A 57,671-nucleotide genomic window follows, 5' to 3' on the forward strand; every position below is an offset into this window, starting at 1 on the left:
ATAAAGGAGAGGATCACATGCAGCAGCAATCTCAATCCGAATTAAAAGGCTGGTTTCTGAGCGGAAGCCACCCGCATGATTATGAAATCGGCGTCGATCGTTCCATCGTCCACCAAGGAAGGACTTCCGGTTACCTAAAAGCCCTTACCCCCATGGAGGCTGGCGCATTTGCGACCATGATGCAGCAGTTCAAAGCCGATAAGTATGCGGGCAAACGGATGCGGTTCTCCGGATTTGTCAAAACCGAGAACGTCAAAGAATACTGCGGGCTGTGGATGCGCGTTGATAACCGTGCGGAGGACGTGCTTCAGTTCGATAATATGAACGATCGGCGCATTGTGGGCAGTACGCACTGGAATCACTACGCCATCGTGCTCGACGTACCCGAGGAGAGCGCCACGATCTCGATCGGTGTTCTGCTGATGGGGGCAGGCGAGGTGTGGCTGGACAGCCTCCGTTTTGAAGAGGTGGAACTTAGCGTACCGACGACGAACCTCGATCTTCACTATGATCTGCTGGAGGAGCCTACCAATTTATCGTTTGAAGAGTGAGGTGGAGGGGGTTCACGCTGCTATGGAAATGAATGAATCCTGGATCGTCGATGGATAGGGGATTCCCCGTACAACCATTAGGCAGAAGTCCTTCCTTATCGGAGGGCTTCTTCTTTTTTTCTCCATGGATGAATGGTTGCGTTGCATCATATTTACTCCTATGATGGTCTTGAGCAATTATCCCTATCATTATGATAATCATAGATAGCTTCAGCGCATTAGAAACAACTCTTATTATCCGCATCTTTTCTTGTATACGATATTTCTGAAGAAAACGAGCATCTATTTGCCAAAAGGAAGGTGTACCATGCACGTAATAACGCTATGCGGATCGACCAAGTTTAAAGCACAGTTTCGGGAAGTCGAAGCTGCGCTTACGTTAAGCGGACATATCGTTCTTAGTGTCGGTTTTTTGAGCAGAGCGACGGGATGGCGATCACGGGGGAGCAGGAGCGCCAGCTTAAAGAGCTGCACTTCCGCAAAATCGATAGGTCGGACGAAATCTTTGTAATCGATGTGAATGGCTATATTGGAGACAGCACTCGGGCCGAAATTGAATACGCCAGCAGTCATGGTAAGAAGGTACGGTATTATTCAAAGGAGCAACTGTAGTAGTCTGCTCCTCGAAGCCCCCGCATTTATGATATTCGTTGACGGACAGATCGGACGTTTGTTTACTAAAAAACGGTCTTCCGAACGAGCTCGATATCTTTCTCTGTATACCCGTTTTTACGAACTAGGATTCAGGATGGGCACTAGCATTCACGCCCATGGCAATGATATTGAATCCATATGCTTTTTTTGTTATAATTCCCAAATGGCGGTGGTGGATTCAATGGATATTTATATGGTTATTCAGCAGTTATATCCGACTTTCTCGAAGAAAGAACAGTTGGTAGCGAATTATATTCTTCAAGAAGGTCAATCAATTAATAACATGAATATATCTGTGCTGGCGAACCATGTCGGTGTCTCGAATGGGACAATCACGCATTTTTGCAAGAAGATTGGTTGCAATAATTTTGCCGAATTGAAGGTTCAGTTGGGCAGGCTTCGTACTGCGACGGCTCCTTCGGCGGAGGACAATATTCTCATTCAAGTATCTAAATTCTATCAGACGGTCATTGAGCGTTCGAATCAATTACTGGACATTACATATTTGCATCGACTTGCTGAAGCGATTAAGAGCGCAGCGCGAATTTACATATACGGAATCGGGAGCTCGGGACTTTCAGCGAAAGAAATGATGCTTCGCTTGCTGCGTATGGGCTTCAATGTGCAGAGTATTACGGATTCTCATTTAATGCTGATCAATAGTTCGATATTGAATGAGAATGATTTCGTTATTGCGATTTCCAGTTCAGGGGAAACGTCTGTTATTGTCGACGCAACTAGAATTGCAAAGAATAATGGGTGCAAAGTCATCTGTCTGACCAGCTTCTCCGAAAGTACGCTGGCGCAACAAGTGGACTCTTTTATTTTGGTCTCCAATACATTGTTTGTTGATAAAGAAAGGTTTGTAAACAGTCAATTTTCCGTCATGTATGCGATAGATATTTTATGCATGATCTTACTTGCGGATCCGGATTTAAATAGTCGGATGCAAATTACAGTTAATACGATTCTTGAACATAATCGAATGGATTAAAAATAAAGCTTTCATCGTACCTGTGAACCTCAGAAGTTGACGTATTTTGCGTCTACTGGAGGGACACAGGTTTTTTTATTGCCATTGTTCATACTAAGTGTCATAGAGTAATTACCAATTAATAAAATTATTTTAGTGAAATTATATTTACTAAAATAATTTCATGATGTAGAATTGACATATCGCGATGGAATACAATGATTGATCCATTAGGAGGAAAATCCATGTTTAAACAGTTGCAAAAGCTTGGTAAGTCATTTATGTTACCGATTGCAATCCTACCTGCTGCGGGTTTGCTGCTTGGGATTGGGGGAGCCTTATCGAATGCGAATACGATTGCTGCATATCCGATTCTGAATACGCGGTTTTTACAAGCTGTTTTTCAAATTATGTCGGCAGCCGGCAATGTTGTGTTTGCCAACTTAGCGCTAATCATGTGTATTGGTCTTGCCGTGGGGTTAGCGAAAAAAGATAAAGGTACTGCTGCGCTGGCGGCGGCCGTCTCGTTCCTGGTTATGAATGCATCGATTGGTGCAATGATCACGGTATTTAATCCAAGCGTTGAATCCATTGACACCGGAGTTGTAGGGGCTATTGTCATTGGTATCCTGGTTACTTATTTGAACAATCGATACCGGGGGATTCAATTACCTTCCTTTCTAGGATTTTTTGGAGGCTCGAGGTTTATTCCGATCGTCTCATCGTTTAGTGCTATTTTCGTAGGCGGGATCTTCTTCTTAATCTGGCCTACATTTCAAGGCTGGCTGGTAGCGGCAGGGACTGCTATAGCCGGAATGGGCTATTTCGGTACCTATTTATACGGATTCCTGCTTCGTCTTACAGGTGCTGTCGGTCTACACCATATGATTTATCCGATGTTCTGGTTCACAGAGCTGGGCGGTGTCGCCACGGTTGCAGGTCAGCAAGTGGTGGGTGCGCAGAAAATCTTTTTTGCCGAACTGGCTGATCCGAATCATGCTGGAATGTTCTCCGAAGGAACCCGTTTTTTTGCAGGACGTTTTGCTACGATGATGTTTGGTCTTCCTGCGGCCTGTCTTGCGATGTATCATTGCGTTCCGAAGCACCGTCGCAAGCTTGTGTTTGGTTTGTTCTTTAGTGCAGCGCTGACATCGTTTCTAACAGGGATTACGGAGCCGATTGAGTTTATGTTCTTATTCGTCGCTCCTTGGTTATACGTGATTCATGCGGCTCTAGATGGTCTATCCTTTATGATCGCGGATATGTTATCCGTTCGTATCGGAAATACCTTCTCTGGCGGGGCCATCGACTTCATGCTCTTTGGGGTTCTGCAGGGGAATGCCAAAACGAATTGGATCTATGTCATTATTGTGGGGCTTCTCTGGGCTATCATCTATTACCTTGTGTTCCGCTTCTTAATTGCGAAATTCAATGTGGCGACACCTGGACGTGAAAGTGATGGGGAGAGCGTATCGGTTGAAACCAAGGACAGCATTGGAGAGACCGCGATGAAAGTGCTGAATGCGCTTGGTGGCAAGGAGAACCTGGAAGATGTCGATGCATGTATTACGAGACTTCGCGTTGCAGTCAAAGATGTATCGAAAGTAGATAAGGATACAATTAAAGAACTGGGCGCTACTGCAGTATTGGAAGTAAAAGGCGGGATTCAGGCTGTATTTGGCGCAAAAGCCGACTTAATTAAACAAAAGATAAATGAGGCTATTGGAGAAGAATAAAAGAGGATATGGCATGGAGGGAACATATTGTGAAACGAGGATTAATTGTATCATGTCAGGCTTTGCCAGGCGAACCGTTGCATAGTTCGTTTATTATGGGACGTATGGCCATTGCGGCAGCCGAATCCGGTGCGGTGGGGATCCGTGCGAATAGCGTTGAAGACATCGAGGAAATAAAGAAGCAAGTTGAGCTGCCCATTATTGGCATTATCAAAAAAGACTATCCGGGCATGCAATCGTTCATTACAGCGACCATGACCGAAGTGGATGCGCTTGTTGGTACGGGGGTTGAGATTATTGCTGTGCAAGCAACGATGGATCAGGATGAGGCATTCCTGCAATCGATCTTTACAAAATATCCTTCGCAGAAGTTCATGGCGGATATCTCCACAACGGAAGAGGGGGTGCGAGCAGATCGATTGGGGTTCCACTACATTGGAACGACCCTTATTGGTTATACACCGCAGTCCCAGCATGTGGAGAAGTTCACTGTGCTGGAAGAACTGATTAAGCAGTGTAAGAAGCCAGTCATTGCAGAAGGCAACTTCAACACACCGGAGCAGGCGGCAAAAGCGATCGAAATGGGAGCTTATTGTGTGGTTGTAGGCAGTGCCATAACAAGGCCGCAAATCATCACGAAATGGTTCTCGAATGCGGTAAACGAAATTCTATAACAAAAGAGGCATACAGTTGTACGATAGCTATCCGCGCACCCTTAATAAAAGGCGGGGCTGTCCCCAAAGTCATTGAGGATGACTTAGGGACAGCCCCGCCTTTTTTCAATCTTGTGCATTCAATATACATGAACGAACGGTTTTACAGATAAAGCACCAACGCAATAATAGCAGCGAGCACGATCCGATAGATCGCAAACGGCACCAGCTTGATCCGGTTAATCAGCTTCAGGAAGAAGCGGATGGAGATCAAGGCGAAGACGAAGGCTGCCACGAAACCGGCGATGAAGAACGGAAGAGCCTCCAGCGTGAAGTATTCCCAGTTCTTCAGCAGCGACAGTAAGCTGGCTCCGAACATGATCGGCACAGCCATAATGAAGGTGAAGTCAGCCGCTGCGCGGTGACTCATTCCGAGCATGACGCCTCCGGAGATGGTGGAGCCGGAGCGGGAGAAGCCCGGCCAGAGCGACAGACACTGAATCAGACCGACGCTGAATGCCTGTTTGTACGTAATTTGGTCGACAGTGACCACGTTCGGTTCTTTTTTCGAGCTGACTTTATCGGCAACGATCATGAAGATGGCTCCGATCACAAGTCCGATAAGCACCGTTTCGGTGGAAAATAAATGCTCGTCAATCAGGTCTTCGAACAAGACGCCCAGAACACCGGCCGGAATCAAACCGACGATAACCTGGCTGAGCTTCAATCTGCCTGTACCCGCCGGTACGCCGGCTTCAGGCTTTTTGCGTTTGAGTCCCAAGAGATCCAGGAAGCGGTCCTTAAACACAACGAGGACGGCGAGAATGGAGCCAAGCTGAATGACAACCTTGAAGGTGTTGGCTACGTATTTCGTCAGAAACTCTTCGGATTTCAGCCACATATCATCAACGATGATCATATGTCCGGTTGAGGATACAGGAGCGAACTCGGTCAGTCCCTCGACGATTCCCAGAATAATTGCTTTCAGGATGGTTAAAAAATCCATGACCTATAGTCTCTCCCTTACAAAAAATATTAAATGTAATGATATGAATGATGAATGGCATGAAGTGCGTGATTCAATCTTCAACTTTTCAGCGGGCACCCGATTTTAAGCTGACTTTCTCCGCTTGCGGAAGAAAAGGAACAGAAACGCAATCCCGGCCACAGCTATTACAGCATAAGCGATATTGGAATAGACGTCCATGAAAGCCACGATTTTTTCCCATGAACCGCCGACGGCGGCTCCCACGCATACCAGAATAACGTTCCAGATCAGTGTACCGATCGTCGTGAAGAGGAGGAACATGCCGAACTTCATGTTGGACATCCCCGCCGGGATGGAGATCAGGCTTCGGATCAGTGGAATCATGCGGCAGAACAGGACGGTCCAGTAGCCGTATTTATCAAACCACGCATCCGCCTTGCGGATGTCTTCTTTTTTGACGCGGAGGATATGTCCCCAACGATCCACGATTTTTTCAAGCCGCTCGACATCGAGCAGGCGACCAATCCCGTACAGAATAACAGCACCGGCTATAGATCCGATCGTAGCGGCAATGATAACGCCTGGCACCGTCAATTTTGTGTAGGTGGTCATGAATCCGCCGAAGGTAAGAATGACCTCGGAGGGGATTGGAGGAAACACGTTTTCCAGGGCAATCATCAGCAGGATGCCGATATAGCCGAACTGCTCCATAATATCCGTAATCCAGTTTTCCAAAAGTTACACCTCTTTCAAATGATAAGGATGCCACTGCCATCCTTTATATAAGGGTCTGCTTCAGCTTGCGCAGATATTGACTGCGGATGAAGAAGAAATACAGAACTTGCATCATCAGGAAGCTGATCAGCACGATGCCCATTTCTGCCGCAATGGATAAATAGAAGTAGCTCTGCAGCGCCACAAAAGCAAAGATGCTGTGCACAATCGCAAGGCCGATCGGTACAAAAAACAGCAGCGCCAGCTGTCCGGTGACGATCCGCCGGAACTCCTTATCGGTCATTCCAAGCCGGGATATCGTGGCATAATGCCTGCGGTCATAATCCAGATCGGCATAGAGGCGGAAGTACAGGAAGCTTCCCGCCGCGATAAAAAACACCGTACCCACAAGCAGTGCCGCGAAGAGCAGCATATTGTACAGGCTGTCCCGGAGGGCAAACAGCGTGCCGCTGACCGCCAGCGCATAAGGCTGGCCCATCTCATAACGCACCGCCCCGCGTGGGGCCAGATGAGGGACGATGCCCTCAGTCTTCGTGAAATCATCCACATAGAAGCCGGTGTACCGCTCTAGCCGGACCGGATTCGTGATGGCGGCGAAAGCTTTGTCACTGACCACAAGCCCGCCGAAGCGGGAATCGTCATCCATTTCCGGCAGCAAATATTCCGGTACGCCGACATGATCGGAATAACCGGTTTCATGCAGGAGGATTTCGGAATCATGGATCCGGTATGAAGCGTGCTCCCGATGGCGAATATAAGCTCTGTCATTTTGCGAGGCAATGAGAACAAGAGCATCCTCACCGCTCAGCGGCTGTTCATCAAATGGCAGCCCCGCCATCAGCACCGCCGCCTTATAGTCGGAGAAGGAGATCAGTGCCAACGGATTTTGCAACTGCCCGACCTGCGCGGAAGCCGGCTGGGCTTCCGTATATTTCACGCGAAACGATAGCGTTTCAAACGGTATTTTTTTCGATTCAAGCTCCTGTCGAATTTCATGTAAATGCTGCTTCTCGGAGGTGTCTCCCGTTTTGGCAAGATAGCCGATGGCAGCAGGGAAATCCTCATTGAATTGCTTCGTGAGCACCGGGATGGAGGCAAATACGCCTACCGAGCAAAAGGAAACAGCCAGCACGATGGTTACCATCGAGAACATCTGTGCATGATCCTTAAGCCGGTAATGCAGGCTGGATAGCGAGATCAGCCTGGTCCGTCTCCAGGCTAACCGGCGGCTCTGTTTCAGCCTTCGCACAAGAGCAACGCCTAGCTGCGTATACAACAGATAGGTGCCGATCATCGTCATGAAGGTAACCGGAAACATGCGCAGCGCGAGAGTCGACGCGCTTGTCGTGGCCGCCAAGCTGTAGCTGACCACCAGCAGCACGGCTGCCAATATGGATAACCTGGGCGATGTCCTGGGCGCCGTTTTCGGCCGCTGTCCGGACTGAAACAGATCGATCAACGCTTTAGGACGCAGCAGCCAGGATGTGCACAGCGAGATGATGATAAACAGCAGCACGTAACTTGCGACCGTCAGTCCAAGCGCACGCAGGGGCAGTCGAAACGGCAGGGGCGGGATTCCAAGAAAGGCCGAACCAGCCATCAGAAACAGCTTGCCTGTAATGACGCCGAATAGGATGCCCGTTGCAATGGCGCTAACGCCGATGATCATATTTTCGAGAAATACCATCTTGTTAAACTGGCGATCCGTCATGCCATGCATGAACAGAATGCCGAACTCGCGCTTGCGCGTCTTTAGAAAGGCCCCGACGGAATACAGCACGAAGAAAAACGAGAATACATACATGATCAGCTCGGCGCCGAGCATCGCTTGGATAACAACCGGATAGAACATCTCGTCGGCTATCGAAGGATGGAACAGGAACAGGGCGCACACAAAGAAAATCATGACGGAGAATGCGCTGCTTAAGAAATAGGCCGCATAGGTCCGCTTATTCCTCAGGACATTCCTAAAAGCGAATTGTCGAAAGGTCATGACTGCCTCCCCCCAGTAAAGCCAGCATGTCGATGATTTTCTGGAAAAAGGCTTGGCGGTTGTCACCGCAATACATTTCATTATATAGTTGTCCGTCCTTGATGAACAAGACGCGGTCACAGTAGCTGGCTGCCACCGGATCATGAGTGACCATGAGAATCGTTGCGGAAGCCTCTTTACTCGATGCGGAAAGTGTCTGCATCACCTCTTTGGAGGCTTTGGAGTCCAGGTTGCCGGTGGGCTCGTCAGCGAGAATCAGGGAGGGCTCCTGAATGAGCGCCCTGGCAATGGCAGTACGCTGCATCTGTCCGCCGGAAATCTCATAGGTATGCTTATGCAGAATGGACCCGATGCCGAGTCGATCCGCGATCCGGCTCAGCCGGCTGCCCATTTCGTCCAGCGGCACGCCTTCCAGCGTTAACGGGAGAACGATATTTTCCTCAACGGTGAGCGTATCCAGCAGATTGAAGTGCTGGAAGACGAAGCCCAGCTCCCGGCGCCGAAACAGAGCGGTGTCGCTTCTGCTGAGCAGATGAGGATTGCGCCCATTGATGATCACTTCCCCGGCCGTGGGCTGATCAATAGTTGCAATCAGATTGAGGAGCGTGGTTTTTCCGCTGCCGGACGGACCCATAATGCCGACGAATTCCCCTTTGGCCACGTTGAAGTGAATATTGTTCAGCGCTTGGAACGCCAATTTGCCCTCGTAGATTTTGGATAGATGCTTGACGCTCAGGATGGGCATATCTTCACTCCTCTATAACGATGATCTCATTGTAAAAGATTCGGTTGCCTCCATGCCATATTCGTAACTTACAGTTACCTTACAACCTTGTAAGGTTTCTTGAACGGCCGTAAGTTAGATCAGGGACTGCCGCTGCCATAGTATCCGAATGGGCACTAAGCAGAGGCTCCGCTTGCCATGGAGCTATTGTGCAATGTGGCCTGAAGAATCCGTGAAAATGATACGGACCGTCGTTCCTTCATCCACTTTGGATTCGATCTCGAAGGCATGTCCAAGCTTATCGCATATTTGTTTGACAAGAAACAGCCCCATGCCTGTCGATTCTTGGAACCTGCGACCGTTCTCTCCGGTGAAATAGGGGGCGAATACCCGAGGCAGGTCGCTTTGGGGAATGCCGATCCCTTCGTCCCGGATCTCAAGCACAACTTGATTCTCCCGGGTGTAGCCGTTAAAAAAGAGGGTGCCTTGTTCCTTCAGCGTATACCGAACCGCATTGGTCAGCAGCTGCGTCAGCACAAAAGAGAGCCATTTCTCGTCGGTGGCCACCGTTAGTCCGGAATCGATCCGGATGGACGGGTAAATTCTCCGCCGGATAAACAAACGCTTTTGCTCGGAAGTGACATGACGGACGATTCGTTGAAGCGGCAGGTTCTCCACGTGAAAATCATGCTCGAACGTATCAAGCCTTGCGGTATACAGCACCAGATCAAGCCCTTTTTTGAGTCGGTCCAGCTCGTCGCCGATCGCGGCGAAACGGGGATCATCGTCATCCTGAAGAATCAGGTGAATGACCGAAATCGGCGTTTTCATCTGGTGGGCCCATTGGTTGATGAACTGAAGATGTCCTTCAATTTTATGTTTATAGTTATGCAGATCCGTGGTGTAATGCCGGAACTGGGTTTTTAGCAGCTGATTGAGCGCTTCAGCGAGCGGAGTGTGAGAGGATTCTGCCGAGGATTCGCCGGTGAGGGATTCTCCCGGGAGTGGCTGCTCTAATCGTTTATAGAACGAACGGTTGGCAATAAAGCGAAAGGCCAGATAGCCGAGAAGCAGCAGTAAGCTGATGATGCCCGCGTATAGACTGACCGTCAAATTGCGATAACCATCCAGTCTGTAAATGAGCGTTATCAACATAAGCTGGGCAATGTATACCATTATTAAGGGACGCTGTTCTTGCAGGAATAGCTTCATGCTTCGTCCCTCCAGTTCGGTACCAGTCGATAGCCGCGACCGCGCACGGTTTGAAGGCCATCCTCGATCCCGAGGGCAGCGAGTTTCTTGCGGACGCGGGTGATGTATACGTTCAGCGTATTATCGTCCACAAAGGCCTGATCATCCCATATTTTCTCGAGAAGCCGGTCTCTGCTGACGATCTGCTCGGGCTTCTTCATTAACTCGTCCAATATTTTGGCTTCGGTATGGCTGATCTCCGTCTGGGTATGCTCAAGGGACAGAGAGAGACGTTCAACGTCGAGCGTAAGTCCGGCGATGCTCAGAACCCGCTCATTCTGAGCGACAGCATAGGAGCCGTAGGCACGCCGGAGCTGACTCTTGATTTTGGCCATGGCAATCTCGTAGTCAAAAGGTTTGGTTATATAATCGTCAGCGCCGTTTTCCAGGGCCATCACCTGATCCATTTTCCCGTCACGGGCGGAGATGAAAATAATCGGGCAGGTGGAGAGGCTGCGGAACTGGCGGCACCAGTAATAGCCGTCGTATTTTGGCAGATTGATATCCAGAAGCACAAGGTGGGGGTCATACGATTCAAATTGATCGCGTACCGTCTCGAAGTCATGAACGGACTGCGTCATGTAACCGAATTTATGAAGATACTCTTTCAGCAGGTTAACCAGTCCGGTATCGTCTTCGACAATAAATATTTTGAACATATCGATCATAGTCCCTTCATTCGACATTCTAGTACCGACTGTATTGTACCAAATTGTAAAGATTTAAGGAAAAAATATGTTAGCAAAGACAGCGGAAACCACTGCTGAAACGAAAGGTATCTACAGACAGCCGCTCCGTGAACGAACGGTGCATGAAGGGGATTACAGGCTAAGGAATGATGCCCGGCCACTCGGCACGAAAAACCGTTCCTTGGTTGACCGTGCTGTCTACGCTCATCTGCCCACCATGCGCGGAAATGATGGATTGGGTAATGGATAATCCAAGACCCGCACCTCCATACTGTCTGGTCCGGGATTCGTCGATACGGTAGAAGCGCTCGAACAGATGGGGGAGATGCTCCTTCGGAATCCCGGCTCCGTTATCGGCAACCCGCAATACGACCTGGTCCTTGGTTTTATTAACCGATACGGTAATCTGCCCTGTGGTAGAGTCAGTATGCTGTACCGCATTATGAAAGAGGTTGTAGATGACCTGTTTGATCTTATCGGGGTCACACCGGCACAGCACCGGTATCGTTTGAATCGCTACACTCCTGCCTTGGGCAAGCATCTGTAGATGAGGCTCCATTTCAAGCAGCAGCTGATCCAGGCGGGTCTCCTGCAGATGGAGCTCCGGCTTGCGATCAAGCTTGGCTAACAGAAGTAAATCCTCAACCAATTTCTTCATGCGCTTGGATTCCCCGTGCATGCTGGATAGTGCAGCATGTAGCTGCTCCGGGTTGTCTGCGGCGCCGCGGCCCAGCACCTCCAGAAAGCCGTGAATCGAAGTAAGCGGCGTTCGCAGCTCATGGGAAGCATCGGCAATAAACCTCCGCATCTGCTCTTTGGCTTCGCGTTCGGCTTCAAACGCATCCTCGAGCCGTTCCAGCATGCCGTTAAACGATTCGGCCAAGCGGTCAATCTCCCGTTGACCCTGCACGGCAGGAAATCGCTCCGCCAAATTTCCGGCATCCGTGCGTTCTACGGTTTCGACCATTCGGTTCAGCGGGTGGAGCGTCCGGCGCAGCAATGGCAGGTACAATGCAATCCCCGCAGCCATAGCAAGTAAAGCCAGTACGGCAAAAATCAGCAGCTGCCGCAACAGAACGGCATGCAGCGGCTGCGTATCCAATCCAAGCTGCAGCACACCTGAGGGGCTGTTTGGGTTGCCGTAAGGACGAAAGACCATGATCTGCTCGATGCCTTCGGCATTGTCGATCACTTCATACGAAATAGGCTGATGTCCCTGGAATTTCTCCAGAATCGCTGAATAAGCCTCTGCTGTCAGCTGTGGCGCGGACAGACCATTGCCAGCGGCGAGGTCGGTGTAGCCTCCATCAGCTTCTATCTTGGCAAGCGACATATTCGGTAGAAAAAACATAGGTCTGTCTCCCTGACGCGGATTTTCCGGAAGGGCTTCGTTATTTCGCCCTGCAGACCGGTTACGCGGCTCCCGATCAGGCTCCCACACCTCCACGGGGATAGAGCGGGCCTGAAGGAAAAGCGCCTCGGCTTGATTGCGGAACAGGGCATTTTTCATTAACACATATTGCAATGCGCCGATCAGCACGAGCAGAAGCGCCAAGACGATGAGGGATCGTGACAAGAGCTGCGTACGTAGAGACGTAGGTCCGGATGAACCTGTCCGATTTCGTAAACTCATGGCAAATCAACCCGGTAGCCGGCTCCGCGAAGCGTGCGAATGACCCGGTGTTCCTTATCGCTGAGCTTCTCGCGCAGGGATCGGATATAAACCTCCACGATGTTGTCCTCTCCGCCAAAGTCATAATCCCACACAATATTCAAAATGTTGGGTTTACTCAAAACACTGCCGTGTTTGGTCACAAGCAGTTTAAGCAGCTTATACTCCGTGGGTGACAGCTCAAGAGCCTCCCCATGGTATGCAATTTCTTTCTTGCGGTCGTCGATGGTGAATGGGCCAAGCTGGAGTTCACCCAGCAGGCTCGGGAACTGATTGCGCAGCCTTGCTTGAATTCGGGCAAGCAGCTCTTCGAAACTGAAGGGCTTGGCCATGTAATCATCCGCGCCAATCATGAGGCCCTTCACACGGTCATCAATCTCGTCCTTTGCGGTAAGCATGATGATCGCGACATCCCGGCTCTCCTCCTTCAACCGTCTGCATACCGCAAGTCCGTCCATTCCCGGCATCATCACATCGAGAACGATGATATGCGGCTCGAATCGGCTTGCTTCCATTATTGCACGTTCCCCATCGGGGGCCGTTCGCACCTCAAACCCTTCATTATGGAGACCAAGCTCCAGAAACTGCAGGATATGCGGCTCGTCATCCACGAGCAAAATGCGAATACGATGCATTGATTCCATAGCACAAAACTCCCCTTATCTCATTCCTTCAACTTTATCATACGTGCTCATCCTGAATGAAGACTGAACGTAAACTGAAAATAAACTGAAAAGTGATTCGCAAATATGCATCCTCAATAAGGGAATTTAAGGATGTTGATATATATTCTGTTATCGTGGATACTATCTTAAAGCCGAGACAATCAATGCAGCACCTGTTCAAGGTCATCATGGATGGGTGAAAGGAGGAGACTGGACATGATAGGAAATGTATATCCACCTGAGGATCAGAGCAAGGGCGTTCTCGATGGAGGAAGGATAACGGAGCAGAAGCCGATCGGTTTCTCCGGAGAAGGGTCTGCCGTGACCCGGGTGGGACCGCTTTTCTATTGGTCCTGGTTCCGTTCGCCCGTCGAAGGTTATATCGCGCCTCATCCCCATCAGGGTTTTGAAATCGTAACTTATATGATTCAGGGGAAGGGCGTTCATAAGGATTCGCATGGTACGCACAATGAGTTGGGGCCTGGAGGCCTGCAATTGATGAGGGCGGGTTCCGGACTAACGCACGAGGAACGTCTCACTGGGCCGGATGCAGAAGGATTTCAGATTTGGTTCGAGCCGTATCTTCGCGATTCATTGAAACAGAATCCTGCCTGTCGTCAGTATCGACCGGATTCCTTTCCGGTAACCCGCATACAGGGAGGGCTGGTTAAAACGATGATTGGCGGTTCTGCACCAACTGATTTATCCGTTGATGTGAGGATGCTGGATATTCAGATTCTGGCCGGGAACGAAGCTCAGTATGAATTGAAGTCCGGCAGGAGAGCGGCTGTGCTTGCCGTGAGGGGAGCGGGCAGCTTTTGTGCCGAAGAGGAGAGCCTCCAATTTCGTCAGCGGGACTTTATGGTAATGGATACGAAGCATGGCGAGACGCTAAGCCTTGAGGCGCAAGAGAATGTCAGGGTCATCCTGATTGACGTACCGGAAAACACTGGGTATCCGCTCTATTCCAAGAGGCCATAAGGTTAAATGTTTACAAAATTGTAGTGGAATGAAATTTAGGATGTACGATAAACTAAAGTCTGTCAGATGGGGGATACACCCGTTTGGACAGGCTTTTTTAGCTGTCGGAAGGATTCAAAGATATTCTCTCATGCAACAATAACAAGAAAAGATACGTATATATGGTAAGTAGAAAGACCCAACAGAGAATTCCGGCGTTCGTTATACCGGAATGGTTGGGTTATTTTGGCATGTATTTTTTCTAAAATAATCTATTTATACTAAATTCAAGTATAAAAAGAGACTAAAGTCCCCCTCTTTACCAATAGTTGGCATGCGTTTTTGTGAGGATGGTAGCATGCGTCCCGAGACATAGCCTGTCTATAATGATTGCGGGATCACGAAAAATGACAATTTCGTCATTCCACAATCTAACGAGATGGGGGAGATCATTATTTTCTCGAAAAAAAGCTTTAAACAATTGATGGCCGGAGCGCTGTTATCAGCAGCGGTTCTTGGTTCTTACGGATATGGGTCTGTGAATGAAGTGTCTGCTGCAAGCGTGCAGTCTGTAACCAAAGGTGTAGCAAGCTCGAATGTGTACATGCGCAATCAGCCTTCGACTTCGGGTAAAGTCTTGGACCGTGTGTATAAAGGTGACAGCGTTCAAATTCTGGGCAGCAGCTCAGGGTGGTATAAGATTAAAACTTCGGAGGGTAAGCAAGGCTATGCTTCCTCTAAATATATTAACCAAAGCAGCGGCTCTTCTAACAATTCCGGCAATTCGGGAAGCACTGCGCCTTCTGCGAGCGCAAGCGTTGAAAAAGTAATCAGTGCAGGCATGAAGTATCTGGGCACGCCATATGAATTCGGTTCTAACCGCAATTCAACGAGAACCTTTGACTGCTCGGCCTTTGTCCGCCGCGCATTTATGGACGGCGCTAACATTACGCTGCCAAGCGATTCCCGCAAGCAAGGGCAGTACATCAAGGACAAAGGAACTGCTGTATATAACGTTAATCAATTAAAACGCGGGGATCTGGTATTCTTTATGAGTTACAGAGGTTCATCGGCATCCGCCTATGCCGGATTGGACAAGTCCAAACAGCGGATCACGCATGTAGCTATTTATCTGGGAGACAATAAGCTGCTGCATACGTATTCGAAACAATCCGGTGGTGTCCTGGTAGGTACCTTCGGTGATTCCTGGAAAAATCGCTTCGTGCATGGCGGAAGCGTCCTATAACGCATCAGTGTCATTTTTTCATGAAGTATATATTCATACTTAGCATGAGATAGAAGGACTGTCCGAACCGATCTGAATGATCTGTAACGGGCAGTCCTTTGTTATTTGGGATTTGCTTTTCACCATTGATTTCAGTAAGGTTGACAATAGAGAACGGACAGCATCAAGAAATGGACAGGAGGGACGACGATGAATGGTGGGCAGCGTTCCAATATCAAACCGGGACTTGAGGTTGATATCGTATTGAAGCAGGATCAGCGAACGGGCAAATTAACCCGTGGCGTGGTCAAGGATATTCTGACCAATTCCCCGAACCATCCACATGGCATTAAAGTACGCCTTCAAGATGGCCAGGTGGGACGGGTAAAGAACATTTACGAGTCATGAAAATTCAATGTATCCTGCGGCCATCATAACTCAGGCTGCCATTATATAGAACAGTTTGATTATAAGCCGATCCAAAACTTCGCAAATTTGAGGGGTTTTGGATCGGTTTTTTTGCATTTCTATGCAACATTGCCTTCAGTTCATCCGTCTGGAGGTTGAGGTGAAAGTAAAGATGAAAAGATACCTTTATATGGGGTTTATCTTGATGCTTATTATGCTAACAGGTTGTGTGAAGCAGGAGACACAGGGGGCGGCTCCGTCTGATCCTACATTGAATAATGCTGCCAGGGGTAGTCAGGCGGAAATGACCGACGGCGACTTCGTGTATCGAATCGTTAGCGAGAAAGAGAAGTATGAACAGGGAGATCAAGTTCAAGTATACGGGGAGCTGGAGTATATCGGCGAAAAGGATGAGATTACGATCGTTCATGCGGCCTCCGCCTTTTATTTCCCGATGAAAGAGCTCACAAGGGACTACAACATCAGTTACGCTATGAATGAGCCCTATATTACCACCAAGCTGAAGAAGGGCGAGCCACTGCGCGAATATTACAAAATCGGCGGCGGTTACGACAGCAGGGACGACAAAAGGTACAAGGATTTCATCCATTCGCTGAAGGATGGTTTTCCGGGCGGGCGCTACGTCGTCTACGGATCTGCGGATTTCGTGATTGATTTACAGTCGCACGGCGCGAACCAGGGCGGTTCGAGCGGGGAAGAGCCGAAGAGGTATAAGATACAAGCCGAGATCGAATTCAGCGTAAGTGAAGAGAAGAAGTAAATAATGATGGAAGGGGTATCTCGCAGGTCTTATCGACCTAGGAGATACCCCTTTTAACATTCTTATGCTTATTGGAAGCCTTGGCCCTGATGTGTATTAGGAAAACCCTGTTGGCCAAACGAAGGCTGAATGTGCTGTGTTTGGTTGTGAGCTTGCACGGAATTCTCGACTTGCCTAACGATTTGGGAGATTTGCTGATACTGCTGCATCGCTTGTTGATGGCCTTGAAGGGCAGATTGGATCATCTGTGCCGCTTGGCGTTCACGCTGAGCGAGCTCCTCCAGACGGGCTGTATTTTGCTGCTCCTGCTGCATCAGCTGCTGGTACATAGCCGAAGCCTGCTGCGTTTGTTGGGTCAGCTGCTGAAGAATTTGCTCGCACTGACGAATTTGCTGCGAAATTTGCGAGTTATTGTTATTCATTTGATACATAGCGTGTATTCCTCCTAAGAATTGTGGTTTCAAATCCTTGGTTAGTGTACGGAAGAATACGTGAAAACATCCTGATTATAAAGTGAGTTGGCCCTCCAATATATGGACAAACTCCTCCAGAAAAGCCTGGTCCTCCTGGTCGAAACGGTTCTTTAGCGGACTATCGATATCGAGAACGCCATACAATGCTCCATCCACCATTATCGGAACGACAATCTCGCTGTTCGAAGCTGCATCACAGGCAATGTGCCCGGGGAATTCATGTACATCGGGAACAAGCAGTGTCGTCTGTTCAGCCGCAGCCGTGCCGCAAACGCCACGATTCATCGGAATCCGAATGCAAGCGGGCAGTCCTTGGAACGGCCCGAGCACCAGTTCTTTGCCATCATAGAGATAGAAGCCGACCCAGTTCGTATCCGATAAAAACTGCTTGAGGAGCGCAGAGGCATTGGACAAATTGGCAATGGCATTGGGCTCATCGTGTATAAGTGCTTTTAACTGGTTCAGGACCTGGGTGTATTGCTCGCTCCGGGTGCCTTCATAGGGTGTGTTTTGAAACATGTGGATTTCCGTCCTTCCTTTATTCGCTTGGTTTTATGACCTTAGTATAAGTATATGATATTCGTCAAGGGACAAGCCACGGAGAAGAGAAGCATCAAAAGGATCCGGCTGATTCCTCTTCCAGGCGCAAGGGTAATGTATGACATGACCAGGTATTAATTTTAATCAGATGGAGGGAGAGACCTTAATGCGGGCAGACGTACAGAATTTGTTTATCGGTATTCACATGCTCTATCACGCCCATGAGCGGGACCTAACGATCAGCGAGATGCAGCCCGAGCTGGAGCGCCATGGATATAAGGTTGGCGACCGGGAGGTTAAGCATGAGCTCGAACGCTTGACCGAGGAGAACTTTCTGACGGCTCACGGGGAAGGATACAGTCTCACTGGAGCCGGGATCGAGGAATTCAAGGAAATCCAGAGCAGGCTTAAGGAGCTTTGTGATGAAGTGCTTAAACCGGTAAATCCGAAGAAGGCAGACTCCATGGCGTAGGCAGATAACAGCATAACATTAGAAGAAGCCCCCGACTCACGCTGGTTCTTACGCGTGCAGGCGGGGGCTTTTTTGAAGGGATATGAAGTATCAGCTCCGGTCTATATCGTTTCAAGTGAGCCGTCCAACTCCAGCTGGAAAGGCGCAGCTTCCGTATCCGGCTGTGATGCTCGTTCAGCGTCCACCTGCGGTGCTCTTACGGGTTGATCTATATGTTCACGAAGGAAAGAGTGCACGCTTTCCCGATATTGCTTGGGATCAACGTGATAAGCGTTTGCATGGATAGCGCCTTCGATAAGAAGAAGTTTTTTTGGTTCCGGTTTGGCCTCAAACATCTCGATACTCATTCGGGTAGGCACGTAATTATCCTTGGTTCCATGGATAAACATAACCGGGAGCGTACTGTTCCGAACAGCACGGATCGGACTGACTTGATCGAGGCTGAACCCGGCTTTGCGCCGTATTCTGGCATTGACCCAAGACAGGAACGGCACCGAAGGGATTTTGTTAATGCGTGTAAGCTGATGCCGCATTAAATCGGTCAAATCGGAATACGGACAATCGGCGATGACAAGCTTGACCTGCGGCTCGGCAATGGACAAATATTCAAGCACGGTCCCGCCTCCCAGCGATTGACCATGAAGCCCGATGGCCACATCCTGGCCATACTGCCGAGTAAGCCAGCGTACCCACGCTTGCACATCGTGTTTCTCATAATAGCCGTATGTGGTATAACGTCCTTCGCTTCGCCCATGGCGGCGTTGGTCGATGAGAAGGACATTGTAGCCCTCTTCTGTGAACAAATCGATGAATTGGGTGGATACCGCTCGGGATCCGGTATAGCCGTGTGCGAGAAGCATCCAATGCTTGGAGCCGGGATTGTTCTCAATGGCTGCGCCGCACAGCTTTAAACCGTCAAAACTTGTGATGACGACTTCGTTCTTCTGAAGGGACTCATATTGCTCTCTGCTGTACAGTCCGGCTTTTTCCAGAACGGTGAACAGCCTAAGATCGTTCTTTACTCTCATCCTTGTAATCTGCAGATATCCGATTTGTGTAATGGCAGCGGGAATGATAACGACGGTGAACAGCAAGATAATCGCGATATTCATACTCAGATGACTTTCCTCCTTCTTCGGTACTGTTCAACGGGGCTGTAACATGCATATTGACGGAAGCCTCCCGAATCCATCAATATAGATACATCCAGCTTCTAAAGATACTGAAGGATGACCAGGACGCGGGTTAAATATTCGCTATACTCTTTTATACACGACATAGTATCACCGGAAACAGCCGATACAAGTCGGATTTTTTGCAAGGAGGTGCAAAAACCATGTATGTCTGCAAGGGAATCATTCCGGAAATGAATGGCCGGCGAATACGGCTGCGCAGGTTGGAGACGGATGATGCGGAAGCGATGTTCCGCTGCTGGTCCGATCCGAATACGACCGCTTTTCTGGATTTGCCCGCCATGTATTCGGCTGAGGACGCAAAGGCTTTGATTCATTGGCTGCATCTGCTTGCCGAGCAGGACGAGGCCATCCGCTGGGGCATCGAAGCCATCGACACAGGCCAATTGATCGGCAGCTGCGGGTTCAATATTTGGCAGCTGGATGGCGCGTTCAAAGGCGAGTTCGGCTGTGAGCTCACAAGCGCTTTTTGGGGGCAGGGCTTTATGTCGGAGGCGGCCGAAATGGCTGCGGCATTTGGGTATACGTCCATGGGACTAAACCGGATTGAAGCTTTTGTTGATTCGAGAAATGAACGGGCATGCCGTTGGTTTACGAGGATCGGCTATACGCGCGAAGGCGTCTTAAGAGATTATCGCCATACGCCAAGCGGTTATGTGGATGCCGTCGTTTTTTCACGGTTAAGAAAAGATTGGGCAAGGTCGATAGAAAGGCAGGAGTTGTAATTTGCTGATTCAATATGAGAAGGGTAACACGCTTCTTCATCGATATGATCCATTAAGCAAGCTGGTGATATTATTTTGCACCGCTGTGATAGCCATGCTGCTTGATCAAGCCTGGCAGCAGGCGTTATTCTTTCTGTTATGCATTGGACAAGCCCGATTTGCAGGCCAGGTGTCAGGCAAGCGGCTGCTTGGAGGGATCCGGCTGATTGCGATTGTTGCAGTACCCTATTTCATTCTGACCAGCCTGACGGTCAAAGGAGAGACCGTATGGCTGCAGTGGGGACCCATCTCCTTGACAGTGGAGGCGCTAAACGCTGCGGGTGCCATGACGCTCCGGATGTTTACCTTGTTTCTAACCTCGATGGCTTATATTTTGACGACAGATCCGAGAGAACTGGTAGCCGAATTGACCAGACGTCTTCGAATCCCTTACCGGTTTGCGTTTGGCATATCCGCTGCGCTAACCTTTATCCCGCTGTTGGAGGAAGAGGGAACCCATATTTTGGCTGCCCAGCAGGTACGGGGCCATCGACCACCAAGGGGCCTCGGTAACCGCATCAGCTATGGCTTGAAGTTTGTCTCGGCTGTTCTGCTCAATGCGCTGCGGCGCGTGCAGCAAACGGCGGGTGCCATGGAGTCCAAAGGCTTTGGCGCGTATCCGGAACGAACGTACCGTATGGAGGTTAACATTCCTTTATGGGCGGTCATATCGGCTGTCATGTATGTGTTAGCAACGGTTTTTGTGTGGTGGATTGTTTAAATTGTTAACCTTTTATATTCAAAATAAGGTTGACGATTGGGGCGGAAGCATGCAAAATATGAAATGAAGCATCCGAAAGTGCTAGTACAGCCAATCATGGCTGGAATTAAGGAGGACTACATTTGAATACATCATCATCTCCAAAAAAATGGTTTGCTTTTACGACCCAGGAAATTATCCTGATGGCGATGCTCGCTGCCGTCAATGCCGTTCTAACGGTGTACATAGGGCCGGTTAACAAACTGCTGAGCAGTCTTGGCGGGCCCATCGCAACTTCGACGACAACAGGCATCTACATGGTATATGGGCTCTTGGCCTATTACATCATTCGTAAACCGGGAACGGCGGTTGTCACGTTTGCGATTGGCGGCACGATTCAGGCTCTGACGGGGACGGTATACGGCATCGCTTCGTGTTTTGTGGCAGCAGGCTGTTATATGATCGTAGCCGAGACGATTTTTGCCATCTACCGCCACAAAAAGTGGAGTGCCGGCGTGCTCATGCTGGTTGGCGGCGCGATGGTACCGCTGTGGTTTCTGTTCGCGGCCAACATGTTCGGATATACGTCTTGGCCGCTTGAAGTGCTTGGTATTGCGCTGGTCGTGCGCATTCTGAGCGGCGTGCTCCTCTGCGGTCTGTTAACCAAAGTGTTAGGAGAGGCGTTAGTGAAGACAGGCCTGCTTCGCCGGTTTGCCGTCGCCGTAAAGGGATAGTTCCATGTCGGGATCAACGGTAACATGCCGGGACCTCGGATTTCTTTACGATGGAGAAGAGCGCCCGGTTATACAGGATCTCCATCTGGAGATCGAGCAGAACGGGTGGGTCGCGATCCTCGGGGCAAGCGGCAGCGGGAAGTCAACGCTGTGCCAGCTGCTGTGCGGTCTTCTTCCGCGGAGCGGCGGAGGTACAAGAACTGGGGAAGTGCTGCTTAATGGTTTCGATCCCGCCACGGCGCCGATTGCCGAGGTGGCCGAGGCGATAGGGGTATTATTTCAGGATCCGGATGCACAGCTCGTTCAGGGCATCGTAGAGGACGAGGCGGCCTTCGGTCCTGAAAATATGCGGGTTTCACCCGCTGAGATTGAGGAGCGGGTGGTGCAGTCCCTTACGGCGGTCGAGCTGCTGGAGCGCCGGATGGATCCGGTGCGCAGCCTGTCCGGCGGACAGCGGCAGCGGACGGCCATTGCCGCGGTGCTGGCGCTGCGCCCGCGGCTCTTCGTCTTCGACGACGCCTGCGCCAGCCTGGATGCCGCGGCGCAGGCGAACTTCCTGCAGCTGTGCCGCAAGCTGCAGGCGGAGGGCCGGACGCTGATCACCGCGTCCGGCCGCTTTGACGATGTCGCGCGCGCCGCAGGGCGCGTCATCGTCCTGGACGGCGGCACCGTCGTGCTCGACGGGCCGCCGGAGGAGCTGCTGCACCGCTGCGGGGAGCAGCTGGTGCAGCTGGGCTTGCTGCCTCGGCCTGCAGGCGAGGCAGCGGGTGCCGCCGCCGGGGACAAGCCTGTCCCGGCGGCAACTCCTCCGCAGTCGGCTGAACCCCGTGCGGAAGTGCCGATCCCCACAGGTTCCCTGCCTGCATCGGTATCCCGTGCGGAAGTACCGATCCCCGCAGGTGACGTGCCTGCGGCGGTACCCCATGCGGAAGGCGCGAGGCTGTCTGCCGTCTCCCCGCTGCTCCAGATCGATTCGCTGACGTTTGCCTATCCCGGCGGCCGGGAGGCGCTGCGCGATATCGATGCGAAGATTGATCCCGGCGACTGGGTGCTGCTGACCGGGGAGAACGGGTCCGGCAAAACGACCCTCAGCCGACTGATCATGGGACTGCTGCAGGCCCCGGCAGGCAGCATACGCTGGCAAGGGGAAGATACGAAGGGAATGGCCGTCTACCGCAGAGCCGAGATGATCGGCTATGTGTTCCAGCAGCCGGAATATATGTTTACCGCCCCGAATGTGTGGGAGGAACTGATTTACAGTCTTCATGGAGGGGTGTCCGTGAAGAAGCGTCCGGAGCTGGCTGCTGGCCAGCAGCAGCGCGCTAGGTTTCTTTTGGAGAAAGCGGGACTTACGGATCGGCTTCAAATGTCTCCCTACCTGCTCAGTCAGGGGGAGAAGCGCCTTCTGAGCATCATCAGCCAATTGATGCTGCAAAGAGCGCTGTACATCCTGGACGAACCGACGTCGGGGATGGACTATGCCGCCATCGATAAGGTGATCGAGCTGTGCCGTTTTGTCATTGGGGAAGGTTCGGCCATATTGATGATTACGCACGATCCCGAGCTCATGAAGAGACATGCCACTTCCTTTATTCATCTGCGAAGCGGGAAAATGACTGTGCAACCTTCGTTGTAACCCTTATAATAGAAATGTTACATGATGTGAAAGCGCTCCTGGTATCGGGAGGCGCTTTTATGCTGTTGGCCCCGGTTTTTATCCTTATCAGAAGGACACAAATCGGAAACCTGATACAGCAGGGACTGGAATCATGCCGGGGCTGTCTAGAGAAAAGGGGACGAAGGAACGTGGGTGTATTAAAACAAGACAAACGCAGTTATGTCCTGGTCGGTATTTTGTTATCCACCTTCATGGCTGCGATCGAAGGAACGGTAGTCGGCCCGGCGGGACCGGCCATTATCAGCACCTTCGGCAGCGTAAGCCTCATGAGCTGGATTTTTACGGCCTACCTGCTGACGATGGCGGTAACAACGCCGATCTTCGGTAAAATAAGCGATTTATATGGACGCAAGCCCGTATTTTTATACGGTTCGCTGATCTTTCTCGTAGGCTCATTGCTGTGCGGCCTGTCGCAGAACATGACGCAGCTGATCATATTCAGGGCAATCCAAGGAATTGGGGCCGGTGCGGTTATTCCGGTGACCTTTACGATTGTCGGAGACATTTACAATCTGGAAGAACGAGGGAAGATTCAGGGGATGATCAGCTCCGTATGGGGAATCTCTTCTCTGATCGGACCGCTGCTTGGCGGGTATTTCGTGGATTACCTGTCCTGGCACTGGATCTTTGTTTTTAATGTACCGTTTGCGCTGTTATCGATATGGCTGATTTTCCGTTATTTCAAAGAGGAGCGCACCACCCGGGAAGTATCGATCGATTACGGGGGAGCGGCCCTGTTTACCGTGGGAATGACGGCGCTGTTGTTTGCGCTCGCGGTAGGAGGCGGAGAGAGCTATTCCTGGACTTCTCCGTTCATGCTCGGTTTGATGATCGGTTCCGTGGTGCTGCTCGCTGCGTTTCTGGTGGTGGAGAGCAGGGTGAAGGAGCCGATGCTGCCGCTCCATCTGTTCAAGATCCGGGATATTACGGTATCGACGGTAGCCAATATTCTGGTAAGCGCGCTTATTATCGGGCTGACCACGTATTTGCCGCTGTGGATTCAAGGGGTTCGGGGCGGCAACGCGACCTTGTCGGGCCTGACATTAGCCCCGATGTCGATCGGATGGCTGATCGGTTCGATTATCAGCGGGCGCTTGATCATTAAATCCGGATCCCGGAAAACGGCGATTATCGGCGTCGTATTTCTAATCATCGGGGCGGTGGGATTGGCGTTCATGCATAAGGATACGGCGCTGGGCGTGCTGCTGGTCTTTACGTTCATTTATGGGGTCGGCTTCGGATATATCTCCACCTTGTTTCAGATCATCGCGCAATCTTCGGTGGGTTATGAGGTCCGGGGAGCTTCCACGGCGCTGAACTCCTTCATCCGCACGTTCGGTCAGACCGTGGGCGTAGCGGTGTTCGGATTATGGGTCAATGCGGGAATTGCGGGCAGACTTGCGGCGGAGCCGGATGCCGCAGGCATTACCAGCGACGATATTAATAAGCTGCTCTCTCCGCATGGCATGGCTGAACTGCCCGAAGGTTCAGGCAGCCTGCTGAGCGGAATACTGGAGGGCAGCCTGAATTCCCTGTTTGTGGTGATGGCCGTGATGGCGGTGATCTGTATGCTGATCGTGGCCGCCTTCCGCAATGCGCCTCCTGAACCCGAGACGGGAACGGAAGAGACGCAGCCGTCAGGCCATTGATGGATGGACTCATGTAAGGTATATATTTTTTCATAGCATATTTAACAGGATCCCGGTCTCTCAGGCCGGGATCCTGTTTTCTTGTTTAGTGCAACTCTTTGCGGACGCTAACGCATTTCGCAACAATCGCTTCGAAAGTGTCTGAAATCTTGCTAATATGCCCTACACGGTGCAGAGTGAACTCCGATATAATAAACATATTTCGCTCTATAAATGAACTTCTCATACTACATAAACCCAAGGGGCTGCCGATGTATGTCCAAATTTAATCTGTTCCGAAAAATCATGCTGTTTATTTTCCTGATGTTGATTCCGATTGTCGGCCTCTATTTCTATTCGAACCAAACCACGACAAACGTGCTCAGCAAGGAGCTCAGCCAATCGAATACGAACCAGCTCGTCTTCTTTCAGAATCAGGTGAACACCAATATCGATATATTGGCATCGTGGCCGAATTTGCTGCTGCATGACCCGGATATTTCAAGCTTTCGGGATATTTATTTGCAGGATAAATATCTGAACCTGGACGCGATTAACCTCGTGAAGCAGATCCAGACGAAGCTGAGCATACAGGAGAGCTCTTCGAACTGGCGCAGCCATCTGGCCATTTATTCCCCGTCCCTTGGGCGGGTGGTCACCGAAAGTGATGCCGGCTTTTACTCGCCAGAAGAGCTTGCGGAGGACGTGAAGCCGGGCTGGCAGGTTACTTCTTATGATGAGGGGAGCGATCGGCGGTTCCTGTTTGTCTGGTATTCGGTGGCACCGTATTCCACCCAGCATCATACAGGCAAGGCGAATACTGTGATCAAGGTTGAATTCGACAGCACCAACATTCAGGATATGCTGGACCTTTAAAAGCGACGGAAGGAGCGATCCGTTCTACTATAAACCGGATACCGGCGTTATTTACAACCGTACCGCGGACCAGGAACTGATTAACCATATGATTGCGGAGCTGGGTCGGGAGCCGCTTCAAGACGTGGAGAACCGCGTGAAGGAAGTGGGCGGCAAAACCTATTCGGTCAGCATCGTATTATCGGAAACGACCGGATGGTATTTGATAGACTATATTCCGCTATCGGACATTATGAAGCCGATCCATACGTCCAACAGGCTCTTTTATATATCGATCGCCGCATTGCTCTTGATGAGCTGCCTCGCCGCATACCTGCTGTACTCCCAGGTCCAGGTTCCGATCAAGCAGTTGGTTTATGTGTTCCGCAGGCTGCAGGCCGGGGATTACGCGGTGAGGATGAAGGTATCGGGCCGAAACGAGTTCAGTTTTCTGGCTACGAGATTCAACTCAATGGTGGAGCAGATCCAGGAGCTGTTCGAGCATGTATACATGGAGAAGATCCACGTCAGGGAAGCGAAGCTGAAGCAGCTGCAGTCCCAGATCAATCCCCATTTCTTCTATAATTGTTTCTCGTTTATCACCAGTATGGCGAAGCTTCGGAAATACGAAGCCGTCGTGGCGATGTCGCACAACTTGTCCCGGTATTTCCGCTATACCACGCGTCAGGAAAGGGAACTGGTTCCCTTGCCCGATGAGATGGAGTTCGTTACGCATTATTTGGAAATACAGCAGATGCGAATGAGGCGTCTGAAATATCATCTCGATTTGACGGAAGAAGCTGAAGGCATGGAGATCCCGCCACTGGTCATTCAGCCTTTGGTAGAGAATGCCGTACTGCATGGCATTGAACCTCATTCGGGTGATGGCGAGATCAGGGTAACCTTCCGAATTCTGGACGGCATGGCCTGCATCCAAGTGGACGATAACGGAATAGGCATGAACGGGCAGAAGCTGGCCGAGCTGGAGGCTCGGTTGAACAAGCCGATGGATCAGGAGATGGGATGCGGCGTCTGGAATGTTCACCAGCGCATGCGGCTGCGTTATGGCGAAGAAGCGGGCCTGCGGTTTGCGGAATCTCCGCAGGGCGGCGTACGGGCTGTGCTCTATTGGCCGCTGCCGGATCGCTCGGAAGGAATCAATCAAAGTCAGGGCAGGGGGCAGGGAATGAATGAATATCTTATTGGTTGATGACGAGAGTTATGTCACGGAAAGTTTATATCAGACGATACCATGGCGTGAGCTGGATATTGAAGAAGTGTATCAGGCTTCTTCCGCCTTGGAGGCGATCGACCTGCTGGAGGAGGAGGACATCGATGTGGTGGTCACGGATGTTCGGATGCCGGTCATGACCGGCCTGGAGCTGATGGAGACCATAACCGAGCGCTGGACGCATATCCGCTGCATTTTGCTTACGGGTTATTCGGATTTTGAATATGCCAAGCAGGCGATTCGGCTGCAGGCATCCGATTACATTTTGAAGCCGGTGGACGATGATGAATTCATACGCAGCGTGAGCTCCGCCTTGGCGTCAATCAAGGAGGAGCGGAAGGAGCTTGGGCAGTACCATCAGTTGATGTACAGCCGCAAATCGGATCTCGGCATTCTGCGAAACAGCCTCATGCATGATCTCTTGCTTGGACGCGAGATCCCGCGCCCTTCACTCGAACACAAGCTGCATGAATACGAGATCCCGCTCCGAACAGACCGGCGGACGGTCATGCTGCTGATCCAGCTCGGGCAGAAATTTACAAGGATGGACGAACATTCGGTCAGCCTGATGGAATATGCCATCGGTAATATTGCGGAGGAGGTATTTGCCGAGCTGCTCCATGTATGGTCCAGCAAAACGCCGCATAACGGCTTGATTCTGTTAGCTCAGTCCAAGGTTGAAGAAATGAATCCATTCGCGGATTCCCGCGCATTGAAACAGTATGTAATCCAGTTTCAACAGGATGTGGACAGCTATCTGAAGGGAAGCATTTCAGTTCTCGTGTCGGCCTCCTTTGATTTTCCGAAGGAATTGGCATCCGTTTACCGGTCGGGATTAAGCTCGCTTTACCTCTGGCGAAACGGAGATCATGAAGCCATCCGGTTTGCTGAAGACCATGATGGCCGGCTACGTGAGCCTGTATGGGACGTGACCCAGGCTTTTGCCAAACCGCCCAGTCTGCTGCATCTGCTGGAGACAAGGCAGTGGGATGCCGCCCGGGACAAAATAGAACAAGTCTTTGCAGGGCTTGAAACCGCATTCATTGGGCAGACGGCGTTGTATGAAATGTTTTTATCGGTTGCGAATGCCTTTATGTACCTGGCTCATAAGCAGGGCCATTACGTTCATCAGCTCGATCAGGCCGGCTGGGATCCCCTGTATATTCAGCAGGTGGTTCAGTCGGCTGCGAAGCTGCGTTCCTGGTCGCTTGATATGCTGAACAAACTTCATGATATCTCCTCCGAGCAGGAGACAACGAGCAAAAGCCATATCATCAAACAGGTTCAGGAGATGGTGACTGCCGATTCGGGTCATGACCTGTCCGTCAAGACGATTGCGGACCGGGTATTTCTGCATCCGGTGTATTTATCCAAGATTTATAAGAGTGAAACCGGAGAGGGACTTGGCGATTATATTATCCGCAAGCGAATGGAGCGGGCGTTATACCTGCTGAAGCATACAAACAAAAAGATTTATGAAATTACCGCTGAGCTTGGCTACCAGAACCCGCAGTATTTTAGCAAGATGTTCCGGAAGCACTACGGGATGACGCCGAACGAATACAGAGACCAAGGATGTTGCTAAAGGTGCAGAAATCTTCGATTCGTGACATAGGATGCGACTGCCGGCCCCTCTATAATTAAACATGTAATCCATAAGGTGGTAGAAGGGGGATTTAGATATGAACGCTAGAAGAAAGAAATGGTTCCCGATCCTGGCCGCGTCCTTGTTGCTGGCCGGATCCTTGGCCGGATGCTCCGGGAGCGAGCCGAAGCCGGAATCGGCACAGCAGCCAGCCGAATCCAAAACTGAAAACGTCTACAAAGACAAATACGATCCGGAAGTTACGATTACGACGGTGTGGGGCGTCGATCCAACGCTGCAATTCAAGAATGGGGAAACGATCGAGAACAACGTGGCTACGAAGTGGGCCAAGGAGAAGTTCGGCATCAACATCAAATCGCTGTGGTCCATTACGGATACCAACGGCGCTTTTGCAACCAAGCTGCGTCTGGCTATGTCCTCCGGACAGGAGATGCCGGATATCGTCACGCTCGGCACCGAAAATCAGCAGCTGGCCCAGGATTTAATCGATTCCGGCATGTTTGCCGAGGTAGGCACGCTGTTTGACCAGTATGCATCGGAAACGTGGAAGAACGCGATGAATCTGGATTCCAATGTGTGGAATCAGTACAGCCGGGACGGTAAGCGAATGGGGCTTCCGGTACTGGATTTTGCCTATAATCACGACTATGTATTATGGATCCGGCAGGATTGGCTGGACAAGCTGGGGATGAGCGCACCGAAGTCGATGGATGAGCTTGAGCAGGTGATGGAGGCCTTCAAGAACCAGAACCCTTCCGGTCTAGCCCCGGACAAAGTCACCCCGCTCAGCATTGGCTTCAAAACGTCCATGAGCACCTGGATGGGCGATCCGTCCTGGATATTCGGCGCTTACGGAACGCTGCCGCAGCAGTGGAACGTGGCTGAGGACGGAAGCCTGGAATATGGCTCGGTCCATCCAGGCATGAAGGAAGGCTTGGCGAAGCTGAACGAGTGGATGAATAAAGGGTATATTCCGAAGGAAGCCGCACTGTGGGATGAGAATAAGACTGCCGAGCCGGCTGTAGCCGGAACGGCCGGGATCATTCCGGGGCCCTATTGGATGAGCGGCTGGCCGCTGATCGATACCGTGAAGAATGCGCCGGAAGCCGTCTGGAAGCCTGTGCAAATTCCGGCTGGTCCTGATGGCACTGCGATGCGGCATGGAACGCAGTATACAAATGGCGTTACCCTGATCCATAAAGACATGGAGCATCCTGAAGCTTTCTTCACGTATCAGAACTACCTGTTTGATAACTTTGCCGTGTCCAAGGAAGGCGGCGAATTTGCCAATGGACTGTTCGAAGGCTATGACTTCGAGCTCGATGCCAATGGCGAAATGGTTCCGAACGATCAAATCGAAGGCGGTTATGTCAATGTCGTCCGTTATTTGCTGGTCCGCGACGGTGCCCGGATTCCGGACGAGCAGATGAAGGCGCTGCTGAAGCTGGCAAAAGGGGAGAAGCCGGAGAGCCGTCTCGAAAAAGATGTCGCGGTCAACTATGGCAAGGATACGCCGGCCGCTGCCGAGGTGCTCCTCTCCCAAGAGGAGATCTCCAAGAAGAACATGTTTACGGGACCGGTTACCGCCACCATGAAATCGAAGTGGGATTATCTCCTGAAGATCGAGAATCAAACCCTGAACGAGATCATTTACGGCAAGCAGCCGGTTGAATCGTTTGATAAATTTGTAGAGACGTGGAAAGCGGGAGGCGGTGAACAGATCACCAAAGAGGTTAACGAATGGTATCAAAGCGTGAAGTAGTTTTGGTTACCGATTTATGAAGGGCGGCCTGCCAAAGGCCGTCCTTTTTGTGCCATTGGAGCCGCCGCAAATTGATTGCTATCGTGCCATGAATATTGGTTTTGTGGGCTACTGCGTCCCGTGGGACGGGTCCTATAATCAAGAGGTAGATTGATTTAACGGGAGGATCTTGGATGAAGAGGATGAAAAAAACATGGCCTTTCCACGTCATGCTGCTGCCGGCCCTTATCTGTCTGTTCTTATTCAGTTATTTGCCGATGGGCGGCATCATTATGGCTTTTCAGGACTATAAGCCGTGGGAGGGCGTTGGCGGCTCCGCATGGGTGGGCTTGGACAATTTCCGTTATTTGTTTGAAAGGCAGGACAGCATGCAGGTCATATGGAACACCTTGGTCATCGCGGTGATGAAAATCGTGTTCAATCTGCTGATTCCGTTCGTGTTTGCCATCCTGCTGAATGAAATTCGAAAAACGGCGCTTCAGCGGAGCATCCAGACGATGGTGTATTTGCCCCACTTTTTGTCATGGGTCATCCTGGGCGGAATTTTGATCGAAATGCTCGCCGTGGACGGCTTTGCCAATCGGATTCTGGCGGCCGTCGGCATCGATCCGATCTTTTTTCTCGGAGACAATAACTGGTTCCGGTTCACGGTGATCGTGTCTGACGTGTGGAAGGAGTTTGGCTACAATACGATTGTATTCCTGGCTGCGCTGGCCGGTGTTAGCCCGACCTTGTACGAAGCTGCGGAGATGGATGGAGCGGGACGCCTGAAGCAAACGCTTCATATCACGATCCCTGCCATGATTCCCATCACGATCGTTGTCGGAACATTGGCGCTGGGCAACATCCTGAATGCCGGGTTTGACCAAATCTTCAACCTGTACAATCCGCTGGTATACGAGAAAGGCGATATTATCGATACCTTTGTATACCGTACAGCAATCCTGAATGGCGAGATGGGGTTTGGAACGGCCATCGGCTTGTTTAAATCGGTGATCAGCATGGCCCTTATTCTCGTATCCTATCGGCTGGCCTACAAGTGGGCGGGCTACCGTATATTCTAGCAGAGCGAAAGAGGGAGAGCCATGTACCATAAAACGATGGAATACCGCATATTTAACGTGTTTAATACCTGCTTACTTGTCGCGCTGGCCATTCTCTGCATCATTCCGCTGCTTCATGTGCTGGCGATTTCGTTCAGCTCCAAAGCCGCTGCCGACGCCAGTCTGGTGGGATTATGGCCGGTCGATTTTTCGCTGGAGGCTTACAAGAAAACGATCAATAACCCGGCGTTTTTGCACTCGATCTGGATCTCCATTGCGCGTACCGTATTAGGAACGGCTCTAACGCTTGCCGTAACGTTCCTGGCTGCATACCCGCTGTCCAAGGAGAACCGCGTCTTCCGCAGCCGCAGTATTTATTCCTGGCTGTTTGTGTTCAGCATGGTGTTTAATGGCGGCCTGGTGCCATTCTATATCGTGATTCAGAAGCTGGGCTTGATCAACTCCTTCTGGGTGCTGGTCATTCCCGGCACCGTGAATACATTTCTGGTGATCCTGATGCTGAACTTCTTCAGGGGGATTCCGAAAGAACTGGAGGAAGCAGCTTTCATTGATGGAGCCGGCCATTTTAAAACGCTGTTTAAAATTTATTTGCCGATCTCGCTGCCCTCGATTGCCACGATTGCGCTGTTCAGCATGGTGTTCCATTGGAACTCATGGTTTGACGGGCTGCTATACCTGAACAATGCCAAGGACTTCCCGCTGGCGACCTTCCTGCAGACGGTTATTATCCAGCGAGACATGAGCTCGATGAGCATGAGCCCGAAAGAGATGGAGCTGTTGTCCCAGACGACGGTGAATGCCGCACAGATCTTTATCGGCGCGGCGCCCATCCTGCTGGTCTATCCTTTTTTGCAGCGTTTTTTCGTTAAAGGGATGACGCTGGGCTCTGTCAAAGAATAAGAGATGCAAACATAACAGGAAACAGGAGGTTTAACCTACTATGAAACGAACGTTTAATCCGATTAGCTCGCGCGTTCCGCACATGCTGCATGGAGCTGATTATAATCCGGAGCAATGGCTCCGTTATCCCGAAGTCCTCGAAGAGGATATCCGGCTGATGAAGCTGGCGAATTGCAATGTGATGTCCGTTGGCATATTTTCATGGGTTTCCTTGGAGCCCGAGGAAGGCGTGTTCACGTTTGATTGGCTTGACGCCGTATTGGACCGCTTTGCCGCCAATGGAATTTATGCTTTTCTGGCAACGCCAAGCGGCGCAAGACCGGCCTGGATGTCGGAGAAGTATCCCGAGGTGCTGCGCGTAAGCGAGAGACGGGTCCGTAACCTGCACGGTTTCCGGCATAATCACTGTTATACTTCGCCGGTCTATCGGGAGAAGGTCCATACGATCAACAGGAAGCTTGCGGAGCGGTACGGCAATCATCCAGCTGTAATCGGCTGGCATATCTCGAATGAGTTTGGCGGCGATTGCCATTGCGACTACTGTCAGGACGCGTTCCGTTCCTGGCTTCAGACAAAGTATAGAACGCTGGATGAGCTGAACCATGCCTGGTGGACTGCGTTCTGGAGTCACACGATTACGAAATGGAGCCAGATCGAATCCCCAGCACCGCACGGTGAGACGCAGGTCCATGGAATGAACCTGGATTGGAGACGGTTTGTAACCGATCAGACGGCGGATTTCATCCGGCATGAAATTGAACCCCTCCGGAGGGTCAATCCATCCCTTCCGGTTACGACCAATTTGATGGAATATTTTGAAGGTCTGAATTACTGGAAGTTCGCTGATCTGCTGGACGTTGTATCTTGGGACAGCTATCCGACCTGGCATGATCAGGGCGGGGATGAGGCCGTGCAGGCAGCCCGCGTTGCCATGATGCATGATATTATCCGCTCGATCAAAGGCGGACAGCCTTGGATGCTGATGGAGAGCACGCCAAGTCTGACCAACTGGCAGCCGGTGAGCAAGCTGAAGCGTCCGGGTATGCATTTGCTGTCTTCCATGCAAGCCGTTGCCCATGGTTCGGATACGGTGCAATATTTTCAATGGCGCAAGAGCAGGGGATCGAGCGAGAAGCTGCACGGCGCCGTCGTCGATCATGTCGGTCATGAACACACCCGGGTGTTCAGCGATGTGGCCGAGGTCGGGGACTATCTCAAGAAGATGGATGCCGTTGTAGGAACGGGCATTCCGGCGGAAGCGGCGGTCATTTTTGACTGGGAGAACCGCTGGGCCATCAACGATGCGCAGGGTCCGCGGAACAAGGGAGTCAAGTATGAAGAGACCGTGCAAGAGCATTACCGGGCTTTATGGAAGTTGGGAGTCCCGATCGACGTCATCGATATGGAGCAGGACTTCTCCGGATATAAACTTTTGGTAGCGCCCATGCTGTATATGGTGCGCCCAGGCGTGGGCGAGCGGATTCAACAATTTGTGGAAGCGGGCGGCACGTTTGTTGCAACGTATTGGTCGGGAATCGTCGACGAGTTTGACCTTTGCTTCCTTGGCGGATTTCCGGGCCCCCTCCGTAAGACGCTCGGCGTATGGTCGGAAGAAATCGATGCTCTGCATGATCACGATGTCAATGGGATCGTAACGAATGACGGAGGGGGGCTTGGCTTGGCCAAAGCTTATGAAGCCATTGAGCTCTGCGACCTCATTCATCTGGAGACGGCGGAGGCGCTGGCCGTTTACTCTTCCGATTTCTATGCGGGACGGCCTGCCTTGACGGTCAATCAGCTGGGGAAGGGCCGGGCCTATTATATTGCCTCCCGGAACAAGGAGCCGTTTCATTCCGATTTTTACAAGAAGCTTGTTGAACAGACTGGCGTCCTTCGGGCGCTTCCAGTGGAGCTGCCTTCGGGCGTAAGCTCCTCCATTCGTACGGATGGAGAGTCGGACTACATTTTCGTGATGAACTTCACTGGCGAAGCGAAGCGGGTCACGCTGGACGGAACCCGGTACAGCGATTTTATTTCAGGCGAAGCCATAGGGGCTGAACTTGTGTTGGCTCCTTATGGAGTGAAGGTGATCATAAAAGGCGGGAGTTCGTAAGCCGCCTTAGCTTTCGATGCTCCGATTCGTTTCACAACATGCCTCTTCCAGGGACAGGTGCCTTCGTACGGTGCCTGTCCTTGCTTCATATACAGCGTAGCTCTTTTGTCTATACCATAGGATCGTCTTATCCGCACCGGATCTGACATTTCGCCCTCTTGCGCACGGGGTTCATTTTGTTTGGAAAAGGACCGGAAATGTTGGCATTATGCCCTGTGGCTTCATTTGGAGAGCGCTTACAATAGGGGAGTCACTTGCGCAGTGAACGAAAACCAAGGAGGTATCATGATGACTGAAGTTGCGAAAGGAGTTTGGTTCAGGATGTTTCTATGCGTATCGATGCTTGCGTTATCGTTTGGCTTTACGGGTAACGGCTCCGCCGAGGCGGCACCTGCTTTTGCAAAAGGAGCGGACATCAGCTGGGTTTCCGGTATGGAAGCTCAAGGATATAAGTGGAAGGACAAGACAGGGGTTCAGCGCGATATTCTGGACATTCTGAAGAACGATTACCAGATCAATTCCGCCCGGATTCGAGTCTGGGTCAATCCCAATATGAATGATTACATGAACGGCTATCTGAATGCGGAAAAAGCCGCCGAGCTGGCCCAGCGTGCCAAGAATAAAGGCATGAGCATTATGCTTACGCTGCATTACAGCGATTCCTGGGCGGACCCGGGACAGCAGAACAAGCCGTATGCCTGGCGTAATTTTACCTTTCAGCAGCTGATGGATGCGGTCTATTCCCATACCGTCTATGTGATGAACACCATGAAGAATAAGGGCGTGACGCCGGATTGGGTACAGGTCGGCAACGAAACCAACAACGGGATGCTGTGGGAGGATGGCAAAGCTTCGGCGAACATGAAGAATTACGCCTGGCTCGTCAATACGGGGCATAATGCAGTGAAGTCCGTCAGCAGCCAGACCAAGACGATCGTTCATTTATCGAATGGCTACGACAATGAATTGTTCAAGTGGAACATTGGCGGCTTGATCAGCAACGGCGCGAACTTTGATATTATCGGCATGTCGCTGTACCCGGAAGCAGGCGATTGGTCATCGAAGGTCGATCAAACGATTGCCAATGCCAAAGACATGACCGCCAGATATGGGAAAAGCATCATGATCAGCGAAATCGGCATGGATTACAATCAGCCCGCGGCAGCCAAGAGCTTTATCCAGAGCATTAAGACCAAGGTAAGAGGCTTAGCGGGAGGTACGGGGCTGGGCGTGTTCTACTGGGAGCCTGAAGCAGCGCCGGGATACAATGCGGGATACAACAAGGGAGCCTGGCAGGCGGACGGGAAGCCGACTATTGCCTTGGAAGGCTTTAAAGACTGAGTGTATTTAACAAGAAGAACCCTGATTCCGAGAAGGAGAAAGGGTTCTTCTCTTTGTTTGTCAGCTCTACTGGCGCACGATTTGTACCTGTTCCGCATGTTTCCCCATTTTACTCAGAAGCCCAATGAGTTGATGTTTCTCTTCCTCATCCAATCCACCCAGGGCATGCTCGATGTGACGTTCATGCAGGGGGTATAGCTTCTGCATTAATTGCTCTCCGGGCGGAGTCAGCTCGGCGTAAATGACTCTTCTGTCCTCGGGACAGGGTTTGCGGCGCACATAACCTTTTTCAACAAGCTTATCAACTACATAGGTTACGTTTCCGCTCTGCAGGAGCAGCTGTGCCCCGATCTGCTGGATGGGCTGGCGGCCTTTATAGAACAGTACTTCCATTACGGCAAATGAAGTTGGATTAAAGCCTTCGATTTTACTGTTATTCACGACATGTTCGTTGACGCTCTTGAATGACTTGGCAAACACCCGATACAGGTGCATAGCAAGCTGTGTATCGCGTTCATGTGACACCTTCATACATTCTCCCGCCTTTGATATGGACTCATGTCCTGAATTACTTCAAATCTAAGATTACGCTGAAATGAGTAAATTCAACATGTGATTTGTCACAATCCGGCCGAAACATTTTCATTCTCCGCTCGTATCAACTACACCTCCAGCTCGATAAGCCGGAATCAGAGGGATTTAAATGAATGTTTTGCTAAATGCAACGAATCTTTGTCCATCTGCGTAATACTGAGATAAGGATTAACGGATGGGGTGTTAGGATGCATAAGATTCAAGAGAATGAATGGGGTACCGAACCGGTACTGAAGGTGGATATTCAGCAGGCGGGTTACGAACCAGGCCGCCCGCGCATACGGGATATATCGTTTCAAGTGGCACCCGGCGAACTGCTGGGGTTGATCGGTCCGAATGGAGCCGGAAAGAGCACAACCATTAAGACGGTACTGGGGCTGCTTAAAGATAGTAAAGCTGACGTCTTTATTGCAGGTCAGCCTCCCCGATATGCTTACGTTCCCGAGCAGCCGGTGTTTTATGAGGATTTGACGCTGTGGGAGCATTTGGATTTGGCGGCTGCTGCATTTGGAATGGATGATGAACATTTCGAGAGACAGGCCGATCAGCTTCTCCGTCAGTTTGGAATGGAGCCGGTGCGCAATGAACTGCCGGGAGGCTTCTCCAAAGGAATGAAGCAGAAGATGATGCTGATGATCGGATTTCTCTCCAAGCCGGACGTCTATATTGTAGATGAACCGTTTATTGGATTGGATCCCCGAGCCACCCGAGATTTCTTGAATCTGCTGCTTGAGGAGAGAAGTCGTGGAGCCGGCGTATTGATGTCCACCCATGTGCTGGATACTGCAGAGAAAATTTGCGATCGCTTTGTGCTCATATCCGCAGGCCGGATTGCCTCGGAGGGCACGTTGGATCAAATCCGCCAGGCCGCTGATCTTCCCGGCGCATCGTTGTTTGATTGCTTCGATGCGCTGACATGAGGGAGGGAATGGACATGGATCGATCCTATCATTTTAGCCATCCGGGCGCCCTCTTTTGGCGAAGGGTGACCGCTCATTGGAAGAATCAACGCGACAATCTGGCAACCGTGGTCGACTGGATCGTAATGCTGTATATCATTGTTCCGGGTCTGCTGCTGGGAGGCGGGCTCTACCGCGAGTTATGGACGAGCCCGCTTCCCGGATGGGCCCAGTTCTTTCCGCTGCAGGCGGTGGTAGGTCTTCTGCTCTTTATGTTCTCAGGCAGAGTGCTGCTGTTCCTGGAAGAGGCTGACGTATTGTTTCTTCGCCAGCAGCGAGGCTGGATGAAGGGGTTAATGATCAGGGGCATGGCATACAGTCATACGGTCTCAGCGATCAAGGGATTGGTCGTTACAGTGCTTGCGCTGCCAATTCTGGTCAGGGAACATGAGATAACCGGCATTGCCCTGGTGACCTTGCTGATGATGACAGCTCTATGCGCCTGGTGCGCGAATTTATTAACCGCTATGATTCGCTCCAGCTATAAAGGCTGGCGGAAACATGGAATGACTTATCTCGTACGCTGGCTCTCATTCGGACTGTTAGCGCTGCTTGTTACATTTTGGCTTGAGTCCTATGCTGTATTGTGGGCAGCTGCCTTGATTCTGCTTATGGTGCTGTTTCTTCTTAGCCGCAAGCGGCTTGCCATGCAAGGAACCTTCATCGCAGATGCGCGTGAGGATGCGAAGACAAGGGTCCAGTTGACGGAGAAGCTGCTCGTTCAAGCCGTCGGCAAACCACCAAGTGTACGAAGCAAGACCTGGTTTATGCGCAAGTCCGGCCGATTGTTCAAAGGTACAGTGGAGAAGAGGTTGGCCGATGCGGGGTTAAAGGCGATTTTGCGCCACCCTGAGAGCTTGTTATTGTACATTCAGATTACGCTGGTCGGCATTCCGGCTGTCTGGCTGCCGCCGCCGATCATCAAAATCATCGTATACCTTGCTCTGGTATTGATGATGTCGTATTGGCTGAATACAAGATGGGCGGTGTTCGCCAAAGCCGAGTTTATGCAGGTGCTCCCGTTTACGAATCAGCAGCATCGTACGGCTGGCGTCCTCGCGGTCCGAACCTTGCTCGCTCTTCCCGCATTTCTTTATTCGCTCGTGGCTGGGCTAACGCTTTTGCAAGGGGGAATGGGATGGCTCGCCGTGCTTGCACTGACTGTGCTGGCAGTCATGCTTGCGCCATCGCTTATGTCTTGGCCGGTCTACAAAGAGGAGAGACACCCGCAAGAATAATAAAAAGCGCGCTGGAATGCTCCAAGGGATGGGCATACAGCGCGCTTTTATTCAAGATATCAGAAAGTATAAACTTCGAAGCTAGTGACTTCCTGACATCGCAAGAAAAACCTCATCTAACCGCGGTCTGTCATCTGTGAAAGTACGTCGATATACGTTTTTCTTATAGATATTAGTAAGTATAAACATCGAAGCTAGTGACTTCCTGATATCGCAAGAAAAACCTCATCTAACCGCGGTCTGTCATCTGTGAAAGTACGTCGATCGACGTTTTTCTTATAGATATCAGAAAGTATAAACTTCGAAGCTAGTGACTTCCTGATATCGCAAGAAAAACTTCATCTAACTGCGGTCTGTCATCTGTGAAAGTACGTCGATCGACGTTTTTCTTATAGATATCAGAAAGTATAAACTTCGAAGCTAGTGACTTCCTGATATCGCAAGAAAAACCTCATCTAACTGCGGTCTGTCATCTGTGAAAGTACGTCGATCGACGTTTTTCTTATGATTTACATACCGCTGCTGCTTCGGCAGCATGCTTGCCTGCCGTATAACCGGTCGCAAAGGCGGCCGTAATATTGTAACCGCCGGTGTATCCGTGAATATCCAGAATTTCACCGCAGAAGAAGAGGCCGGGCATCAGCTTGGATTCCATGCTTTTGGGCTGGATTTCCTTGAGGCTGACGCCGCCGCCTGTCACGAAGGCTTCCTTCAGCGAACGGGTGCCCGACGCGCGGAACGTGAACTTTTTTAGAATCGAGATAAAGGTTGTCAGCGCCGTTTTGGAGATACCGCTGCAGATCATGTCGCTGTCGATGGAGGACTTGGATAGCAGCAGGGGGATCATTCGTTCCGGCAGCATGCCCTTGAGCACGTTTTTGATGCTTTTTCTCGGCTCATCCTCCAGCCGTCCTTTGAGATCGGCCTCAAGCTCAGCTTGAGAGCGATCGGGGAACATATCGATGGCCATGTCCACATTTACGATATCAAACTTCCGCTGCACCTGGCGGATGAACTGACTGCAGCGCAGCGCGATCGGACCGGACACCCCGAAATGGGTGAACAGCATATCTCCCCGGTGGGCAATCACTTTTTTTCCTTTCGGATTCCAGACGGAGAGCTCCACATCCCGCAGTGACAAACCTTGCAGCTCTTTAGAGGCAATAAAAGGCTCGGTGGAGACGATAGGCACTTCGGTTGGATACAGCTCCGTGATCGTATGTCCTGCCGCCTCAGCCCAAGGATACCCGTCCCCCGTCGAACCGGTTTGCGGTACAGACTGTCCGCCGGTTGCAATGATCACGCAGGAAGACTTGATCACTTCCCCGGATTTCAGTTCGATCCCGGCCGTTCGGCCGTTCTCATAGAGAACTTTTTTCACCGGACTGTTTGTCCGGATGTCGGTACCGAGCTCCTTCACTTTGCCAATCAAGGCATTCACGACACTGGAGGCTTTATCCGTCACAGGAAACATGCGCCCATTGTCTTCTTCTTTGAGGCGAATGCCAAGGCCCTCGAAAAAAGACATGATATCCTTATTGTTCCAATGCTGAAAAGCACTATATAGAAAACGGCCGTTTCCCGGGATGTTGGCAATCAATTCATCCTGTTCTTTGGCATTCGTCACATTGCATCTTCCGCCGCCCGATATGCCAAGTTTACGGCCTAGTTTATCTCCTTTGTCAATCAGTAGAACGGAAGCTCCTCTTTCCCCTGCCGCAACACAGGACATCAATCCGGAAGGTCCGCCGCCGACGACAATAATATCATATTCAAGCATGTTTGCTCATAGCTCCTTTGGGGGTATATCAATTAATAGATGAATCTTATTATATAGGATTTTTGCGAATTATCCCAAACCTCATGAATAGGACATAGGATGTAGTTTACCCGGGCTTCGAAAGAGAAATTACAAGATATTGTAATATGATGTCGCCTATGCTTTAATCAGAAATATTAGATGCGTCGTCCAATTGAGGTGATCGATCACTGTGCTGAGCCTATGGAAAGATATTTTGCTGCAAGTTTTGCTGTCTGGTACACTCATCTTTCATCTGCCGCTTCTCCTCGACAGACATCTAAAGTGCCTGAACAAGAAGAATCCGGATGATCTGCTTCGATTTCGCAAACATATTGTCATTGCATGCGGAATCAGCACTGTATTATGTGTCTTGATCTCGGCCATGAACGATTATTACGTACCGATCAACCTTGGGGTAATTCCGTTATTTTTAGGCATATTATATGGAGGTCGTCGTTCAGGGCTATTTCTTGCAGCTGTGTATATCACAAGCCAAGGGCTGATTAATGGTTGGTCCACGATCGGCCTCATCCTGAATATGCTGGTTCTGGGATATTCGCTATTACCTTGGATCACCTCTAATTTCAGGAAAGGCTCCATGACCGAGAAGATTTGTTGGCTGTGGAGCGCGCTTATTCCGGCCATGCTGATTATTGTAGCCTCCCACGCGATTGAAGGAAAGGTTAAGAATGATGCTCTGAATCCGGATACGATATTGGTGACCATTTTGTATATGCTGATCGGCATTTTTTATTCTGGAATGATTGTGTATTGGATCGAATTAACCAATGAGCGTCTGGGCGCGGGCCAATATGATGTGAAGAACAGAGAGTGGTCATCGTTAACCAAAATGATGGAGATGATTCCTTTAGGGATGGTCGCGGTAGATCGAAGCGGCAATATCATCGCCTTTAATCAACCGCTTATCCGCAGCTTTCGAAACGTGTTTCCTAATCTGTCGACCAAGGATGTGATCGGCAGACCGTTGTTTGACTTATTAGATGGCATGATTCAAAAAGAACATCTGCGCAGTCGGTTTCATAGAGCGATAGATGGAATCGAAAGCACCGGTGAGATTATGCGAAGCGCTACCAGGGTGTATTCCACGGGCATTTATCCGCTTATACATAACGAGAACGGCGACATCTTGGGTGCGGTAGGTATTATGGAAGATATTACGGAGCTGGAGCGGCTTCGGACGGAATTTATTAATGTAGAGCGTTTAAGTTTGGTTGGCCAAATGGCGGCAAGCATTACCCATGAAATTCGCAATCCGATGGCTGTCGTGCGTGGATTCTTGCAGCTGATGCAGGAGAAGAGTCCGGATACGCTGGACCATTATTACCGGATTGTCATGGAGGAGCTCGATCGGGCTAACGGTATCATCAGCGATTTTTTATCCCTCGCCCAAAACCGGGTTGCAGAAAAAGAAGAGTGTCACCTTCATGACATTATACATGAGCTCAGTCCCCTCTTGTGGGCTGACGCGAATTTGCGCGGCCAGAGCATTGAGCTGAAACTCGGAACCGAAATTCCCCATCTGCATCTGAATGCCAAGGAGATGAAACAGCTGATTCTGAACCTGTGCCGAAACGGGATGGAGGCTATGGACGACAAGGGGACGTTGACGATCGAAACCCGGGTCGATGGGGATCAGGTCCTGCTTTATGTTGCGGATACGGGAATCGGCATCTCCGAGAATGAGCTGGAGCGTTTGTTTGAGCCTTTCTTTACGACGAAGAGCAAGGGAACGGGGCTGGGACTTGCCCTGTGCATGAGCATTGTACAGCGTCATCACGGGACCATTGATGTGAAGTCGAGGCTAGGGGAAGGAACGGTTTTCATTATTTCCTTTCCCGTCCACTCTTACCTGCAAAGCTTACCGGAAACCGAGAGCGCTGCCGCTTCCGAATAAACGGATTGGTAATTAGGCATTCTAAGGTAGAGCTTAGGGTAAAGGAGGGATTCGGATGAGTAAAAATGATTCCAAACAACAGGAGCAGCAGGAGCGTGAAAACAAAGAGCGCCGTGGCGAGCCCATCGTTGACAAGAAAAAAGATGGGGTAAACTATCCTGCTACCTAGTTCAAAGAATGAAACAATGAAAGACGGGCGGTATCCTATTTTGTGATGCTGCTCGTTTTGTATTTCTTGCTTTCACTCTTTAGGATTGTATAATATAGATATCGATGAGCTGTTATAATTCGAACAATCTTGTTTATATAAGGAGTGAAGCAGTTATGGGTATGTCTTTTGACCGATATATGCGCGATATGGTTCAACCGATGCGGGATGAGCTGACTAGCTTGGGAATCAAGGAGCTGACAACGCCTGAAGAGGTGGAGGAAGTGCTTCCGGCAGCGAAAGGTACAACGCTGGTCGTTGTAAACTCCGTATGCGGATGCGCAGCTGGGCAAGCACGTCCTGGTGTAGCTATAGCGCTTGAGAATCAGGTGAAGCCGGATCATTTGTATACCGTGTTCGCCGGACAGGATAAGGAAGCAACGGCGAAAGCCCGCGAGTATTTTGCTCCGTATCCTCCATCCTCCCCATCGATTGCGCTGTTGAAGGACGGAGAATTGGTGCATTTTATTGAGCGTCATCAAGTGGAGAATCGTTCTGCAGAAGAAATCGCGGCGGATTTGACCGACGCATTCAATCGCTACTGCCAATAATCCGGCAGTTACATAGGCCCCCGAAGCATTCGGCATATTCCGAAGCCGCGGGGCTTTTGTTATAGGAGCACAGCACTTCATAAAAGAGAGAACATACTGAAAGGAGTCATCTATCATGAGCCTACAAGAACAAATTATCGCCGAACTGGGTGTCAAACCTACCATTAATGTGGAGGAAGAGGTACGCAAGCGCGTTGATTTTCTGAAAACCTATGTGAAGAACTCGGGTACTTCCGGATTGCTGATCGCCATTAGCGGCGGGATTGATTCGGCGGTGGCTGCCGGTCTGTGCAAACGGGCTACTGACGAGCTTACGGAGGAGACCGGTAAGGAATACAAGACACTAGGGGTGTTCCAGCCATACGGCGAGCAGGCTGATATTTCCGACAGCTACGCCACGGCGAAGGCCTTCGATTTGAAATATACCGTCGAGACCAATATCGAGGAAGCCGTGAACGAGGTTGCACTGGAGGTAGAGCATGGCCTGAAGAATATCGGTGTTCATAAGCATATGAGCATTCCCGGCAAAGGCAATGTGAAAGCAAGGGTGCGTATGGTGGTACAATATGCGCTGGCATTCGAACAGAATTTGATCGTGGTCGGCACGGATCATGCTTCCGAGGCGATTACCGGCTTCTATACCAAGTGGGGCGATGGAGCAGTGGACATTACGCCGCTGAGTTCCCTGAACAAGCGTCAGGTTCGGATGCTCGCATCCTATTTGGGGGTTCCGCAATCGATTCTGGACAAAGCGCCTTCTGCCGGCCTTTGGGAAGGTCAGACAGACGAGAAAGAGCTCGGAATCAGCTACGAGGATAACAGCGATTATCTGGAAGGCAAGACGATCAATCCTGATGTTCAGCAGAAGCTCGAGAGCTATTACAATAAAACCGCGCACAAGCGCAATACGATTCCAGGCATCTAACATACGAATACCCAGCAAATAGCCTTCCGGAGAAATACCCTCCGGAAGGCTATTTAATTAGCGAGGCACTAGGTTAGGTATACATGATGTTGTAGGTCGGTTTGAGAACGCCGTTGGCATATTGCTTCATATCGACCAGTTCGAGTCTTAGCCGGGGTTTGACACTGCCGAACAACGGAACGCCGTCACCAACTATTACCGGGTTGACCTTTAATACAAGCTGATCGATCAGTTGATGCTGAAGCAGGTTTCCTGCCAATTCCCCGCCGCCGCACAGCCAGAGCTTACCGTCTGTCCGTTGTTTGAGATTATGGATGTACGGGATGGCGTCCTCCTTGACTAACTCAACCTCATCATTGGATTCGAATTCTAATGACCGTGAGAATATATAATGTTTGAGTCCTTTGTAACCAGGTTCACCCGGCTTAGCCCCCATCTTAAATCCAAACTCATAGGTTTTACCGCCCATCAGCACAGCCTCAAACTCCTGAATCTCTGCCAAGAAGTCCGGAACATGCTCCCCATCGAATAAAAAGAGAGTGCGGTCGATCCTCCCATCCATCATGGCTTGATCTGCGATAAAATAGTCAAGCGAAACGGCAACGTGATAAATCAATGAGCCCATAATATGCTTCCCCCTCAATCATGCTATTTTGTACAGTCTATATGGATAAAATTTGAAACACAACAATTTTATTCAATTCATGTTGTTGTAACACTGTTGGTCTCGCGTTGAGGTACATCGACTGATACAATAAGTAGGAGTATATTTTTTTGGACAGGAAGACTGGATCCATGAAGGAGAGCGGACGATTGTGATCTACGGAATCGGACATGACGTGCTGGACATGAAGCGAATGGAGATGTTAATGACAGGCCCGCATGGAGAGAGGTTCATGCAGCGCGTGCTTACGCAGGGCGAGCAGGTCATTGCCGCCGGCAAGGGGGCGAAACGCACGGAGTTTGTTGCCGGGCGCTTTGCTGCCAAAGAGGCGATATCCAAAGCCTTTGGCTCCGGAATCGGGGGTGTAATCGGGTTTCGTGACATCGAAGTGCTGCCGGGTGCTCTTGGCAGGCCTGAGGCACGTTTATCCCGGGAAGCCTGGGACCGCCTTGGAATGGAGGAGTCCGCCCATTATGCGATTCATTTGACGATTTCGCATCAGGCCACGCTGGCTTCCGCTTTTGCCGTGGTTGAGAAGATTTAAGTAAGGATAACGAAGGAGATTACTTATAGATGTATAACAAGGAACACAAACAATACTTCAGCCACGAGCTTTTGGATTGGTATGAGATCAACAAAAGGGATTTGCCATGGCGCAGGCACCGCGATCCCTACTATATATGGGTATCTGAAATTATGCTGCAGCAGACCCGGGTGGACACGGTAATTCCTTACTTCCACCGGTTTATCGAACGGTTTCCAACGATTCAGTCGCTTGCGGATGCGCCGGAGGACGATGTATTGAAATGCTGGGAGGGCCTCGGCTATTATTCCCGGGCACGCAACCTTCAGGCTGCCGCCAGGCAGGTGACAGAGCAGTATGGTGGCGTTATGCCGAGCGGCAAAGAAGAAGTGTCGGGACTTAAAGGCATTGGTCCATATACCTCGGGTGCCATTCGCAGCATCGCATTTAACATTCCTGCCGCAGCAGTGGACGGTAACGTCATGCGTGTGCTGTCACGCTATTTTTTGATTGAAGAAGATATTATGAAGGTGAAAACCCGGACCAAGATGGAGGATCTGGTGCTGACGCTGGTTCCGAACGGGCGAGCATCGGATTTCACTCAGGCGCTGATGGAACTGGGGGCGTTGATCTGTACGCCGAAGTCTCCTAAATGTCTGGTATGTCCGGTGATGGAGCATTGTACAGCGCGGTTTGAGGGCAAAGAGGAGTCCCTTCCTATTAAGACGAAGGCCAAGCCGCCGCGTCCTGAATACCGCCTTACGGCGATTGTAGAGGGCACTGGCGTGCACGAAGGGAAGATTCTGATCCGTAAGCGTCCATCCACTGGTTTATTGGCAGGGATGTGGGAGCTGCCGCATGTAATTGTATCGACCGAAGGGAGCGGCGTACCGGCCGCGATGTCGGAGGAGACAACGATGAACCGATTGAGGGATGCCCTACTGGAAGAAGGGGTTCCGGTTCTGCCGATCGGCCATGTGATGGACGCTGAGCATACCTTTAGCCATATTCAATGGAATATGGGCGTGTACCGCTGTAAGTGGCACGAGGTTCCGCCGGCAGCCCTGCAAGCAGCAGAGAGTGCAGCGGCTTATGAGCCAGGGGAGGAGAACTTTCGCTGGATTCACGTTCATGACATGGAACGTTACGCATTTCCGAATGTGTTCATTCGGATTCTGAACTCGTATTTCTCATCTTGAAGCCGAAAATCCCTTTGGAATGTAACAGCATGATATTGATATAAAAAGGCTGCTTTCGCGGTAGACAGGGTCTACAGCGGAAAGCAGCCTTTTTGGTATGATATCGGTTTTTAGTTAAGCGATATTATTTCGCGTTATCGTAACGTTTGCCGACTTCTTCCCAGTTTACTACATTCCAGAATGCGGAAATGTAATCAGGGCGTTTGTTTTGATACTTCAGGTAGTAAGCATGCTCCCAAACGTCCAGGCCGAGGAGAGGAGTTTGACCTTCCATGATCGGGCTGTCTTGGTTTGGTGTGCTGGTTACTGCCAGTTTGCCGTCTTTAACAACGAGCCAAGCCCAGCCGCTGCCAAAACGAGTTGTAGCCGCTTTTGCGAAATCTTCTTTGAATTTATCGAAGCCGCCGAGCTCGCTGTTGATGGCATCAGCCAATGCGCCAGTCGGTTGTCCGCCGCCGTTTGGTCCGATAACTTCCCAGAACAGGGAGTGGTTAGCATGGCCGCCGCCGTTGTTGCGAACCGCTGTGCGGATGCTTTCCGGTACAGCGTCAAGGTTAGCGATCAGATCCTCAAGGGATTTGCCTTGAAGCTCAGGAGCGTTCTCAAGAGCAGCGTTCAAGTTGGTTACGTAGGTATTATGGTGGCGATCATGGTGGATCTCCATCGTTTGTGCGTCGATATGAGGCTCGAGCGCGTCGTTTGCGTAAGGAAGTGCTGGTAATTGAAATGCCATAGTAAAAACCTCCTGTAAATTTAGTTTTTGGTTATGATGAAAGGGTCTTCCTTCATCAGGAAGTCTTTATCATCCCGGAACAACGTAATATGTAATCCGGCTACACTACATATATTAAACCGTTTTGGGTGATTAAATCAACTTTTATGTTTGAAAAGTCGACAGAGGGCTAATTTCTTGCACGATGGAACGTTGTTTCAGCGCAATGAATATTAATGGAAAACTTTTCTTTGAAATTTGTCGTTATATATATAGTCTTGAACAAATCTATGATTAAACGTCGATATACAAGGGATATGTCGAGGTAGAAAGGGGTCGGTACATAACATGAATAGTACAAAGCTCAGAGTGGCTGCCATTCTGATGGCTGCCATTCTGGCTGCGGCACCGCAAGTGGAAGCTGCAGCATCTAAGACGCAGCCATCGCAAATCACGAAGTCGACTGCGCAGAAGGGTGCAGCGCTCGCCTGGAGCGTGAAACTTGGCAACAACGTCACGGCAAAGCTTGACCATGCCGACATATGGCAGCAAACCGGCACGAATGTGGCGGTATTTACACTGACTTATAAAAACGGAGGGAAAAGCGCAGCGCGCCTGGTATCTTATTTTCCCAAGGTGGTGCTTCCCGGCGGTTCCGTGACGGCAGCCAATCCCATTTCCAAGGATCTTACCAAGAAGAAGGTAGAACCCGGTCAAAGCCTGAGTGTAACCTACTATGCGAAGACCGATAGCAGCTCCTTGTCCGGCATGAAGCTGGTGATGGACGTATGGAATCCGCAGGTCAAAGGCTACCTGCAGCGTGTCGGAACGTACAGGATGCCGGCCAACTATTCAGCAGCCGTACCATCCGGTTCGAGCTCCAAGCTGCAACTGGGCGGCAGTCCGGTTACCGTACAGGCTGAATCACTGGAGATCATCAAGTACGACGGGAAGGTCATCGCCAAAGTCGGGATGTATATGACGAACCATGGCGGAAAGGTATGGAATGACCGCGGGTTCGAACCGTATTTGGTGACGGGAAGTGGCAGTTCATTCCTTCTGCGTCATGAGGCAGGAGCCGAGGGTGTGCCTGTTCAGCCGAAAGAAAAGAAACTGGTTTATTACATAACAGAAGTTCCCTCCTATCTTAAAACGACCGGTTTGCGTTTCTTGTGGACCGAAAACGATGAAACGCTGAAGCTGTCGTTGCCGGTCGCATCCTTCAAGCTGCCTGCGGCAACAGCACCAAAGTGGGATGTCGCGGCTGGCGCGGCCAAGAAGTTGACCATCAAGGGCATTCCGGTCGATGCCAGAATCCGCCAGGCTTCGCTGCGCGCCGCCGGGGGACAGGGCATATGGAATATCGAGATGGCCTTCAAGAACAAAGGGAAAAAATCGGTGGAAATTCCGGCCTACGAGTATGCGATTAAAGCATCCGAAGGCTCCTTCCATCCTTACACTCCGGATAACAAGGCGGGTTTGACACTCCGTCCCGGGGAAGAGAAAACGATGGTGATGGAAATAACACTTCCGCTTGATCTCAAGCAGGACCGGTTGAAGCTGCAAATGATCGGGGCACCTGGCCCTGTCAGCTCATCCAATCCGCCGGCGAGCTCGGGTGAACCGGGCAGTGAGACGACCACCGAGGTCCAGGAGTCATTGACCCTGCCGATTGCATATTTTGCCATCCCTTACCAAACGGAACGCAAATCATCGATCGGCGTGGAGTACGACGCGCAGACGGCCAAAGGATTTGCGTACACGCTGGAATCCATGCAGCGTCTGCCATGGCAGGATCAGGATCTGATCGTTGCGAAGCTGCGTCTGCGGAATACCCAGGAATCCAAATCGCTGCCGCTGCCTGAGCTTAAAGTAAACGTCACAGCGGACGAAAAAACGACGCTGGCCGGTTCGGAGGTTATTGCGGAGGAGCAGGGTTCCCTGATTCCCCCGGGGTCATCAACCGAGGTATATGTCATGGCGCGAATCCCTTATACCAAGGATATCCGTTCGCTCCGCTTCGAGCTGTTTACGCAGCAGGATACAGCCAAAACGTCGTTCCTTACCATGACCACGTCCGGCATGACGCAGTCGATCAGCACCTTGGAGAAAGGGAAGCCGTATACGGTTACCGCGATTGGTAAGCGCGCAGAGGCGCAGGAACGGCGGACGGTCATCTATGAAGGCGTGGACTCCGATATTGTCTATTCCGAGTTCTTGCTGACCAGCAATGAACAGCGCCGCGTTCAAGCAGCAGTGCTGAAGGGGTATTTCCAAAGCACGGATGGCAAGATCTACGAAGCGGAAACCATTCAGCCGGAAGCCTCGCTTCAGCCGGGATCCAAGCAGTCGATCGTCTTTTGGGCCAGAGTGCCGAAGGGGGCTGCAAGCGAACTGGGGCTTGCTCTGGGTACGGCAATGACCGGAAGCAAGCTTGCGGAGACGGGTAAAGACGCTACCGGTGTCATGGGCGTGAAAAAATTGATGCTGAATCCGATCAGACCAGCCGTAAGCTCCGGACTGACGAACCTCGATTGGTATCCTTACCACGTTTCGGTTACGAAAGCGGTAGGACATCTGCAGGAGGGCAGTTCTTCCATTCCGCTGAATATCACGTTTGATGTAAAACGCAGCGAGAGCATCGTTGCGGCCGACTCCGGCCACAAGTTGATTTTAATCATCAAAGACAGCCTCGGACAGACACAGGAGCGTACGCTCACGCCAGGTACCGATATCCAGGTGCCGGGCACCCGATCGGTGTCGATGGAGCTGTCGGATGAGCAATACAAAAAACTTCGCGGCGGTTGGTTTAACTTAACCCTGGTGGACGAATTCCAGAATGAGCGGATCACGCTGGGCAGCCAAAGCTACAATTTGATATTCACGCCTACTGCAGTTCCTGACGAGGAGAGTTAAATTAAGAACCGGAAAGGAATAGCGAACATGTTGCGTTTGGAAAATGTATCGCACAGCTTTAAGAACGGTAACGAAGTGTTAAAGGTGCTCCATAATATCCAGTTCGAAGTCCAGAAGGGGGAGATGATTGCCCTGCTCGGCAGTTCCGGGTCGGGCAAGTCCACGCTGCTCAACTTAATGGCAGGACTGATGAAGCCGACGGAAGGCCATATTTATATTGCCGATCAGGATATTGTCAAATACGGGGAAAACAAGCTTGCTGTCTTCCGGCGCAAGCATATCGGATTTATTTTTCAGGCCTATGAGCTGATCCCGACGCTCACTGTTCGGGAGAACGTGGAGCTTCCACTGGTCTTTCAATCCGTTTCTCCGTCCAAGCGCCGCAAGAAAGCGATGGAGCTGCTGGAGATGACGGGGATCGGCGATAAGGCTTCACTGTACCCGTCCCAGTTGTCAGGCGGACAGCAGCAGCGCGTCAGTATTGCGCGCTCGTTGATTACCGAGCCTTCCGTAATTTTTGCGGACGAGCCGACGGGCAACCTGGACACCAAGACGGAAGAAGAAATTATCCGAATTATGATGGCGCTGAATGAGTCCATGAAAACGACGTTTGTCATCGTTACCCATGAGATGGAAGTCGCTGCTCAAATGAAAAAAACGATTATGCTCCGTGACGGTTATTTGGTTCAGCCGGAGGACTATACAACGCCAGCAGCAGGACAACGGGGGCCAAACGCCCCTTCGTCCCTGTCTGGGGTCCCGGTTCATGCGGAGGAGGCAGGTGAGGTCAGCTGATAATTTTAGACAGCATACGGCTGGCATGGGGACAGATCAAACGCCGTAAAGTGGTGACAGCCCTGTGCATGACCGGTATTTCGATTGGATGCGCGGCTATTATCGTAGCGATCAGCATTGGCAACGGCGCCCAAAATTATTTGGAGACGGAAATTATAGGCGGCATGAAGCTTGACGAAATTACGGTGACTCCGCAGGGCTCAAGCGGGCAAGGGGAAGGCAGCGGCCCCGCGGTCGGAGCAGACCGTGGATTGCTGACAGATGATAAGGTTCAGGTGATTCAGGGCTTTGATCATGTCAAATCCGTTATAGCCACTAAGCAACTCGGGTATTTTAGAGCCATTTCGTCCGACAACCTGATCAACGACGGCTTCAACGTGGTGGCCGTGGACCTGTCAAAGCTCAAAGAGCAGGGTAACAGGTTCAAGGAAGGCGGCCCGCTTGATCAGATCGGTGCTATGGTGCTCAATTACGGGGCAACAACCGGATGGAAGGATGCAGAGACGAGCGAAAGATTGATGAATATGATCAATACTGATCCCAACAATCCGAAGATATGGGAAGAATATCAGATGTATGAGAGCACCGTATCGGAAATGAACGGTAAAAATATTCAGCTGGAGCAGATGGACGGTGACAAGAAACAGCTTAGCCCGCAGCTTTATGTTGGAGGCGTGCTGGACGTGCCTACAGGGAGAGATGCCCAGTTTGCGATCTACGATCGTCAGGCCTATATTTCCTTTGATACGGCGGAATGGCTAACAAATAGTTTGAAACTGCAAAATGGGACAGCTTCGAAACAACGGGTATACGATAGCTTAACCGTCAAAGTGGATGATCTGCAGCATATTAAACCGCTCGAGGAATTGATCTCAAAGCTTGCGCTTAATGCTAGCGACAATCTGGCTATGCGTGATCAGGTCGCTTCCCAATTGGATACATTCAAAGCGATCGCTCTCGGCATCGGCGTATTTATCCTGTTATTGGCCTCGATATCGATCATCGTAGCGATGACGATGTCTACGCATCAGCGCCGCAGACAAATCGGCATCATGAAGGTTCTGGGGGCGAATATGCCGCAAATCCGCAACATGTTCATCGTAGAAGCCAGCCTGCTCGGATTGCTTGGCGGATTGCTTGGCATCGTATTCGCATTTTTGATCATCAAGGGACTAAATTCATTCATTATGGCTTCGGCGGGCATGTCTGGGCTGCAAATTGCGGTTACGCTGGAGACGCTGCCGATCGGCATTGCATTCGCCGTGATGACCGGAATCTTCTCGGGGATCTATCCGGCGATCAGTGCAGCAAGAACGAACGCACTTCTGGCCATCAAGCGGGATTAGGATAATGAGTTTCGGAAAGGAAGCTAAATCGGTATGATAAAAAAAATCATAAAATGGACGGTTATCGTTGCCGTGCTGGGCTTGGTGGGATATTGGGGATATGGACAGGTGAAACCGAAAGAACCCGAGATTCCCATGATGGAAGAGCCGCAGGTCATCTCATTTCCCGTAACCGAGGAAAGCATCGTCTCGACCGTGCAGGTCAAGGGAACGTCCGAATACGGGCGAGAGACCAATGTGTACGCACCTTTTGAAGCGAAAGTGGAGTCTTGGAACGTAGAGAACGGCCAGCAGATCAAGAAAGGCGATGCGCTTTTTAAATTGGAGCAAACGGCCATTCGCCAGCAGCTTCAGCAGAAGGAAGCCGAGCTGCAGAAGCGGAAGCTGGAGCAGGAGCTGAAGGAGTTCACGTTAAATCAAGACCTTGATAACGCCCCGGCGTTAGGAACGGAGGCCGAGCGCCTTAAAATGCTGGCAGACCAGGAAAATGCTCGGCTGAGCAGTCAGCTGGACGAGGTTACCAACGATATTGAACGCCAGACGCTGGCCGACTTGAATGACAGGCTGAAGAAAGCTACATACCTATCACCCGCAACAGGCCTGTTTCTGTTCGATCCGACGCAGCAGCGGCCGCAATCGGTGACGGCGAACCAGTATATCGGCAAAATCGTCGACCTGGATTCTCTTCGATTAGTGGCATATGTCGGGGAAAACGATATATTCAGCATTAAGCAGGACATGGCGGTTGAAGTAAAGCTGCCGTCCATCAAGGATCTAAAGCTGAAGGGAAAGGTGCTGGAAGTGGCCAAATTTGCCGAGACGACGGCTCAGGAGAAGCAAACCTCCCAGACGCCACAGTTTAAGGTGATCATCTCGCTGCCGAAGGAAGATCGTTTGATCGGCGGGCTGACGCTGAACGGAGACATTGTAACCAAACGAAAAGATAAGGCGGTTGTGGTTCCTAAACTTGCCGTTATGACGGACGGAGGCACCTCCTACGTCATGGTGGACAAGGGAGGCGGCCAGATTGAACGGCAGGATATCGAGACCGGCTTGCAGACGCTGGATAAAGTCGAGGTTGTGTCAGGGCTGAAAGTGGGCGACACCGTCGTTCTCCAGTAAATATCATGAACGAAAACACAGCGTTGCTCAAAGGCAAATAGCCTAGAGAACGCTGTTGTTTTTTTACTTGCCTATATCAACGGCAGGACTGGGAAAGTCCGGTTATTTTATTAAAATATAGATCTCAATCAGAAAGAAAAGGATTGGAAATTCATGGGTGTGATTTTAACAGTGAGCTAATGGTTTAACAGCAGGAAACAAACCTGTTATTCAACAAAAATATGGAATATTATCCAGCTAAAAAGATGAAAACGCTTCATATAAAGCGCTTTCAGAAGAAAACTCGTGAATTTACGAGAAAGATGTGGTTTAATGGACAAGGAAAGAGGATTTTCGGGTTTTTTGTAGTAACATAAATGTCAGGTTTGCGTTAACGGAATACTAGATTTTTGTAAACCGGGTAAACCGCATCATGCTAACGAAAAGGGAGATTTTGAAATGCATGTTCGTTCCTTTCAGTTGAGTGACTGTAACCCCGTAACCGAGCTTCTGCAGATTGCTTTATCGGAAGAATGCTACGAAAACACGATGGAGCCCTTCTCCAGACAGCTTGCTTGGGACTCCGATCTGATTATGGTGGCTGAAGAAAACGGTGAAATCGTTGGTGCCTTAATCGGTACGATCGAACGCAATCATGGTTGTTATTACCGCATTGCCATTCATCCCGACTACCGCAGAAAAGGGATTGGCAAAGCATTGATTTCGGCAATGGAACAGCGTTTTCAATCACGGAAAGTCAGTCGGATCATGGTAGCCGGAGACGAGCACAACGCCGCAGCCATGCCATTTTATGAAGCTATGGGATACGGTGCCAGCCAAATCCTGCGGTCGTTCCAGAAGCTCAGTATCCTTGGTCAATAGTAGTCATGACGAGAGCGGTACATACGAGCGGGCGCAAACGGCGGCCTTAAGCTTCGACAGAGATAAGAAACGACATTTTTTCGATATGAAGCATATCTTTCAGCCGTTGCAAATGGGTGGGAGATATGCTTTTCTATTAATGTACCTTTTTTGAAGGTGCCGCCTTTGGTACCCGAAGGCGAAATCGAAGTAAAGTAGGTGTAGCATGGGACAAGTGATTTCTCCGGATTCAACTGAGCAGGGCGAGAACAACGGACCTCAGAATCAACCTGGCAAGAAGAACGGCTGGGCTGCCGAGCTTTGGGATTGGGTAAAGACGATTGCGATTGCATTTGTTATTATGGTGCTTCTAAATATGTTTGTGTTCAACCTTTCTATGGTTAAAGGTGAATCTATGCAGCCGACACTGGTAGCATCGGAGCGGCTGTTTATTAATAAAGTGGTATATCGCTTTGCCGAACCGAGCCATGGCGATGTCATTGTGCTTAAGGACCCGAGCGATGGCCCGGATAAGAAGGAGTTTCTTGTAAAGCGTGTCGTTGGCGTACCTGGGGACACCATTGAGGTAAAGGACCAGAAGCTGTACGTAAACGGAGTTGCACAGCAGGAAGGATATACCGATGTCCCGATCGAGGACCCGGGCTTTGAGCCCATAACCCTGGAAGAGGGCCGCTACTTCGTTATGGGAGATAACCGCCATCTTGGAAAGAGCAAGGACAGCCGCATGTTCGGCAGCGTGAAGGAAAGCGACATCGTGGGCAGGGCTGAATTTATTTTCTGGCCGTTGTCCGAGATCAAAAAGCTGTAGCTGAAAAGACAGAACATCATCCCAGGAAAGGAGGCGCTGGAGAATGACCTACACACTCGGCTCGTATGCTCCTCCGCCTTCGGTATGGGAGGAGCTTAAGCAGGAGCTTAAGACCGTTGCACCGGAGCTTGGCATTGATGATATCGGCTTTGCTTCGGCGGAGCCGTTCGAATCCTTGAAGGGAATATTGCAAAACCATCGGGATAAAGGGTATGAGTCTGGCTTTGAGGAGTCCGATCTGGATAAGCGGGTTACTCCGGCCCTTCCCGGTACGAAGCCGAAGTCCCTGATCGCCATTGCAATAACGTACCACTCCAAGATGGAGAACCCGCCTAAATCAGAGCCTGGCAAGTACAGGGGGATTATGGCGCGGTCTGCATGGGGAAGGGATTATCATCAGGTTCTCCGCGAGGCCATGAGCCGCCTGGAGGAGTACATTAAAGAACGCGTGCCGGATGCGAAGCTTGAAAGTATGGTGGACACGGGCGCGCTTGTTGACCGGGCGGTTTCGCAGCGAGCGGGGATTGGTTTTAGCGCTAAGAACTGCGCCATCATCTCTCCGAAGTTCGGTTCCTGGATATTCCTCGGCGAAATGGTGACCAATATTCCGTTTCCGCCGGATACGCCGGTAACCGAGGACTGCGGGGAGTGCACCAAGTGCATTGACGCTTGCCCAACCGGCGCGCTTGTCGGTCCCGGGCAGCTGAATGCCCAGCGCTGCGTTTCTTTTCTAACCCAGACCAAAGGGTTTCTGGACGAAGAAGCCATGCGCAAGATCGGTAACCGGCTGTACGGCTGTGATACCTGTCAAATTGTTTGTCCGAAGAACCGGGGCAAGAATTGGACTCATCAAGAGGACTTTAAGCCCGATCCTGAAAAAGCTAAGCCGCTGCTCCTGCCCATCCTGGATATGACCAACCGGGAATTCAAGGAGGCATTTGGAGATACTTCGGCCGCTTGGCGCGGCCGAAAGCCGATTCAGCGCAATGCTGTCATCGCGCTTGGCAACTTTAAAGATATTTCAGCCGTACCGAAGCTGAGCGAGGTACTGCTGAAAGACCCGCGTCCGGAGCTGCGGGGAACCGCTGCATGGGCTCTGGGCCGTATTGGAGGCGAAGAAGCGTTGAACAACTTAGAGAAAAGCATGAAATCAGAAGGGGATTCCCAAGTACGAGATATGCTGCAGCAAGCCTTGAATAAACTGAATACACCGAGTGAGAAAGAAGCGCCTGCCGGAGCTGCGGCTGATGCTTCTTCCGCTGGCACTCCTGCTGCGGGTTCCTCTAATGGGGACAAACCGGAACAGGAGAGTCCTGTTATTCAGGGAGTTGAGCCGATGGCCATCCCTGAAGGAGGACCGGAAATGCTGTATTACGATGAACTTCAATCTCCGATTGGACCGCTGACGGTCTGCGCAACGGAGAAGGGATTATGTCTTATTGAATTTGGCAGCTTCTATGTGAAGGAAGCGGTCATCCAGCAGTGGTCACGGACCTGGGCCGGTAACGGCGGCTACCAGCGTGACGAGGCAAGGTTAGCTCCTGCGATCACGCAGTTGAAGCAGTATTTTGCAGGGGAGCTAAAGGCGTTCGACGTACAGCTGGACATGCGCGGAACCTCATTCCAATTGCAGGTGTGGGAAGCGCTGAAGTCCATTCCTTATGGAACGGTGTGTTCCTATAAGGATGTAGCCGAATCCATCGGGCGTCCTAAAGCGGTTCGTGCCGTAGGCGGAGCGAACAACAAGAACCCGGTCCCGATCATCGTGCCATGTCATCGTGTGGTAGGTGCTGACGGAGCTCTCATCGGATATGCCGGCGGGCCGGAGATCAAACGCACTCTGTTAACAATTGAAGGAGCTATGCCAGGCCGAAAAGGGTCGTAAAGGATACAATATCCATGACTAGGGCCGCTCGCTGCCATGTATCCGTTATTTTCATTTGCTGTGGCGAAAAGGACATGCTATGATAGGTTCGTATATGCGCCATTAAATGGTAAATATTAGTATAGTAGAAGGTGGTCAAGTGATGGATATAGTCATTCCGATTATTACATTGATCGTGGGTCTGGTTGGCGGATTTTTTATCGGCGTATTCTATCTCCGCAAGCAATTGGAGAAGATGCAAAACGATCCGCAAATGCTGCAGAAGATGGCAAAACAAATGGGCTATAACATGAACAGCAAGCAAATGCAGCGCGCACAGCAAATGATGAAAAATCAGCCTATGCCGGGTAAAGGGCAAGGCCGTAAACGCAAATCATAATGAAAAAAAGCCCGCTCCCGTCTAAATGAAATGACGGAGGGGCATTTCTATTTAAAAAGGCCGCTAACAGCGGCTATAAGTTAACCGTTTGCTTTTTCTATGGAACGAAAAAGGGGGATGTACCGTGGCGGGTGTAAAGGATTATGTGAACAATAAAGTAGGCGATAACCGGGAGCAGATCGAGTATCATGTAGAGCAAATATTGAAACTGATCGGTGAAGATCCCCAGCGTGAGGGACTCCTTGAGACACCGGCCCGTGTAACGCGGATGTATGAGGAGATCTTTGCGGGATACGAAGTGGATCCCAAGGATGTCCTCGGGGTTACCTTTGACGAGAATCATGAGGAATTGGTTATCGTGAAGGATATCGTATATTACAGCCAGTGCGAGCATCATATGGCTCCGTTCTTTGGCAAAGTCCATATCGGTTATGTCCCTAGCGGCAAAATCGCCGGTTTGAGCAAGCTGGCGCGTCTGGTAGAGGCGGTTACCCGCCGTCTTCAGGTGCAGGAGCGCATCACCTCGCAGATCGCGGACATTATGGTGGAGGCGCTGCA

51 protein-coding genes and 2 pseudogenes (2 of these 53 only partly in view) are annotated in these 57,671 nt (G+C 50.7%); 38 read left to right on the plus strand and 15 right to left on the minus strand.

Going from position 1 to position 57,671, the window contains the following annotated elements; translation table 11 throughout:
- The 5 genes and pseudogenes from MKY82_RS04140 to MKY82_RS04160 form a co-directional block, all read left to right on the plus strand.
- Window positions 1-551: the 3' portion of an AraC family transcriptional regulator gene (locus MKY82_RS04140; protein ID WP_220686589.1), read on the plus strand. The gene continues 349 nt to the left of window position 1, outside the view; the window shows 551 of its 900 coding nt (coding positions 350-900); its start codon lies beyond the left edge, outside the window; the stop codon is at window positions 549-551.
- A gap of 307 nt (window positions 552-858) precedes the next feature.
- Window positions 859-1,163 (plus strand): annotated as a pseudogene (locus MKY82_RS04145) (DUF4406 domain-containing protein).
- Between the two features lie 223 nt (window positions 1,164-1,386).
- Window positions 1,387-2,199 carry a MurR/RpiR family transcriptional regulator gene (locus MKY82_RS04150; protein ID WP_339295542.1) on the plus strand — a complete coding sequence of 271 codons (813 nt, stop codon included), beginning with the start codon at window positions 1,387-1,389 and terminating at the stop codon, window positions 2,197-2,199.
- Between the two features lie 224 nt (window positions 2,200-2,423).
- On the plus strand, window positions 2,424-3,914 hold the full coding sequence (locus MKY82_RS04155; RefSeq protein WP_339295543.1) for a PTS transporter subunit EIIC: 1,491 nt from the start codon (window positions 2,424-2,426) through the stop codon (window positions 3,912-3,914).
- Between the two features lie 8 nt (window positions 3,915-3,922).
- Window positions 3,923-4,588, plus strand: a complete 666-nt coding sequence (locus tag MKY82_RS04160; protein WP_194540870.1) for an N-acetylmannosamine-6-phosphate 2-epimerase — start codon at window positions 3,923-3,925, stop codon at window positions 4,586-4,588.
- Window positions 4,589-4,730: 142 nt separating this feature from the next.
- On the opposite strand, the gene MKY82_RS04165 is transcribed toward MKY82_RS04160, so the two are convergent.
- From MKY82_RS04165 to MKY82_RS04200, 8 genes are all read right to left on the minus strand, one after another.
- On the minus strand, window positions 4,731-5,573 hold the full coding sequence (locus MKY82_RS04165) for an undecaprenyl-diphosphate phosphatase (protein WP_339295544.1): 843 nt from the start codon (window positions 5,571-5,573) through the stop codon (window positions 4,731-4,733).
- A gap of 105 nt (window positions 5,574-5,678) precedes the next feature.
- Window positions 5,679-6,290 (minus strand): DedA family protein, encoded by a 612-nt coding sequence (locus MKY82_RS04170; protein ID WP_113058241.1) that lies wholly within the window; start codon window positions 6,288-6,290, stop codon window positions 5,679-5,681.
- 43 nt (window positions 6,291-6,333) lie between these two features.
- On the minus strand, window positions 6,334-8,283 hold the full coding sequence (locus tag MKY82_RS04175) for an ABC transporter permease (RefSeq protein WP_339295545.1): 1,950 nt from the start codon (window positions 8,281-8,283) through the stop codon (window positions 6,334-6,336).
- Entirely contained in the window at window positions 8,258-9,028 is a 771-nt protein-coding gene (locus tag MKY82_RS04180; RefSeq protein WP_339295546.1) for an ABC transporter ATP-binding protein, read from the minus strand. The genes MKY82_RS04175 and MKY82_RS04180 overlap by 26 nt, the downstream gene beginning before the upstream one ends.
- Before the next feature lie 183 nt (window positions 9,029-9,211).
- Entirely contained in the window at window positions 9,212-10,219 is a 1,008-nt protein-coding gene (locus tag MKY82_RS04185; protein WP_339295547.1) for a sensor histidine kinase, read from the minus strand.
- Complete coding sequence (locus tag MKY82_RS04190) at window positions 10,216-10,917, minus strand: response regulator transcription factor (RefSeq protein WP_339295548.1); 702 nt, start codon at window positions 10,915-10,917, stop codon at window positions 10,216-10,218. Before MKY82_RS04190 ends, MKY82_RS04185 begins: the two co-directional genes overlap by 4 nt.
- Before the next feature lie 169 nt (window positions 10,918-11,086).
- Window positions 11,087-12,580: an ATP-binding protein gene (locus MKY82_RS04195; RefSeq protein ID WP_339221582.1), complete on the minus strand. Its 1,494-nt coding sequence runs from the start codon at window positions 12,578-12,580 to the stop codon at window positions 11,087-11,089.
- Window positions 12,577-13,263, minus strand: a complete 687-nt coding sequence (locus MKY82_RS04200; protein ID WP_194540877.1) for a response regulator transcription factor — start codon at window positions 13,261-13,263, stop codon at window positions 12,577-12,579. The genes MKY82_RS04195 and MKY82_RS04200 overlap by 4 nt, the downstream gene beginning before the upstream one ends.
- Before the next feature lie 237 nt (window positions 13,264-13,500).
- Between MKY82_RS04200 and MKY82_RS04205 the strand changes: the two genes are divergently transcribed.
- The 4 genes from MKY82_RS04205 (at window position 13,501) to MKY82_RS04220 (ending at window position 16,658) form a co-directional block, all read left to right on the plus strand.
- Window positions 13,501-14,265: a pirin family protein gene (locus MKY82_RS04205; protein ID WP_339221585.1), complete on the plus strand. Its 765-nt coding sequence runs from the start codon at window positions 13,501-13,503 to the stop codon at window positions 14,263-14,265.
- A 517-nt stretch (window positions 14,266-14,782) separates the two neighbouring features.
- Window positions 14,783-15,490 (plus strand): SH3 domain-containing C40 family peptidase, encoded by a 708-nt coding sequence (locus MKY82_RS04210; RefSeq protein ID WP_339295549.1) that lies wholly within the window; start codon window positions 14,783-14,785, stop codon window positions 15,488-15,490.
- A 189-nt stretch (window positions 15,491-15,679) separates the two neighbouring features.
- Window positions 15,680-15,877: a YwbE family protein gene (locus MKY82_RS04215; protein WP_053490029.1), complete on the plus strand. Its 198-nt coding sequence runs from the start codon at window positions 15,680-15,682 to the stop codon at window positions 15,875-15,877.
- Window positions 15,878-16,049: 172 nt separating this feature from the next.
- Entirely contained in the window at window positions 16,050-16,658 is a 609-nt protein-coding gene (locus tag MKY82_RS04220) for a hypothetical protein (protein ID WP_339295550.1), read from the plus strand.
- A 68-nt stretch (window positions 16,659-16,726) separates the two neighbouring features.
- Here the strand turns inward: MKY82_RS04220 and MKY82_RS04225 are convergent, their stop codons facing one another.
- The gene (locus MKY82_RS04225; protein ID WP_071221902.1) at window positions 16,727-17,089 is read right to left on the minus strand and encodes an AMP-dependent synthetase and ligase; all 363 of its coding nucleotides are present in this window, start codon (window positions 17,087-17,089) and stop codon (window positions 16,727-16,729) included.
- Window positions 17,090-17,164: 75 nt separating this feature from the next.
- Window positions 17,165-17,650: a GAF domain-containing protein gene (locus MKY82_RS04230; protein ID WP_194540881.1), complete on the minus strand. Its 486-nt coding sequence runs from the start codon at window positions 17,648-17,650 to the stop codon at window positions 17,165-17,167.
- Window positions 17,651-17,837: 187 nt separating this feature from the next.
- Here MKY82_RS04230 and MKY82_RS04235 point away from each other — a divergent pair, with 187 nt between their 5' ends.
- Window positions 17,838-18,143 (plus strand): hypothetical protein, encoded by a 306-nt coding sequence (locus tag MKY82_RS04235; protein ID WP_071221900.1) that lies wholly within the window; start codon window positions 17,838-17,840, stop codon window positions 18,141-18,143.
- A gap of 101 nt (window positions 18,144-18,244) precedes the next feature.
- Here the strand turns inward: MKY82_RS04235 and MKY82_RS04240 are convergent, their stop codons facing one another.
- Window positions 18,245-19,255, minus strand: a complete 1,011-nt coding sequence (locus tag MKY82_RS04240) for an alpha/beta hydrolase (RefSeq protein WP_220686582.1) — start codon at window positions 19,253-19,255, stop codon at window positions 18,245-18,247.
- A 224-nt stretch (window positions 19,256-19,479) separates the two neighbouring features.
- Here MKY82_RS04240 and MKY82_RS04245 point away from each other — a divergent pair, with 224 nt between their 5' ends.
- The 12 genes and pseudogenes from MKY82_RS04245 to MKY82_RS04300 all read left to right on the plus strand — a co-directional run bounded on the left by MKY82_RS04245 (window position 19,480) and on the right by MKY82_RS04300 (window position 35,712).
- Entirely contained in the window at window positions 19,480-20,061 is a 582-nt protein-coding gene (locus MKY82_RS04245) for a GNAT family protein (RefSeq protein ID WP_339295551.1), read from the plus strand.
- A 1-nt stretch (window position 20,062) separates the two neighbouring features.
- Window positions 20,063-20,821, plus strand: a complete 759-nt coding sequence (locus tag MKY82_RS04250) for an energy-coupling factor transporter transmembrane component T (RefSeq protein WP_339221598.1) — start codon at window positions 20,063-20,065, stop codon at window positions 20,819-20,821.
- Window positions 20,822-21,003: 182 nt separating this feature from the next.
- Complete coding sequence (locus MKY82_RS04255; RefSeq protein WP_071222298.1) at window positions 21,004-21,534, plus strand: ECF transporter S component; 531 nt, start codon at window positions 21,004-21,006, stop codon at window positions 21,532-21,534.
- A gap of 4 nt (window positions 21,535-21,538) precedes the next feature.
- On the plus strand, window positions 21,539-23,170 hold the full coding sequence (locus MKY82_RS04260) for an ABC transporter ATP-binding protein (RefSeq protein WP_339295552.1): 1,632 nt from the start codon (window positions 21,539-21,541) through the stop codon (window positions 23,168-23,170).
- 170 nt (window positions 23,171-23,340) lie between these two features.
- On the plus strand, window positions 23,341-24,861 hold the full coding sequence (locus MKY82_RS04265; protein WP_339295553.1) for an MDR family MFS transporter: 1,521 nt from the start codon (window positions 23,341-23,343) through the stop codon (window positions 24,859-24,861).
- Window positions 24,862-25,116: 255 nt separating this feature from the next.
- Window positions 25,117-26,905, plus strand: a pseudogene (locus MKY82_RS04270) (sensor histidine kinase).
- The gene (locus tag MKY82_RS04275) at window positions 26,886-28,511 is read left to right on the plus strand and encodes a response regulator (protein ID WP_339295554.1); all 1,626 of its coding nucleotides are present in this window, start codon (window positions 26,886-26,888) and stop codon (window positions 28,509-28,511) included. Before MKY82_RS04270 ends, MKY82_RS04275 begins: the two are co-directional and overlap by 20 nt.
- Before the next feature lie 97 nt (window positions 28,512-28,608).
- Window positions 28,609-30,294, plus strand: coding sequence for a sugar ABC transporter (locus tag MKY82_RS04280; RefSeq protein ID WP_339295555.1), 1,686 nt, complete (start codon window positions 28,609-28,611; stop codon window positions 30,292-30,294).
- Between the two features lie 173 nt (window positions 30,295-30,467).
- Complete coding sequence (locus tag MKY82_RS04285) at window positions 30,468-31,358, plus strand: ABC transporter permease subunit (protein ID WP_113058258.1); 891 nt, start codon at window positions 30,468-30,470, stop codon at window positions 31,356-31,358.
- Window positions 31,359-31,379: 21 nt separating this feature from the next.
- A complete protein-coding gene (locus MKY82_RS04290; protein WP_113058259.1) occupies window positions 31,380-32,258 on the plus strand; it encodes a carbohydrate ABC transporter permease in 879 nt (292 codons plus the stop codon).
- A gap of 40 nt (window positions 32,259-32,298) precedes the next feature.
- Window positions 32,299-34,371 carry a beta-galactosidase gene (locus tag MKY82_RS04295; protein ID WP_339295556.1) on the plus strand — a complete coding sequence of 691 codons (2,073 nt, stop codon included), beginning with the start codon at window positions 32,299-32,301 and terminating at the stop codon, window positions 34,369-34,371.
- 321 nt (window positions 34,372-34,692) lie between these two features.
- A complete protein-coding gene (locus MKY82_RS04300) occupies window positions 34,693-35,712 on the plus strand; it encodes a glycosyl hydrolase 53 family protein (RefSeq protein ID WP_339296634.1) in 1,020 nt (339 codons plus the stop codon).
- A gap of 66 nt (window positions 35,713-35,778) precedes the next feature.
- Here the strand turns inward: MKY82_RS04300 and MKY82_RS04305 are convergent, their stop codons facing one another.
- Window positions 35,779-36,243 (minus strand): MarR family transcriptional regulator, encoded by a 465-nt coding sequence (locus tag MKY82_RS04305; RefSeq protein ID WP_194540890.1) that lies wholly within the window; start codon window positions 36,241-36,243, stop codon window positions 35,779-35,781.
- 251 nt (window positions 36,244-36,494) lie between these two features.
- Between MKY82_RS04305 and MKY82_RS04310 the strand changes: the two genes are divergently transcribed.
- Both MKY82_RS04310 and MKY82_RS04315 read left to right on the plus strand, forming a co-directional pair.
- Window positions 36,495-37,226, plus strand: coding sequence for an ABC transporter ATP-binding protein (locus MKY82_RS04310; protein ID WP_194540891.1), 732 nt, complete (start codon window positions 36,495-36,497; stop codon window positions 37,224-37,226).
- A 14-nt stretch (window positions 37,227-37,240) separates the two neighbouring features.
- Window positions 37,241-38,503, plus strand: a complete 1,263-nt coding sequence (locus MKY82_RS04315; RefSeq protein ID WP_339295557.1) for an ABC transporter permease — start codon at window positions 37,241-37,243, stop codon at window positions 38,501-38,503.
- Between the two features lie 502 nt (window positions 38,504-39,005).
- On the opposite strand, the gene MKY82_RS04320 is transcribed toward MKY82_RS04315, so the two are convergent.
- A complete protein-coding gene (locus MKY82_RS04320) occupies window positions 39,006-40,283 on the minus strand; it encodes an NAD(P)/FAD-dependent oxidoreductase (RefSeq protein ID WP_220686572.1) in 1,278 nt (425 codons plus the stop codon).
- Window positions 40,284-40,494: 211 nt separating this feature from the next.
- Here MKY82_RS04320 and MKY82_RS04325 point away from each other — a divergent pair, with 211 nt between their 5' ends.
- The 3 genes from MKY82_RS04325 (at window position 40,495) to nadE (ending at window position 43,903) form a co-directional block, all read left to right on the plus strand.
- Window positions 40,495-42,219, plus strand: coding sequence for an ATP-binding protein (locus MKY82_RS04325; RefSeq protein WP_194540894.1), 1,725 nt, complete (start codon window positions 40,495-40,497; stop codon window positions 42,217-42,219).
- A 324-nt stretch (window positions 42,220-42,543) separates the two neighbouring features.
- A complete protein-coding gene (locus tag MKY82_RS04330; protein ID WP_071220893.1) occupies window positions 42,544-42,978 on the plus strand; it encodes a BrxA/BrxB family bacilliredoxin in 435 nt (144 codons plus the stop codon).
- 115 nt (window positions 42,979-43,093) lie between these two features.
- Entirely contained in the window at window positions 43,094-43,903 is an 810-nt protein-coding gene (nadE, locus tag MKY82_RS04335) for an ammonia-dependent NAD(+) synthetase (protein ID WP_071220892.1), read from the plus strand.
- A 73-nt stretch (window positions 43,904-43,976) separates the two neighbouring features.
- Here the strand turns inward: nadE and MKY82_RS04340 are convergent, their stop codons facing one another.
- Window positions 43,977-44,528, minus strand: coding sequence for a dihydrofolate reductase family protein (locus tag MKY82_RS04340; RefSeq protein ID WP_339295558.1), 552 nt, complete (start codon window positions 44,526-44,528; stop codon window positions 43,977-43,979).
- Between the two features lie 190 nt (window positions 44,529-44,718).
- Between MKY82_RS04340 and acpS the strand changes: the two genes are divergently transcribed.
- A complete protein-coding gene (gene acpS / locus MKY82_RS04345) occupies window positions 44,719-45,111 on the plus strand; it encodes a holo-ACP synthase (RefSeq protein ID WP_339295559.1) in 393 nt (130 codons plus the stop codon).
- Window positions 45,112-45,140: 29 nt separating this feature from the next.
- A complete protein-coding gene (gene mutY / locus MKY82_RS04350; RefSeq protein ID WP_339295560.1) occupies window positions 45,141-46,289 on the plus strand; it encodes an A/G-specific adenine glycosylase in 1,149 nt (382 codons plus the stop codon).
- A gap of 124 nt (window positions 46,290-46,413) precedes the next feature.
- Here the strand turns inward: mutY and MKY82_RS04355 are convergent, their stop codons facing one another.
- Window positions 46,414-47,022 (minus strand): superoxide dismutase, encoded by a 609-nt coding sequence (locus MKY82_RS04355; RefSeq protein ID WP_100540176.1) that lies wholly within the window; start codon window positions 47,020-47,022, stop codon window positions 46,414-46,416.
- 327 nt (window positions 47,023-47,349) lie between these two features.
- Here MKY82_RS04355 and MKY82_RS04360 point away from each other — a divergent pair, with 327 nt between their 5' ends.
- From MKY82_RS04360 to folE, 9 genes are all read left to right on the plus strand, one after another.
- On the plus strand, window positions 47,350-49,917 hold the full coding sequence (locus MKY82_RS04360; RefSeq protein ID WP_194540899.1) for a hypothetical protein: 2,568 nt from the start codon (window positions 47,350-47,352) through the stop codon (window positions 49,915-49,917).
- A gap of 27 nt (window positions 49,918-49,944) precedes the next feature.
- Window positions 49,945-50,712, plus strand: coding sequence for an ABC transporter ATP-binding protein (locus MKY82_RS04365; protein WP_339295561.1), 768 nt, complete (start codon window positions 49,945-49,947; stop codon window positions 50,710-50,712).
- Window positions 50,713-50,780: 68 nt separating this feature from the next.
- The gene (locus MKY82_RS04370; protein WP_233354744.1) at window positions 50,781-52,058 is read left to right on the plus strand and encodes an ABC transporter permease; all 1,278 of its coding nucleotides are present in this window, start codon (window positions 50,781-50,783) and stop codon (window positions 52,056-52,058) included.
- Window positions 52,059-52,091: 33 nt separating this feature from the next.
- Window positions 52,092-53,180, plus strand: a complete 1,089-nt coding sequence (locus MKY82_RS04375; RefSeq protein WP_194540902.1) for an efflux RND transporter periplasmic adaptor subunit — start codon at window positions 52,092-52,094, stop codon at window positions 53,178-53,180.
- Between the two features lie 438 nt (window positions 53,181-53,618).
- Window positions 53,619-54,041 (plus strand): GNAT family N-acetyltransferase, encoded by a 423-nt coding sequence (locus tag MKY82_RS04380; protein ID WP_012819018.1) that lies wholly within the window; start codon window positions 53,619-53,621, stop codon window positions 54,039-54,041.
- 205 nt (window positions 54,042-54,246) lie between these two features.
- A complete protein-coding gene (gene lepB, locus MKY82_RS04385) occupies window positions 54,247-54,849 on the plus strand; it encodes a signal peptidase I (RefSeq protein WP_339295562.1) in 603 nt (200 codons plus the stop codon).
- A gap of 43 nt (window positions 54,850-54,892) precedes the next feature.
- A complete protein-coding gene (gene queG, locus MKY82_RS04390; protein ID WP_260069321.1) occupies window positions 54,893-56,734 on the plus strand; it encodes a tRNA epoxyqueuosine(34) reductase QueG in 1,842 nt (613 codons plus the stop codon).
- A 142-nt stretch (window positions 56,735-56,876) separates the two neighbouring features.
- Window positions 56,877-57,113, plus strand: coding sequence for a YneF family protein (locus MKY82_RS04395; RefSeq protein ID WP_009594912.1), 237 nt, complete (start codon window positions 56,877-56,879; stop codon window positions 57,111-57,113).
- Window positions 57,114-57,237: 124 nt separating this feature from the next.
- Window positions 57,238-57,671: the 5' portion of a GTP cyclohydrolase I FolE gene (gene folE, locus MKY82_RS04400; protein WP_071220880.1), read on the plus strand. The gene runs 160 nt beyond the window's last position; the window shows 434 of its 594 coding nt (coding positions 1-434); it begins with the start codon at window positions 57,238-57,240; its stop codon lies off the right edge, out of view.

Origin of the sequence: Paenibacillus sp. FSL W7-1279 (assembly GCF_037969845.1) — a bacterium.
Taxonomy (GTDB): Bacteria; Bacillota; Bacilli; order Paenibacillales; family Paenibacillaceae; genus Paenibacillus_AQ.

What these genes read in the sequence shown, in the direction of transcription:
- MKY82_RS04235 (WP_071221900.1), top strand. Translation starts at nt 17,838, where the DNA reads ATGCGGGCAGACGTACAGAATTTGTTTATCGGTATTCACATGCTCTAT.
- MKY82_RS04340 (WP_339295558.1), bottom strand. Translation starts at nt 44,528, where the DNA reads ATGGGCTCATTGATTTATCACGTTGCCGTTTCGCTTGACTATTTTATC.
- MKY82_RS04280 (WP_339295555.1), top strand. Translation starts at nt 28,609, where the DNA reads ATGAACGCTAGAAGAAAGAAATGGTTCCCGATCCTGGCCGCGTCCTTG.
- MKY82_RS04165 (WP_339295544.1), bottom strand. Translation starts at nt 5,573, where the DNA reads ATGGATTTTTTAACCATCCTGAAAGCAATTATTCTGGGAATCGTCGAG.
- MKY82_RS04305 (WP_194540890.1), bottom strand. Translation starts at nt 36,243, where the DNA reads ATGAAGGTGTCACATGAACGCGATACACAGCTTGCTATGCACCTGTAT.
- MKY82_RS04360 (WP_194540899.1), top strand. Translation starts at nt 47,350, where the DNA reads ATGAATAGTACAAAGCTCAGAGTGGCTGCCATTCTGATGGCTGCCATT.
- MKY82_RS04225 (WP_071221902.1), bottom strand. Translation starts at nt 17,089, where the DNA reads ATGTATCAAATGAATAACAATAACTCGCAAATTTCGCAGCAAATTCGT.
- MKY82_RS04240 (WP_220686582.1), bottom strand. Translation starts at nt 19,255, where the DNA reads ATGAATATCGCGATTATCTTGCTGTTCACCGTCGTTATCATTCCCGCT.
- MKY82_RS04260 (WP_339295552.1), top strand. Translation starts at nt 21,539, where the DNA reads ATGTCGGGATCAACGGTAACATGCCGGGACCTCGGATTTCTTTACGAT.
- MKY82_RS04255 (WP_071222298.1), top strand. Translation starts at nt 21,004, where the DNA reads ATGGCGATGCTCGCTGCCGTCAATGCCGTTCTAACGGTGTACATAGGG.
- MKY82_RS04370 (WP_233354744.1), top strand. Translation starts at nt 50,781, where the DNA reads ATGACCGGTATTTCGATTGGATGCGCGGCTATTATCGTAGCGATCAGC.
- mutY (WP_339295560.1), top strand. Translation starts at nt 45,141, where the DNA reads ATGTATAACAAGGAACACAAACAATACTTCAGCCACGAGCTTTTGGAT.
- MKY82_RS04160 (WP_194540870.1), top strand. Translation starts at nt 3,923, where the DNA reads ATGGCATGGAGGGAACATATTGTGAAACGAGGATTAATTGTATCATGT.
- MKY82_RS04190 (WP_339295548.1), bottom strand. Translation starts at nt 10,917, where the DNA reads ATGTTCAAAATATTTATTGTCGAAGACGATACCGGACTGGTTAACCTG.
- MKY82_RS04245 (WP_339295551.1), top strand. Translation starts at nt 19,480, where the DNA reads ATGTATGTCTGCAAGGGAATCATTCCGGAAATGAATGGCCGGCGAATA.
- MKY82_RS04230 (WP_194540881.1), bottom strand. Translation starts at nt 17,650, where the DNA reads ATGTTTCAAAACACACCCTATGAAGGCACCCGGAGCGAGCAATACACC.
- MKY82_RS04365 (WP_339295561.1), top strand. Translation starts at nt 49,945, where the DNA reads ATGTTGCGTTTGGAAAATGTATCGCACAGCTTTAAGAACGGTAACGAA.
- MKY82_RS04150 (WP_339295542.1), top strand. Translation starts at nt 1,387, where the DNA reads ATGGATATTTATATGGTTATTCAGCAGTTATATCCGACTTTCTCGAAG.
- MKY82_RS04285 (WP_113058258.1), top strand. Translation starts at nt 30,468, where the DNA reads ATGAAGAGGATGAAAAAAACATGGCCTTTCCACGTCATGCTGCTGCCG.
- MKY82_RS04330 (WP_071220893.1), top strand. Translation starts at nt 42,544, where the DNA reads ATGGGTATGTCTTTTGACCGATATATGCGCGATATGGTTCAACCGATG.
- MKY82_RS04215 (WP_053490029.1), top strand. Translation starts at nt 15,680, where the DNA reads ATGAATGGTGGGCAGCGTTCCAATATCAAACCGGGACTTGAGGTTGAT.
- MKY82_RS04175 (WP_339295545.1), bottom strand. Translation starts at nt 8,283, where the DNA reads ATGACCTTTCGACAATTCGCTTTTAGGAATGTCCTGAGGAATAAGCGG.
- queG (WP_260069321.1), top strand. Translation starts at nt 54,893, where the DNA reads ATGACCTACACACTCGGCTCGTATGCTCCTCCGCCTTCGGTATGGGAG.
- MKY82_RS04380 (WP_012819018.1), top strand. Translation starts at nt 53,619, where the DNA reads ATGCATGTTCGTTCCTTTCAGTTGAGTGACTGTAACCCCGTAACCGAG.
- MKY82_RS04375 (WP_194540902.1), top strand. Translation starts at nt 52,092, where the DNA reads ATGATAAAAAAAATCATAAAATGGACGGTTATCGTTGCCGTGCTGGGC.
- MKY82_RS04275 (WP_339295554.1), top strand. Translation starts at nt 26,886, where the DNA reads ATGAATATCTTATTGGTTGATGACGAGAGTTATGTCACGGAAAGTTTA.
- MKY82_RS04180 (WP_339295546.1), bottom strand. Translation starts at nt 9,028, where the DNA reads ATGCCCATCCTGAGCGTCAAGCATCTATCCAAAATCTACGAGGGCAAA.
- MKY82_RS04155 (WP_339295543.1), top strand. Translation starts at nt 2,424, where the DNA reads ATGTTTAAACAGTTGCAAAAGCTTGGTAAGTCATTTATGTTACCGATT.
- MKY82_RS04295 (WP_339295556.1), top strand. Translation starts at nt 32,299, where the DNA reads ATGAAACGAACGTTTAATCCGATTAGCTCGCGCGTTCCGCACATGCTG.
- MKY82_RS04315 (WP_339295557.1), top strand. Translation starts at nt 37,241, where the DNA reads ATGGATCGATCCTATCATTTTAGCCATCCGGGCGCCCTCTTTTGGCGA.
- MKY82_RS04355 (WP_100540176.1), bottom strand. Translation starts at nt 47,022, where the DNA reads ATGGCATTTCAATTACCAGCACTTCCTTACGCAAACGACGCGCTCGAG.
- MKY82_RS04290 (WP_113058259.1), top strand. Translation starts at nt 31,380, where the DNA reads ATGTACCATAAAACGATGGAATACCGCATATTTAACGTGTTTAATACC.
- MKY82_RS04310 (WP_194540891.1), top strand. Translation starts at nt 36,495, where the DNA reads ATGCATAAGATTCAAGAGAATGAATGGGGTACCGAACCGGTACTGAAG.
- nadE (WP_071220892.1), top strand. Translation starts at nt 43,094, where the DNA reads ATGAGCCTACAAGAACAAATTATCGCCGAACTGGGTGTCAAACCTACC.
- MKY82_RS04205 (WP_339221585.1), top strand. Translation starts at nt 13,501, where the DNA reads ATGATAGGAAATGTATATCCACCTGAGGATCAGAGCAAGGGCGTTCTC.
- lepB (WP_339295562.1), top strand. Translation starts at nt 54,247, where the DNA reads ATGGGACAAGTGATTTCTCCGGATTCAACTGAGCAGGGCGAGAACAAC.
- MKY82_RS04300 (WP_339296634.1), top strand. Translation starts at nt 34,693, where the DNA reads ATGTTTCTATGCGTATCGATGCTTGCGTTATCGTTTGGCTTTACGGGT.
- MKY82_RS04395 (WP_009594912.1), top strand. Translation starts at nt 56,877, where the DNA reads ATGGATATAGTCATTCCGATTATTACATTGATCGTGGGTCTGGTTGGC.
- MKY82_RS04185 (WP_339295547.1), bottom strand. Translation starts at nt 10,219, where the DNA reads ATGAAGCTATTCCTGCAAGAACAGCGTCCCTTAATAATGGTATACATT.
- MKY82_RS04220 (WP_339295550.1), top strand. Translation starts at nt 16,050, where the DNA reads ATGAAAAGATACCTTTATATGGGGTTTATCTTGATGCTTATTATGCTA.
- MKY82_RS04320 (WP_220686572.1), bottom strand. Translation starts at nt 40,283, where the DNA reads ATGCTTGAATATGATATTATTGTCGTCGGCGGCGGACCTTCCGGATTG.
- MKY82_RS04200 (WP_194540877.1), bottom strand. Translation starts at nt 13,263, where the DNA reads ATGGAATCAATGCATCGTATTCGCATTTTGCTCGTGGATGACGAGCCG.
- MKY82_RS04195 (WP_339221582.1), bottom strand. Translation starts at nt 12,580, where the DNA reads ATGAGTTTACGAAATCGGACAGGTTCATCCGGACCTACGTCTCTACGT.